The 57671-nt window shown below is 63.6% G+C and carries 54 protein-coding genes and 3 pseudogenes (1 of these 57 only partly in view); 31 read left to right on the top strand and 26 right to left on the bottom strand.

Annotation, left to right across the window (positions count from 1 at the left end; translation table 11 throughout):
• Nucleotides 1–11 precede the first annotated feature (11 nt).
• Nucleotides 12–1016, bottom strand: a complete 1005-nt coding sequence (locus B586_RS00540) for a glycoside hydrolase family 6 protein (RefSeq protein ID WP_054879003.1) — start codon at nt 1014–1016, stop codon at nt 12–14.
• Between the two features lie 279 nt (nt 1017–1295).
• Here B586_RS00540 and B586_RS00535 point away from each other — a divergent pair, with 279 nt between their 5' ends.
• The gene (locus B586_RS00535) at nt 1296–2141 is read left to right on the top strand and encodes a polysaccharide deacetylase family protein (RefSeq protein ID WP_054879004.1); all 846 of its coding nucleotides are present in this window, start codon (nt 1296–1298) and stop codon (nt 2139–2141) included.
• 2 nt (nt 2142–2143) lie between these two features.
• Here the strand turns inward: B586_RS00535 and B586_RS21695 are convergent.
• The 4 genes and pseudogenes from B586_RS21695 to B586_RS00525 all read right to left on the bottom strand — a co-directional run.
• Nucleotides 2144–2332, bottom strand: a pseudogene (locus B586_RS21695) (GNAT family N-acetyltransferase); the annotation flags it as partial.
• Between the two features lie 22 nt (nt 2333–2354).
• On the bottom strand, nt 2355–3566 hold the full coding sequence (locus B586_RS00530) for an acyl-CoA dehydrogenase family protein (RefSeq protein ID WP_054879005.1): 1212 nt from the start codon (nt 3564–3566) through the stop codon (nt 2355–2357).
• A gap of 44 nt (nt 3567–3610) precedes the next feature.
• Nucleotides 3611–3759 (bottom strand): annotated as a pseudogene (locus B586_RS19670) (TetR family transcriptional regulator); the annotation flags it as partial.
• 99 nt (nt 3760–3858) lie between these two features.
• On the bottom strand, nt 3859–6099 hold the full coding sequence (locus B586_RS00525; RefSeq protein WP_047314559.1) for an NADP-dependent isocitrate dehydrogenase: 2241 nt from the start codon (nt 6097–6099) through the stop codon (nt 3859–3861).
• 365 nt (nt 6100–6464) lie between these two features.
• Between B586_RS00525 and B586_RS00520 the strand changes: the two genes are divergently transcribed.
• On the top strand, nt 6465–7793 hold the full coding sequence (locus tag B586_RS00520) for a sensor histidine kinase (RefSeq protein ID WP_054880791.1): 1329 nt from the start codon (nt 6465–6467) through the stop codon (nt 7791–7793).
• Nucleotides 7794–7857: 64 nt separating this feature from the next.
• Here the strand turns inward: B586_RS00520 and B586_RS00515 are convergent, their stop codons facing one another.
• Complete coding sequence (locus tag B586_RS00515) at nt 7858–8238, bottom strand: hypothetical protein (RefSeq protein WP_156166415.1); 381 nt, start codon at nt 8236–8238, stop codon at nt 7858–7860.
• 151 nt (nt 8239–8389) lie between these two features.
• On the opposite strand from B586_RS00515, the gene B586_RS00510 reads away from it, so the two are divergent.
• Nucleotides 8390–9439 (top strand): ABC transporter permease, encoded by a 1050-nt coding sequence (locus tag B586_RS00510; protein WP_047314561.1) that lies wholly within the window; start codon nt 8390–8392, stop codon nt 9437–9439.
• Between the two features lie 3 nt (nt 9440–9442).
• Entirely contained in the window at nt 9443–10435 is a 993-nt protein-coding gene (locus B586_RS00505; RefSeq protein WP_054879006.1) for an ABC transporter ATP-binding protein, read from the top strand.
• Here B586_RS00505 and B586_RS00500 read toward each other — a convergent pair.
• The 3 genes and pseudogenes from B586_RS00500 to B586_RS22885 form a co-directional block, all read right to left on the bottom strand.
• Entirely contained in the window at nt 10351–10851 is a 501-nt protein-coding gene (locus B586_RS00500) for an MFS transporter (protein WP_236971443.1), read from the bottom strand. The two genes, B586_RS00505 and B586_RS00500, sit on opposite strands and share 85 nt — an antisense overlap.
• 25 nt (nt 10852–10876) lie before the next feature.
• Nucleotides 10877–11038 (bottom strand): hypothetical protein, encoded by a 162-nt coding sequence (locus B586_RS21690; RefSeq protein ID WP_231584603.1) that lies wholly within the window; start codon nt 11036–11038, stop codon nt 10877–10879.
• A 336-nt stretch (nt 11039–11374) separates the two neighbouring features.
• Nucleotides 11375–11461, bottom strand: a pseudogene (locus B586_RS22885) (maleylpyruvate isomerase N-terminal domain-containing protein); the annotation flags it as partial.
• An 88-nt stretch (nt 11462–11549) separates the two neighbouring features.
• Here B586_RS22885 and B586_RS00495 point away from each other — a divergent pair.
• The 4 genes from B586_RS00495 to B586_RS00480 all read left to right on the top strand — a co-directional run bounded on the left by B586_RS00495 (nt 11550) and on the right by B586_RS00480 (nt 14325).
• Nucleotides 11550–12023, top strand: coding sequence for a transposase (locus tag B586_RS00495; RefSeq protein WP_168162494.1), 474 nt, complete (start codon nt 11550–11552; stop codon nt 12021–12023).
• 492 nt (nt 12024–12515) lie between these two features.
• Nucleotides 12516–12710, top strand: coding sequence for a hypothetical protein (locus B586_RS21685; RefSeq protein WP_054879007.1), 195 nt, complete (start codon nt 12516–12518; stop codon nt 12708–12710).
• A gap of 20 nt (nt 12711–12730) precedes the next feature.
• Nucleotides 12731–13084, top strand: a complete 354-nt coding sequence (locus B586_RS00485) for a DUF5134 domain-containing protein (RefSeq protein ID WP_054879008.1) — start codon at nt 12731–12733, stop codon at nt 13082–13084.
• Between the two features lie 53 nt (nt 13085–13137).
• Nucleotides 13138–14325 carry a histidine phosphatase family protein gene (locus B586_RS00480; RefSeq protein ID WP_054879009.1) on the top strand — a complete coding sequence of 396 codons (1188 nt, stop codon included), beginning with the start codon at nt 13138–13140 and terminating at the stop codon, nt 14323–14325.
• 30 nt (nt 14326–14355) lie between these two features.
• Here the strand turns inward: B586_RS00480 and B586_RS00475 are convergent, their stop codons facing one another.
• Together B586_RS00475 and B586_RS00470 are read right to left on the bottom strand one after the other, a co-directional pair.
• The gene (locus tag B586_RS00475; protein ID WP_047314566.1) at nt 14356–14829 is read right to left on the bottom strand and encodes a GNAT family N-acetyltransferase; all 474 of its coding nucleotides are present in this window, start codon (nt 14827–14829) and stop codon (nt 14356–14358) included.
• A gap of 8 nt (nt 14830–14837) precedes the next feature.
• Nucleotides 14838–15668: an alpha/beta fold hydrolase gene (locus B586_RS00470; protein WP_054879010.1), complete on the bottom strand. Its 831-nt coding sequence runs from the start codon at nt 15666–15668 to the stop codon at nt 14838–14840.
• A 66-nt stretch (nt 15669–15734) separates the two neighbouring features.
• On the opposite strand from B586_RS00470, the gene B586_RS00465 reads away from it, so the two are divergent.
• From B586_RS00465 to B586_RS00455, 3 genes are all read left to right on the top strand, one after another.
• A complete protein-coding gene (locus tag B586_RS00465; RefSeq protein ID WP_047314568.1) occupies nt 15735–16370 on the top strand; it encodes a TetR/AcrR family transcriptional regulator in 636 nt (211 codons plus the stop codon).
• Nucleotides 16371–16448: 78 nt separating this feature from the next.
• Entirely contained in the window at nt 16449–19850 is a 3402-nt protein-coding gene (locus tag B586_RS00460; RefSeq protein WP_054879011.1) for a transglutaminase family protein, read from the top strand.
• A gap of 20 nt (nt 19851–19870) precedes the next feature.
• A complete protein-coding gene (locus B586_RS00455) occupies nt 19871–22525 on the top strand; it encodes a circularly permuted type 2 ATP-grasp protein (RefSeq protein WP_156406843.1) in 2655 nt (884 codons plus the stop codon).
• A 43-nt stretch (nt 22526–22568) separates the two neighbouring features.
• On the opposite strand, the gene B586_RS00450 is transcribed toward B586_RS00455, so the two are convergent.
• The 3 genes from B586_RS00450 to B586_RS00440 all read right to left on the bottom strand — a co-directional run bounded on the left by B586_RS00450 (nt 22569) and on the right by B586_RS00440 (nt 25154).
• A complete protein-coding gene (locus B586_RS00450) occupies nt 22569–23132 on the bottom strand; it encodes a PPE family protein (protein WP_168162493.1) in 564 nt (187 codons plus the stop codon).
• Between the two features lie 305 nt (nt 23133–23437).
• Nucleotides 23438–23737: a PE family protein gene (locus B586_RS00445; protein WP_082607456.1), complete on the bottom strand. Its 300-nt coding sequence runs from the start codon at nt 23735–23737 to the stop codon at nt 23438–23440.
• Between the two features lie 475 nt (nt 23738–24212).
• Complete coding sequence (locus B586_RS00440) at nt 24213–25154, bottom strand: LysR family transcriptional regulator (protein WP_054879015.1); 942 nt, start codon at nt 25152–25154, stop codon at nt 24213–24215.
• A gap of 112 nt (nt 25155–25266) precedes the next feature.
• On the opposite strand from B586_RS00440, the gene B586_RS00435 reads away from it, so the two are divergent.
• From B586_RS00435 to B586_RS00405, 8 genes are all read left to right on the top strand, one after another.
• Nucleotides 25267–26091, top strand: a complete 825-nt coding sequence (locus B586_RS00435) for a cyclase family protein (protein ID WP_047316921.1) — start codon at nt 25267–25269, stop codon at nt 26089–26091.
• Between the two features lie 24 nt (nt 26092–26115).
• Nucleotides 26116–26346 (top strand): UGSC family (seleno)protein, encoded by a 231-nt coding sequence (locus B586_RS22880; protein WP_438804138.1) that lies wholly within the window; start codon nt 26116–26118, stop codon nt 26344–26346.
• Between the two features lie 5 nt (nt 26347–26351).
• Nucleotides 26352–27530: a CaiB/BaiF CoA transferase family protein gene (locus B586_RS00430; protein ID WP_082607702.1), complete on the top strand. Its 1179-nt coding sequence runs from the start codon at nt 26352–26354 to the stop codon at nt 27528–27530.
• 224 nt (nt 27531–27754) lie between these two features.
• Nucleotides 27755–28054, top strand: coding sequence for a PE family protein (locus B586_RS00425; protein WP_047316807.1), 300 nt, complete (start codon nt 27755–27757; stop codon nt 28052–28054).
• 82 nt (nt 28055–28136) lie between these two features.
• Nucleotides 28137–28694: a PPE family protein gene (locus B586_RS00420; protein ID WP_052915752.1), complete on the top strand. Its 558-nt coding sequence runs from the start codon at nt 28137–28139 to the stop codon at nt 28692–28694.
• Nucleotides 28695–28926: 232 nt separating this feature from the next.
• Entirely contained in the window at nt 28927–29604 is a 678-nt protein-coding gene (locus B586_RS00415; RefSeq protein ID WP_054879016.1) for a thioredoxin domain-containing protein, read from the top strand.
• Between the two features lie 298 nt (nt 29605–29902).
• Nucleotides 29903–30139, top strand: coding sequence for a hypothetical protein (locus B586_RS00410; RefSeq protein ID WP_047316812.1), 237 nt, complete (start codon nt 29903–29905; stop codon nt 30137–30139).
• Nucleotides 30132–30476: a type II toxin-antitoxin system PemK/MazF family toxin gene (locus tag B586_RS00405; RefSeq protein ID WP_054879017.1), complete on the top strand. Its 345-nt coding sequence runs from the start codon at nt 30132–30134 to the stop codon at nt 30474–30476. Before B586_RS00410 ends, B586_RS00405 begins: the two co-directional genes overlap by 8 nt.
• A 370-nt stretch (nt 30477–30846) precedes the next feature.
• On the opposite strand, the gene B586_RS00400 is transcribed toward B586_RS00405, so the two are convergent.
• Entirely contained in the window at nt 30847–31518 is a 672-nt protein-coding gene (locus B586_RS00400; RefSeq protein ID WP_047316810.1) for a FadR/GntR family transcriptional regulator, read from the bottom strand.
• A gap of 87 nt (nt 31519–31605) precedes the next feature.
• Here B586_RS00400 and B586_RS00395 point away from each other — a divergent pair, with 87 nt between their 5' ends.
• Nucleotides 31606–32847 (top strand): MFS transporter, encoded by a 1242-nt coding sequence (locus B586_RS00395; protein ID WP_054879018.1) that lies wholly within the window; start codon nt 31606–31608, stop codon nt 32845–32847.
• Nucleotides 32848–33725: 878 nt separating this feature from the next.
• Here B586_RS00395 and B586_RS00390 read toward each other — a convergent pair.
• The 10 genes from B586_RS00390 to B586_RS00345 all read right to left on the bottom strand — a co-directional run bounded on the left by B586_RS00390 (nt 33726) and on the right by B586_RS00345 (nt 44530).
• A complete protein-coding gene (locus B586_RS00390) occupies nt 33726–34538 on the bottom strand; it encodes a class I SAM-dependent methyltransferase (RefSeq protein ID WP_047316804.1) in 813 nt (270 codons plus the stop codon).
• Between the two features lie 467 nt (nt 34539–35005).
• Nucleotides 35006–36811, bottom strand: coding sequence for a replicative DNA helicase (gene dnaB / locus B586_RS00385; protein WP_047316803.1), 1806 nt, complete (start codon nt 36809–36811; stop codon nt 35006–35008).
• 546 nt (nt 36812–37357) lie between these two features.
• A complete protein-coding gene (gene rplI / locus B586_RS00380) occupies nt 37358–37816 on the bottom strand; it encodes a 50S ribosomal protein L9 (protein ID WP_047316802.1) in 459 nt (152 codons plus the stop codon).
• Nucleotides 37817–37858: 42 nt separating this feature from the next.
• Entirely contained in the window at nt 37859–38113 is a 255-nt protein-coding gene (rpsR, locus tag B586_RS00375; RefSeq protein ID WP_047316801.1) for a 30S ribosomal protein S18, read from the bottom strand.
• A 25-nt stretch (nt 38114–38138) separates the two neighbouring features.
• The gene (locus B586_RS00370; protein WP_047316800.1) at nt 38139–38645 is read right to left on the bottom strand and encodes a single-stranded DNA-binding protein; all 507 of its coding nucleotides are present in this window, start codon (nt 38643–38645) and stop codon (nt 38139–38141) included.
• Between the two features lie 182 nt (nt 38646–38827).
• Entirely contained in the window at nt 38828–39118 is a 291-nt protein-coding gene (rpsF, locus tag B586_RS00365; protein WP_047316809.1) for a 30S ribosomal protein S6, read from the bottom strand.
• Between the two features lie 132 nt (nt 39119–39250).
• Entirely contained in the window at nt 39251–39892 is a 642-nt protein-coding gene (locus B586_RS00360) for a DJ-1/PfpI family protein (protein ID WP_211141544.1), read from the bottom strand.
• Nucleotides 39889–41562 carry a glycosyltransferase family 87 protein gene (locus tag B586_RS00355; protein WP_054879019.1) on the bottom strand — a complete coding sequence of 558 codons (1674 nt, stop codon included), beginning with the start codon at nt 41560–41562 and terminating at the stop codon, nt 39889–39891. The genes B586_RS00360 and B586_RS00355 overlap by 4 nt, the downstream gene beginning before the upstream one ends.
• On the bottom strand, nt 41559–44093 hold the full coding sequence (locus B586_RS00350; RefSeq protein ID WP_054879020.1) for a transglycosylase domain-containing protein: 2535 nt from the start codon (nt 44091–44093) through the stop codon (nt 41559–41561). The genes B586_RS00355 and B586_RS00350 overlap by 4 nt, the downstream gene beginning before the upstream one ends.
• Before the next feature lie 2 nt (nt 44094–44095).
• Nucleotides 44096–44530 (bottom strand): DUF5318 family protein, encoded by a 435-nt coding sequence (locus tag B586_RS00345; RefSeq protein ID WP_047316797.1) that lies wholly within the window; start codon nt 44528–44530, stop codon nt 44096–44098.
• Between the two features lie 127 nt (nt 44531–44657).
• On the opposite strand from B586_RS00345, the gene B586_RS00340 reads away from it, so the two are divergent.
• The 10 genes from B586_RS00340 (at nt 44658) to B586_RS00295 (ending at nt 53895) form a co-directional block, all read left to right on the top strand.
• Entirely contained in the window at nt 44658–45557 is a 900-nt protein-coding gene (locus B586_RS00340; protein WP_054879021.1) for a DUF1707 SHOCT-like domain-containing protein, read from the top strand.
• A 100-nt stretch (nt 45558–45657) separates the two neighbouring features.
• Nucleotides 45658–46200 (top strand): PadR family transcriptional regulator, encoded by a 543-nt coding sequence (locus tag B586_RS00335; RefSeq protein WP_047316795.1) that lies wholly within the window; start codon nt 45658–45660, stop codon nt 46198–46200.
• Between the two features lie 90 nt (nt 46201–46290).
• The gene (locus B586_RS00330) at nt 46291–47406 is read left to right on the top strand and encodes an inositol-3-phosphate synthase (protein ID WP_054879022.1); all 1116 of its coding nucleotides are present in this window, start codon (nt 46291–46293) and stop codon (nt 47404–47406) included.
• Between the two features lie 66 nt (nt 47407–47472).
• Nucleotides 47473–48375, top strand: coding sequence for an alpha/beta fold hydrolase (locus tag B586_RS00325; protein ID WP_156166518.1), 903 nt, complete (start codon nt 47473–47475; stop codon nt 48373–48375).
• A complete protein-coding gene (locus B586_RS00320; RefSeq protein WP_047315701.1) occupies nt 48372–49163 on the top strand; it encodes an LLM class F420-dependent oxidoreductase in 792 nt (263 codons plus the stop codon). Before B586_RS00325 ends, B586_RS00320 begins: the two co-directional genes overlap by 4 nt.
• A 108-nt stretch (nt 49164–49271) precedes the next feature.
• On the top strand, nt 49272–50015 hold the full coding sequence (locus tag B586_RS00315; RefSeq protein ID WP_047315700.1) for a GntR family transcriptional regulator: 744 nt from the start codon (nt 49272–49274) through the stop codon (nt 50013–50015).
• 39 nt (nt 50016–50054) lie between these two features.
• Nucleotides 50055–51869 carry an ABC transporter substrate-binding protein/permease gene (locus B586_RS00310; protein ID WP_047315699.1) on the top strand — a complete coding sequence of 605 codons (1815 nt, stop codon included), beginning with the start codon at nt 50055–50057 and terminating at the stop codon, nt 51867–51869.
• Nucleotides 51866–52615, top strand: coding sequence for an amino acid ABC transporter ATP-binding protein (locus B586_RS00305; RefSeq protein WP_047315698.1), 750 nt, complete (start codon nt 51866–51868; stop codon nt 52613–52615). The genes B586_RS00310 and B586_RS00305 overlap by 4 nt, the downstream gene beginning before the upstream one ends.
• 53 nt (nt 52616–52668) lie before the next feature.
• Nucleotides 52669–53172, top strand: a complete 504-nt coding sequence (locus tag B586_RS00300) for a MarR family winged helix-turn-helix transcriptional regulator (protein ID WP_047315697.1) — start codon at nt 52669–52671, stop codon at nt 53170–53172.
• A gap of 48 nt (nt 53173–53220) precedes the next feature.
• Nucleotides 53221–53895 (top strand): SDR family oxidoreductase, encoded by a 675-nt coding sequence (locus tag B586_RS00295; RefSeq protein WP_054879023.1) that lies wholly within the window; start codon nt 53221–53223, stop codon nt 53893–53895.
• 64 nt (nt 53896–53959) lie between these two features.
• Here B586_RS00295 and leuS read toward each other — a convergent pair whose 3' ends face one another.
• The gene (leuS, locus tag B586_RS00290) at nt 53960–56878 is read right to left on the bottom strand and encodes a leucine--tRNA ligase (RefSeq protein WP_047315695.1); all 2919 of its coding nucleotides are present in this window, start codon (nt 56876–56878) and stop codon (nt 53960–53962) included.
• A gap of 187 nt (nt 56879–57065) precedes the next feature.
• Here leuS and B586_RS00285 point away from each other — a divergent pair, with 187 nt between their 5' ends.
• Nucleotides 57066–57671 carry the 5' portion of an LpqN/LpqT family lipoprotein gene (locus tag B586_RS00285; protein ID WP_054879024.1) on the top strand. 369 nt of this gene lie beyond the right edge of the window, so 606 of the gene's 975 nt are visible here — the first part of the coding sequence; its start codon is at nt 57066–57068; the stop codon falls past the right edge of the window.

Genomic DNA, 57671 nt, shown 5'->3' with positions numbered 1-57671 from the left:
GCGAGGCCCTCCTACTGGCCCGCCTTGCGGGCCAGATCGATGGCGTACTGATTCACAAACGTGCCCGCCGGCGGATCACCTTTGGCGCATGTTCCGTCGGATTCACCGGGACGTTTGATCCACAAGTAGGCGTCGGCGTGCGCGCCCGCGGTAGCGGCGGTAGGCGAAGTGCCCAGTGCTCGGCCGCTGGGGTTGCACCAGTTGAGCTCGGAGTCGGGCGCTGGTCCGACACCGTTACGCGACGTGTCGATCACATAGTGCGAACCATTCGTGAGCGCCGAAATCGCCTCGCCATAACCGATTTCGTCCTCAGTGGTGAAGAAGTTCGCGATGTTGAGGCTAAAACCCCGCGCGCGAGCAACACCGACCTGATTGAGCCTGGCAGCCATGTCCTCGGCGCTATGCCAACGCAAGTGACCACCGTCGACGTACACGGCCGTGGCCGGATTGCGGGTCAGCGTATCGACGGCGTAGCGAATCAAGTCGTAGCGTTCTTGGCGCTGGTCAGCCGAGAGGCAGTCGGCCATGGCGAGTGCATCGGGCTCGACAATGATCGCCGTCCGCGAAGCGCCCACGTCGGATGCGATGCCGTCGATCCACGCGCGGTATTCGCCGGCCGACCCGAAACCGCCCGCAGCGAAGCTGCCACAGTCGCGGTGGGGGATTCCGTAAAGCGTCAGAACCGGGATGGCGCCAGCAGCCGCCGCGTCACCGGTGTACTTCGCGACCGTGGCTGCCGAAGAGCCCGGGACGATCCAGTACGCCTGCGGCGTGTTGGCGATGGCGGTCAACTCGGGACTCGGCGGATCGGCATGCTGCGCGGCGCGCATAGCCGCTGAGTTGGGATTGACGTAGAAGGGCATGCCGGCAAACGGGTTGGTATCACCGGCCAAGCGCACCGCCGGGGCGGGACCGACCGGCACCGGGTCGGCAAGAAAACCTATGCCGGCAACGGCCGCAACCGTTAGGAAAGGGGCAACCCACCGCGCGACTGCACCAGCAGCTGAGAACATCACCCCAGGAAATTAGCGTTCCAGCACGTTGAGCGCCAAATCGTCGACGGCAGGTGATGGCTGCGATCGGCTTTGGCACCATAGCGGCGTCGTGGTGCTCAGATTCCACCCCACGGTCAATGCACTCTGAATTACTAAGGGCCCGTTATCCTTCGACGGGAATCCGCAGCTGACCTGCCGGAACTAATCCGGCATATTGGCCCTGCTGGTGGTACGGTTCGCTGCTGTGGAGACGGACTGTGGCGGCATGGGCATCCCGCCAGCGGGCTTGCCGGATCCGTCATGGTGCGCACGTGTGATCGAGGCCATGCCGTGTCAGAGCTAAACCGGCGTCGTTTCTTAGGCACGCTCGCCGCGGCCACTGTGGCCGGCGTCGGCGCAGCACGCCTCGTGGTCAACCCGCAACCGCGAACATTCGCCCAAGCTCCGGTGGCTGCCGAGCTGACGACGGCTCCCAGCGCCACGGGCTTATTGCCGCCGCCACCAACGAGTGCCCGCATCCGGCTGCCTGGCGGCGGCGCGCTATCGAAGCTCCCGGGTCGTGGCGATCTGCTCGCACTTACCGTCGACGACGGCGTCAACAGCGAGGTGGTGCGTGCCTACACGCAGTTCGCCAAAGACACCGGGATACGGCTGACGTTTTTCGTCAATGGGGTCTACGACTCCTGGACCGACAACCTGTCGATGTTGCGACCGTTGGTGGAATCTGGCCAGATCCAACTCGGCAACCACACCTGGTCTCACCCGGATCTGACGGCAATGACGAAGAGCGAGATCGCCAAACAGCTCACCCGCAACGACGACTTCCTGAAGAAGAGCTACGGGATCGGCGCGAAACCATACTGGCGCCCACCGTATGCCAAGCACAACGCCACTATTGACGCGGTGGCCGCCGACCTCGGCTACACCGTGCCAACCCTATGGTCAGGTTCGCTGTCGGATTCCACGTTGATCACCGAGGACTACATCGTCAAGATGGCCGACGAGTACTTCACCCCGCAAGCCATCGTGATCGGACACCTCAACCACCTACCGGTCACCCACGTCTACCCGCAACTCGTCGACATCATCCGCTCGCGAAATCTTCGCACCGTCACCCTCAACGACGTATTCCTCAAAACCCCGTAGAACGCGGCAGCTGTGCCGACGAGTTGTGCACCGACGAATGCTGCGACAGTACGGCCGGGTTCGAGCAGCTCTGCGATCTGGCCGGGCTTGAGATTCGGCAGGGGCGGCAACCCGACCATGGCGGTGCGAAACACGTTCGCCGCGGCAGTAAGGTCATCCTCGCTGTCGAGAACCCGGATCTCGGCCGTCATGCCGCCATCATGGTGGGTGGGCTCAGCGGATGGACAGGCCCGTCAACGCCCGCGAAACCACCAGGCGCTGGATTTCGCTGGTGCCCTCGAAGATCGTGAAGATCTTGGCGTCGCGGTGCATCCTCTCCACGGGGTAGTCGCGGGTGTACCCATTGCCGCCCAGGATCTGGATGGCTTCGTCGGTGACATAGACCGCGGTCTCGCTGGCCACCAGCTTGGCCATCGAGCCCTCCGCCGAGTCGAAGCTCTGGTTATTTCTCGCCATCCAGCCAGCCCGCCACACCATCAGACGAGCCGCGTCGATCCGGCATTTCATATCTGCTAGCTTGAACGCGACCGCCTGGAATTCACCGATCTTGCGTCCGAATTGCTCACGCTGGCAAGCATATTCGAGAGCATATTCATAGGCGGCTCGGGCCACTCCGACAGCCATCGCGCCGACAGTGGGCCGAGTGCGCTCGAAGGTCTTCATCGCTGCCTGCCCACCCGCGGAGGCACCGGATTTGACCCGGGCGATCCGAGCGTCGAACTTGTCCCGGCCGCCGAGGATGTAGTCCTCGGGCAGTCGGACGTCGTCGAGCACCACCTCGGCGGTGTGTGACGCGCGGATCCCATGCTTTTTGAATTTCTGCCCCTGAGTCAAACCTTTGATGCTCCCAGGGATGACGAACGTGGCCTGGCCGCGGGTGCCCAGGTCCGGGTAGACCGATGCCACCACGATGTGCACGTTGGCGATACCGCCGTTGGTCGCCCAAGTCTTGGTGCCATTGAGAACCCACTCGCGGGTCGACTCGTCGTAGCGCGCGCGGGTGCGGATGGCGCCGACATCAGAACCGGCGTCTGGCTCGGATGAGCAGAACGCACCGAGCTTGGGGTCGTCGGGCGTACCGAACATCTCCGGTAGCCAGCGGCCCAGCTGTTCTGGAGTTCCGTTGCCCGCCAACGCTGCTGCCGCCAGCCCGGTGCCCATGATGGAGAGCGCGATGCCGGCGTCGCCCCAGAACATTTCCTCGAATACGGTGAGCATGGCCAGCCCGGTGGGCTCAGCGGCCTGCTGACCGAAGAACTCCGAAGAGTAGAGACCTACCTTCGCGGCCTCCTGGATCACCGGCCAGGGAGTTTCCTCTCGTTCGTCCCATTCGGCTGCGGCGGGGCGGATGATCTCGGCCGCGAACTTGTGGACCCAATCACGCACCTCAAGCACATCATCGCTCAGCTGCAGTGAGAACGTCATCGCTCTACTCCTGAAATAAGTTGTCAATCAGAGGTTTTCGAAATTTCTGCGGCGAAGTGTTCATATATAGCGCCCGACCCCGGGGCCAGACCGGACGCCCGTTGAACGTCGGCCACCGACGTCGCCGCGTACCCCTTGGCGGCAAAGAGCTCCACCGCCGGGTCAGCAGCCGATCACCTCCCGACGCGAGCACGGTGAGAGAGTAGTCACTCACTGGTTGTTGGGGCAAGAGTGGCCGGCCCCGCCAAGAAACGCAACGCCCGAACGTGAGGCTGGCCGCACGTTCGGGTGCCTAGCCGCCTTGCGCAGCCGCCAGCGCGGCATTGAACACGACGCTCGGCCGCATCACCGCCTTGGTCAGCTCAGGGTCCGGTGCGTAGTAGCCGCCGATATCGACCGCCTCACCTTGGGCCTCGTTGAGCTCGGCGACGATGGCGTCTTCGTGTTTGGCCAACGTTTCGGCAAGTGGGGTGAAGTGTTCGGCCAGCTGCTGATCATCGGTTTGCGCGGCAAGTTCTTGCGCCCAGTACATGGCGAGGTAGAACTGGCTTCCGCGGTTGTCGAGCTCACCGGCCTTGCGCGACGGACCCTTCTTGTTGTCCAGCAGCTTGCCGGTTGCCGCATCCAGCGTCTTAGCCAAGATCGTGGCCCGCTCATTGCCGGTCTTGGTGCCCAGGTCTTCCAGGCTGACGGCCAGCGCGAGGAACTCACCCAACGAGTCCCACCGCAGATGATTCTCTTCGACCAGCTGCTTGACGTGCTTGGGCGCCGATCCACCCGCCCCCGTTTCATACATTCCGCCACCGGCCATCAGCGGCACGATGGACAACATCTTGGCGCTGGTCCCCAGCTCCAAGATCGGGAACAGGTCGGTGAGATAGTCCCGCAGGATGTTGCCGGTGGCGGCGATGGTATCCAGCCCGCGGATCAGGCGTTCCAGGGTGTAACGCATGGAACGCACTTGCGACATGATCTGGATATCGAGGCCACTGGTGTCGTGATCTTTCAGGTACGCCCGTACCTTCTTGATCAGCTCGTTCTCGTGTGGACGGTACGGGTCCAGCCAAAACAACACCGGCATGCCGGAGTTGCGCGCCCGGGTGACGGCCAGCTTGACCCAGTCGCGAATCGCCGCGTCCGTGACGACGCACAACCGCCAGATGTCGCCGGTTTCCACATTCTGGGTCAGCAGCACCTCGCCCGTCGCGACGTCCACGATGTTGGCGGTGCCGTCCTCGGGAACCTCGAACGTTTTGTCGTGCGAACCGTACTCCTCTGCCTGTTGCGCCATCAGGCCGACGTTGGGGACGGTACCCATGGTCGCCGGGTCGAACGCGCCGTTGGTCTTACAGAAGTTGATGATTTCTTGGTAGATGCGGGAAAAGGTGGACTCGGGGTTCACGGCTTTGGTGTCCTTGGTCCGCCCGTCGGCGCCGTACATCTTGCCGCCCGCGCGGATCATCGCTGGCATCGACGCGTCCACGATGACGTCACTGGGCGAATGGAAGTTCGAGATTCCGCGCGCTGAGTCGACCATGGCCAGCTCGGGTCGGTGTTCGTGGCACGCGTGCAGGTCTTGGATGATCTCGTCGCGCTGCGACGCGGGTAGCGACTCGATCTTGCTGTAGAGATCGACCAACCCGTTGTTGACGTTGACGCCCAGTTCGTCGAACAGCGCCTGGTGCTTGGCGAAGGCTTCCTTGTAGAAGGTTTTTACCGCGTGGCCGAAGACGATGGGGTGTGACACCTTCATCATCGTCGCCTTGACGTGCAGCGAAAACATCACACCAGTCTTGCGGGCATCCTCCATCTGTTCCTCGTAGAACTCGCACAAGGCTTTCTTGCTCATGAACATGCTGTCGATGATGTCGCCGTCCCGCAGCGACACCTTAGGTTTGAGCACGACCGTCTTGCCGCTCTTGGTGACCAGCTCCATCTTCACGTCCCGCGCGCGGTCTAAAGTCATCGACTTCTCGCCGTGATAGAAGTCGCCGTGCCGCATGGTCGCGACGTGCGTGCGCGAGGCCATCGACCACTCGCCCATGCTGTGTGGGTTCTTGCGTGCGTACTCCTTCACCGCCTTGGGCGCGCGGCGGTCGGAGTTGCCTTCCCGCAGCACCGGGTTCACCGCGCTGCCAAGGCATTTGCCGTAGCGGTTACGGATGTCGATTTCCTGGTCGGACTTCGGGTCCTGCGGATAATCCGGAAGCTTGAAGCCCTGAGCCTGCAATTCCTTGATGGCGGCCACCAGCTGCGGCACCGAGGCACTGATGTTCGGCAGTTTGATGATGTTGGTGTCCGGTAACTGCGTCAGCCGGCCCAGTTCTGCCAAGTTGTCCGGTACCCGCTGCTCTTCGGTCAGGTAATCGGGAAACTCGGCCAGGATGCGTGCCGCCACCGAAATGTCACTGGTCTTGACGTTGATGCCCGCCGGCTCAGTAAAGGCACGCACTATCGGCAGAAAGGCGTAGGTCGCCAACAGCGGCGCCTCGTCAGTCAGCGTGTAGATGATGGTCGGCTGCTCGGCGCTCATGATTGTTCTCCCGGCATAACTGTTGGTCAGATGGTGAGGGCTCTGCGTGTAACGATCGCTATCAGTATCGCGGCTCCACATCCGCAGCAAGCGCCCGGCTGCCGCGAATTAGCCGACGCGCCGCATAACAGCTGTAGCCGCCGTTGTGTCCCGCCGTCTGGTCAGCGTTGGGCAATAAGGTGGCAGTGGTTCTGCCGGCGACAAGCCCGAGCTCGATGGCCACGCCGGGCCACAAGGAAGGACAGATGGCGAAGGAAGGCGCTGCCGGGGCATCGCACCGACTCAACCATATGTGGGGTGCATTGCTCCCCGCGACGAGCTCGGCGATGGAGCCTGACATACGCATGTTCGGGATACGGCTGCCAATGCGTGTGCTGTCACTGCGCACCATCGTCATCGTCGGGCAACTATCGGTGATTGCTCTCGTCCTCACCCTGGGCGCGTGGGTGTGGATTGGCGTCACCAACGATCAATACAGCCAGCTCGACCGCCGCCTAGATTCAGTCAGCAGCCTCGGCGATATCGACACACTGCTCAACAGCGTGCAGCAGACCATCCCCAATCGGCCCACACCGGACGGCAACCTGGTACGCACTGCACGCATTGGCGGAGTGACCGTGTCGGTACCCGGCGATATCGTCCTGCCCAAACTCGCAGATGGATATGCGAACACCGCCATCAACGGCGTGCAATACCGCGTCCGCACCTTCTCGGCGGGTCCGGCCTCAATTGCGTTAGCGGCACCGTTGGCCGAAGCGCAACATCGGATCAACGAACTGCATCTGCGGGTGTTGTTGATCTGCGCCAGCGTCATCGGCGGCACAGTCCTAGTCGGTTGGGTGATCTCGCTGATCATGGTCACTCCGTTCCTCCTGCTAGCCCAGCAGGCTCGCGCCATCAATGCGCAGTCCCGCCCAGACGAAGTTCAAGTCCGCGGTGTACGTGAAGCCGTCGAGATCGCCGAGGCAGTCGAGGGAATGCTGGCCCGCATCGGCAACGAACAAGAGCGCACCAAGGCAGCGCTCGAGGCGGCTCGTGACTTTGCCGCCGTCGCCTCACACGAGCTGCGCACCCCGTTGACCGCGATGCGCACCAACCTGGAGGTGCTGTCCACCCTGGAGTTGGCCTCCGGGCAGCGTGAGGAGGTAATCGGCGACATCATTCGCACTCAAAGCCGGATCGAAGCGACATTGACGGCGCTCGAACGGCTGGCACAGGGTGAACTGACCACCATTGATGATTTTGTCCCGTTCGATGTCACCGAGCTTTTGGATCGCGCCGCCCACGATGCGCTTCGCATCTACCCCGGTCTGCAAGTGCGGCTGGTGCCGTCGCCCACGATATTGATGGTTGGGTTGCCCACCGGGCTGCGGCTAGTGATCGATAACGCCATCGCCAACGCGGTCAAGCACGGTAGCGCCACCGAAATTCAGCTCGTCGTAAGCAGTTCCAACGAAGGCGTGGAAATCGCCATCGACGACAACGGCACCGGCGTGCCAGAAACCGAACGCGCCGCAGTTTTTGAGCGCTTTACCCGCGGGTCGACGGCATCGCGTTCAGGGTCCGGATTAGGGCTGGCACTGGTCGCCCAGCAGGCCGAGTTGCACGGCGGGAACGCGTCCCTACACACCAGCCCGATTGGTGGTACCCGACTTCTGCTGAGACTGGCGGGCGATGGCCGTGGCACGGCGTGAGCAGACCGGCTCCGGCATCTGCGGCCAAGGAATCCGGCAAACATGAGGTGACTTTTCCGATGATTCACAACGGCGAGGCCTGTTGGGTCAGGTCTAACAAGACGTAGGCCATGCAGAAGAGGAAGTTCAGCACGACCAGAACCAAGCCTGCGAAGATGAGGCTGCGTAAGCTACGGCGTTGTAGTCGCTTGAACTTCGCGGCGTGCTCGTCATGGTCAATCTGGATCGCGATTAAAGCGAAATTAATGTCCGTCACTTCGCCAGCCGAGGCGGGCGCGCCCGCCAATATCTCTTGAAGGCGCTCTGGTGAGATTTCAACGCCGACACGCGCGAAGCGGCGGCTCACCCGCCGCGTCTGCCTGCGGCCAAGCATCTGGCCTCGCAGCTGTAGCCGACGCGGTAGTTGCCTTCGTTGGTCGCCCCAGGGGTTGGACGGGGTCGTCACAAACCGAGATTCTAGTTCGCTGATGCCTCTTTTCGTGCGATGCACGCCAAATACGTTGACCTCCATCGATGTTCGCTGGATTGATCCACCGGCCTGGGGTTTCTGGTATCGGCCGCCCCGGGGACAGGTCCAAATCTGTAGTGTCATCCGCATGTTATTTGCGGCTTTGCGCGATGTGCAGTGGCGCAAGCGGCGTCTCACCGTCGCAATTGTCAGCACTGGACTGGTCTTCGGGATGACACTGGTTCTGACCGGACTTGTGAACGGTTTTCGAGTCGAGGCTCAGCGAACCGTCGATTCCATGGGTGTCGATACATTCGTGGTCAAGTCCGGTGCGTACGGACCGTTTCTGGGTTCGACGCCGTTCGCCCAAGTTGACCTGGCCCGGGTGGCTAGTGTTCCCGGCGTTGTGGCTGCAGCCCCACTAGCGACGGCGCCGGTGACTGTCACGCAGGGCGCATCGGCGCGAAACGTCACCGCGTTCGGGGCGCCGGAGCGCGGACCCGGCATGCCGCGTGTATCGCAGGGGCGACCACCATCGACGCCGGATGAGGTCGCGACATCGAGCACCCTGGATCGGCGTGTCGGCGACGATTTGCAGGTCGGTGCGCACACCTTGCGGATCGTCGGCATTGTGCCGAACTCCACCGCATTGGCCAAGGTTCCCAACATCTTCCTGACCACCGAGGGCTTCCAAAGACTGGCATATAACGGGCAGCCGACGGTCACGTCGATCGGAGTCGTCGGCAATGCAACACAGCTCCCGACCGGGTATCAGACCGCCGATCGAAGAGTTGCTGTCAACGATCTGATGCGCCCATTGAAGGTTGCGGTGGATGCGATCACGATCCTTGCGGTCTTGCTGTGGGTCGTGGCGGCGTTAATTGTCGGATCAGTGGTCTACCTCTCCGCACTCGAACGGCTGCGCGATTTTGCGGTGTTCAAGGCGATCGGCGTGCCGACGCGGTCGATCATGGCGGGCCTCGCGCTACAGGCGGTCGTGGTGGCGCTACTTGCCACAGTGGTAGGCGGCATTTTTTCGCTGCTGCTGACACCGTTGTTCCCGATGATTGTCGCGATTCCTGCTGGCGCTTTCGCGACGCTACCGGTGATCGCGGTAGTGATCGGGCTGCTGGCCAGCGTCGCTGGACTACGGCGTGTGATCGCGGTCGATCCGGCACTCGCGTTCGGAGGTCCCTGAGCGATGGGCAAGCTAAACATTCAGGACCTCGTCGTCGAGTACTCCAGCGGTGGGTACGCCGTACGGCCGATCGACGGCTTGAACCTCGATGTGGAGGCGGGGTCGCTGGTGATCCTGCTCGGGCCTAGCGGCTGCGGGAAAACGACGTTGCTATCCTGCCTCGGCGGCATTCTGCGTCCGACGTCCGGATCAATTACGTTCGACGGCACCGAGATCACTGCGCTGGAGGGCGGCGCCCTGGCGAACCACCGGCGCAACTCGGTAGGGATCGTGTTCCAGGCATTCAATCTGGTGCCGAGCCTGACCGCCCTGGAGAACGTGATGGTCCCGCTACGCGCGGCAGGAATGTCACGCGTGTCCGCGCGGCAGCGCGCTGAGGAACTGCTGACGCGAGTCAATCTCGCCGAGCGAATGAAGCACCGCCCGGGTGATTTGAGCGGCGGTCAGCAGCAACGCGTCGCCGTTGCTCGCGCGATCGCACTGGATCCGCCCTTGATCCTCGCCGACGAACCAACCGCGTACCTCGACTTCATTCAGGTGGAGGAGGTGCTGCGGCTCATCCGCTCGCTCGCGCAGGGCGAACGGGTAGTGGTGGTCGCGACCCATGACAGTCGGATGTTGCCATTGGCCGACCGGGTAATAGAGCTGGTACCCGCGGTCACGTCGACGAATCGGCCGCCCGAAACGGCGCATGTGAAGGCTGGCAACGTGCTGTTCAAGCAGAGCACGATGGGCGAGCTGATTTACGTGGTATCCGAAGGTGAGTTCGAGATTGTGCGCGAATTGGCCAACGGCGGTGAGGAATTTGTCAAAGTAGCCGGGCCTGGGGAATATTTCGGCGAAATCGGCGTGCTGTTTCACATGCCACGCTCGGCGACCGTGCGCGCCCGCACCGATGCGACGGCCGTCGGCTACACATCGCAGGCGTTCCGTGAGCGACTCGGCGTGACACGGCTGGCCGATGTGATCGAGGACCGCGAGATTTCCAGCGACTGATCGCCGCATGACGCGAAGGGTGAAGCCGCTGCCACGAAGTCGGGAAGAAGCTTGGAAACTACGGCCGACTGTATCGGCTCGGCAAACCCGATGCCCGCCCCTGCCAAAGCGAAGCCCAGCGTGATCACGAACACACTATGCGGTCCGCCGGCGAACACCCCATAAGCGATGACGTACAGGACTGCGCCCGTTGCGAATACCGTGCGTGGCCCGGTCCGGTCGTACCACCGTCCAGCTGTTAACGAAGCCACCGTCGCGACGACGTTGTGCGCTGCATAGATGAGGATCGCGAGCGACGTCGCCTCAGTCACCGTGCGATGCGGCGAACTCAACAACTGCGTTGCGCGAAGGATCAACGAGGTTGTCGCGAGATTGCCAAACTCAAACACCGCCACCGGCAGCAACGCCCACAGCATACCGGCGTCCCGCAATGCTTTGAATTCAAACCGCCGCGGCGCTGACCTCGTCGATTACACCCAGCGCCGCCGCCGACGCGCCCAGTTTGCCGGTCAAAAACGTGGGCAGCACCGACGTCGTTATCTCATGGCCGGTATCTGAGCAGAAGCTCGCCGCCCCACGGCACCGACACCGGGGGTGAGCCACGTCTGGTGAGATTCGTCGCCGAATTCCCGACGCTTCGCGTTGACCTCAGCACTCATGGCTTGGACATAACGCCGTCGAGACTCATGAACAACCGGACCTCGGCACACGCAAAAGACCGTAGGCATTCGTTAGCTACCGACCAAATATGCCCTGCCGTCGCACTTCGTGACGACACAAATCCCGCTGCAGTGACAGTCGGACGTCGCCACCGACGAGCACCGAACCGGGCGAGCAGGTCGGCTCTCGATTCGACACGGCTCTTCGGTTCCCCGTCGCGCCTCAGTCAAGCAAGCCGCCATCGTTTGCGGGACCCGCAGCATGCGTCGATGGGCTCGGCGAGCCGTCGTCGCCGGTGATATCTAGGGTGTGTAGTGCGGGTTCTTCGCGCGCGTGTTCGGCGAACCAGGGCACCTTCATCGTGCGGCTCTGGTGGAAATTTGCGCAATCATATGCGTATTTCTACGCATTTTCGCGGATGTCGTGCGCTCATCGTGCCGGCACTCTTGAGCGCATGAATGACACACTTACCCACGACGCTCGGGTAGACAGCACCGACCTTGCAGCCAACGAGATTGCGACATGGTTCCAGTTGCTGTCAGATGCCCAATGGTCGTTGATCGCAGATTTGCTTCCAACCCGTATCGGGGAACGTGACAAGCCGCTTGGTGACACCCGCCACGTTATCGAGGGAATCATGTATCGGTACCAGTGCGGGATCGCCTGGCCGGATGTGCCCGAGGCGTTCGGCCCGTGGCAGACGATCTTGGCCTGGCATTGCCACATGTACGCCGACGGCACCTGGGATGCGATACTGGCCCGTCTGCTGTCCGACGGAAACTCCGGGGCCATTAAGCGGGCGTTGACGGCGCTGGCCTTGGATCCCATCCTCGCTGCTGCTCACCGGCGCGCCGCAAACATCACCCGCCATCCCGGGGGCTGGCTCGAAATACAAGAACCCACGCTTCGTGAATCGACCTGGGTTTGATTTTTCTGGCGGCTAAGGCTGTACCTTCGCCATGCTGAGCCAGGCGTACACCGCTTAATGCGCAAGCAGCCGCGCAACGCATTTCGACGAGAGTCTTCGACCGCGGTGGCGAGGGACCTATCTGCAGGCATCGATCCGACGATACGGCCGAGCAGCTGCTTTCTTCAGCGACGGGTTAATTCGCGACGGTGCAACGTGTTTGAACCGCACTACGCACACTTGACATCTATACCGTAGGGGGGTATCGTTGCCGAAATGAAGAGCATCGAACCCTGCCACTGTAAATCCACCAGCTGCACGTGCAATGATTCCGGATGCACCCACGCGTCCGGCTGCAAATGCGGTCGCGTCGAATGCACGTGCAACAATTAACAACTCCTGTGGCAGCCTCGACAACCGTTGGGGCTGCCACAGTTTCGTCTCCTCGGCCTGCACTCCAGGTGCGACGGCGCTGCGTACACCAACCCTTGCAGCGCTCCATCCTATAGCGTAGTGAGCGACATCACGCAGCGCTGGATTGTCACCATCCTCTTCGGCATGAGCATCGCGTCGATCACGTATACCCTTGTCGCGCAACATGGTCGATGGATCCGTACTGTCAACCATGTATTGCATCTAATGATGTCGGCGGCCATGATTTCGATGGCCTGGCATATCGGGCGAACTGCGCTACCGGTCACCGACTGACCAACTGCTACAACGCCGTGATGATGACAGCGATGGCGTGGATGTACGCAGTGATGGACAACAGCCTGCCGGGCCACACTGGCGATCACTCACCCAACCACACGATGTCGGGTCCGCTAGCAATGACTGCGTCCAAGATGGAGATGCCGGCACAACAGATATCCCCAACGCCACCCGAAACCGGGTGGATCATCACTGTGAACTGGATCGCGACTCTTGGATTCGCAGTCGTGGCGATGTATTGGCTACGCCGTTACGTGACCGAGCACCGAACCACCCGGCCGCCACACACCGCCCGGCCTGCGCACGTGGAACTGCTATCTCAGGCGTTGGCCGCCGCGGGCACAGCCTTTGCGTTCGGTGGGATGCTGTAAAACCATGCTGGCACGATCACCCGAGTCGGCACACAGGAAGAGCGACAAATCTGATGCTTCGCTTGATCGCGATGTTGGCGCTCCTCGCCCTGGCGATGGTTGGGGTCGCACCCCCGGCACCTGCCGACGACTGGTCCGTCGAGCGTGTCGTCATGCTGATGCGTCACGGCGTGCGATCCCCCAATGCACAGCCGCCTCTTCCAGCCACCGTGGCACCTGAACCCTGGCCCGGATGGGCGGTGCTGCCAGGGCGGCTGACCGGACACGGCGCGGCTGCGATCCGGCTGGTGGCCGCTGCCGACGCCCGGCGCTTTGCCGCGGAGGGTGTGCTGCCGGGCACCGGCTGCCCGCCGCCGGGCGCGACGGTGCTGGTGGCGGATTCCTTGGAGCGCACCATCGCTACCGGCGACAATTACCTGTCAGCCTTCGCCCCACATTGCACCCTGACCACCCAACATGCCCAACAAGGGGTGCCCGACCCGTTATTCAGCGCGTACGACGACGCAGGGATCAGCGCCGCTACGGCACAACAGGCAATCGACGATGCCGTCGGGCCGCAGGGGATCGGCGGCATCGACCAGCAGGCCCGCCCCGAGTTAGAAGCGGTCAGTCGCATCCTTTGCGGGGCCGGCAGGCAAGGCTGCGGCTTGACCGACATGCCTAGCGTGGTCGACGTCGACCCGTCCGGTCGTAACCGGCCGAAAGTAACCGGGGCATTGGGATATGGCGCCACCGCGGCGCAGGTGTTCTCGCTCGAATATGCTGACGGCAAACCGATGTCGGAGGTCGGCTGGGGCCGTGCGACGCCCGACGATCTGCGTGCGGCGGGCATGCTGCATGCCATCAAATTCTCCCTCATCGCCCGTCCGCGACCGCTGGCCGTCGCGAACGCCGGCAGGATCGCCAAGCGGATGGTCGACGCCCTTGGCGAAGGTCCACCGCTGACGATTGTGGTCGGCCACGACACCGAGATCGCCAATATCGGAGGTTTGCTCGACGTGCACTGGTCGGTCCCCGGGTTTGCCGCCGATGATCCTGCGCCCGGCGGCGCGATGGTCATCGAGGTGATGCGCAACCATGACGGTGCCGAGGCGGTGCGTAGTTTCTACCGGGCGCAGACCCTTGATCAGATCCGCACACTCGACGCCGCTGATCCTACGTGGGTCGCTCTGACCCCGCCGGGATGCGGCGGTCAGGCGCTGTGCCCGCTGGACACATTCATTGCCCTGCTGTCCGGGTAAAATCCTTTACTACGAACAACTCTCGCGGCATCACAGTTCCAGCTTCATCCCGATATGCGTCGGCTCAAAGCCAAGCCGCTGGTAAAACTGCTGTGCTTCAGCGCGCCTCGCGTCGGTGGTGAGTTGCACCAAGCTGGCCCCAGCGTGGCGTCCATAGTCGAACACCCAGTTGAATACTGCGCCTCCGAGACCGATTCCGCGAAATTCAGCAGCTACCCGGACCGCTTCGACCTGCAACCTCAGCGCGGCGCCGCGCGCCAGTCCGGGGATGAGGGTCAGTTGCATCGTGGCCGCCAGCTGTCGCCTTTCATCGCGCACGACCAGCAGAAGCTGATTCGGATCGGCATCAATTCGCGCGAACGCGGCATGGTATCGCCCCACCTCAGCCGACTCGCGCACCGCACCGAACACGTCGTCGCGAAGCAGGTCGACGATTTCACCGACGTCGGTACACATTGCTTTGGTAAGGCAAAACCGACGACCCGCGACCGATAACCAATCCATTCGTCAGACTATGCACGCACCGCGATCGTCGACAACAGATCGGCCAGCCGGTCCGGTCGGTCGACCATGGAGAACGTACGCGCTCCCTCGATGACCTCGAAACGAGCGTGGGGAATGACCGCGGCCAGCCGTTCCCCGTCAGCGAGCGCAAAGAACTTGTCGTCAGCCGACCATGCGATGAGCGCGGGTTTGTCGAACTCAGGCAACCGGGCCGCGACCCCGGTAGTGACCTCCGGGCGCATCGATAGCGAAAACAGGCGTAGATCTTCGACAATCGCCGGATCGGACAGCGCCGGCCGCACCCAGATCTGGGTGAGTTCGTCGATGTCGCAGTGCGCCAAGTCGGCATAGGCGCGCCGGCGTGCGGCCGGTGCCCGCAGGGCCTGAATGGCGGTCCGGAACAGCGTCTTCGACTTGGCTGCCAAGATCACCGGTTTGAGGATCGGTGGCGGAAAGTGTTCGAACGCATCGCAACTCGTGAGCACCAGCGCACCAAGCCGCTCAGGATGGTGCACCGCGACGAGTTGTGCGACGACTCCGCCGGTATCGTTGCCGACCAACACCACGTCCTGGAGGCCAAGGGCGGCAAGGACATCGGCGACGATGCCGGCGACGCCCGTGATGGTTCGATCGGCGGCGAGACGCAGCGGTTCAGGATGTGCGCCCAGTGGCCAGGCGGGGGCAATGCACCGCAGGCCGAGGCCGGCAAGTCGTTCGCTGACCTGCCGCCACAGTTCACTGCCCATCAGGTATCCGTGCACGAACACGACGGGCCTGCCATTTTCCGGTCCGGTTGCTTCGTAATGGATGGTTCCCGCACTAATGTCGATCGTCGACATAGGTGCCTCCCCATTCGAGATACTCTTACAAACAGTCTGTCTGTTCGTAAGTTACCAACAGGTTGCATGGAAATCAAGAGACGTACCCAGGAGGAGCGCTCCGCGGCCACCCGCGATGCGCTGATCTCGGCTGCCCGCAGGCTGTGGGGACTGCGGGGTTATGCGGAGGTGGGCACGCCGGAGATCGCCAAGGAAGCGGGCGTCACCCGAGGGGCGATGTATCACCAATTCGCCGACAAGGCCGCACTATTCCGCGATGTCGTCGAGGTGGTGGAGCAGGATGTGATGGCCCGGATGGCCGCCGTGGTGGTCTCGTCGGGCGCGAAGACGCCGGCGGACGCGATCCGGGCCGCGGTCGACGCCTGGCTCGAGGTCTCGGCTGATCCACAGGTGCGTCAGTTGATCCTGCTGGACGCGCCCAGTGTGCTCGGCTGGGCCGCCTTCCGCGACGTCGCGCAACGCTACAGCCTGGGCATGACCGAACAGTTGCTCAGCGAAGCCATCCGGGCGGGGCAGCTGGCGCGGCAACCGGTGCGGCCGCTGGCGCACGTGCTGATCGGCGCGCTCGACGAAGCGGCCATGGCCATCGCCACCGCCGACGACCCGAAACGAGCTCGGCGGGAGACCAGGCAGGTGCTGCACCGGCTTATCGACGGGATGCTGATCAAGACCCCTGAGGGTGCCGCGGCACGCGAACTATGACGCGAGCCCCGCTGGCTGCCGTGGGGAACCGTTACCACGCGCTGCGGGGAGTTCGCTCTTGTGATGAGATCAGCGGCTATGAGCATCAAGGTCGCGCTGGAGCACCGCACCAGCTACACCTTTGACCGGCTAGTCCAGGTGTACCCGCATGTGGTGCGGCTGCGCCCGGCGCCGCACTCGCGCACGCCCATCGAGGCCTACTCGCTGCAGATCGAGCCGGCCGACCACTTCATCAACTGGCAGCAGGACGCGCTAGGCAACTTCTTGGCCCGGCTGGTCTTTCCGAATCCGATGCGCCGGCTGAGCATCACCGTCGGGCTCATCGCCGACCTCAAGGTGATCAATCCGTTCGACTTCTTTATTGAAGACTGGGCCGAGACATGGCCCACCACACCCGCCACGGCCGAGTCAGGACCGACCTTCACCTATCCGGAGGCGCTAGCCGAAGACCTCAAGCCCTACCTGCGACCCGTCGACGAGGCGGGCGACCGCTCCGGCCCCGGTGAGCTAGTGCGGACATGGGTCCGCAACTTCCCGGTGCCAGGTGGCATCCGAACCATCGACTTCCTGGTCGCGCTCAACCAAGCGATCAATGCCGAGGTCAGCTATACCGTGCGCATGGAACATGGTGTCCAAACACCGGATTTCACGCTGCGCACCCGGATCGGATCGTGTCGGGACTCGGCCTGGTTATTGGTCTCGATTTTGCGACAAATGGGACTGGCCGCCCGGTTTGTGTCCGGCTACCTGGTACAGCTGGCCTCCGACGTCGAGGCGCTTGACGGGCCGTCGGGGCCGGCCGCCGACTTCACCGACCTGCACGCCTGGACCGAGGTTTACGTCCCCGGTGCGGGCTGGATCGGACTGGACCCGACCTCGGGGCTGTTCGCCGGCGAGGGCCACATCCCGTTGGCAGCCACGCCCCATCCCGCGTCGGCAGCGCCGATCAGCGGCTCGACCGACCCGTGCAACACAGTGCTGGACTTCTCCAACACCGTCACCCGTGTCCACGAAGACCCGCGCGTCACGCTGCCCTACTCCGACGCGGCGTGGCAGGCGATCTGCGCGGTCGGCGAGCATGTCGACCAGCGGCTGGCCGCCGGCGATGTCCGGCTGACCGTCGGCGGCGAGCCGACGTTCGTGTCGGTGGACATCCCCCCAGACAAGGACTGCACGGAGTGGACGACGGCCGCCGACGGCCCGCACAAGCGCCAGCGGGCATCCGATCTAGCGGCCCGGCTGAAGGCAGCCTGGGCGCCGCAGGGCCTGATCCATCGCGGGCAGGGCCGGTGGTATCCAGGAGAGCCGTTGCCGCGCTGGCAGATTGCACTGTACTGGCGCACCGACGGGCAGCCGCTATGGACCAACGACGCGCTGCTGGCTGATCCTTGGAGAGACGAGAAAGCCGAGAACAGCGGCCGAAGCGAGCCGACCCCTGGCAATAGCGAGCCGGCCCACAAGATACTCGCCCAGATCGCTGACGGTCTCGGGTTGCCCCTCACGCAAGTGCAGCCGGCCTACGAGGATCCGTTGAGCCGGCTAGCGGCCAAGGTACGAATGCCCGCCGGCGACCCGGTGCAAACAAGCGACGACCTCGACCCCGACGCTCCTGACAGCGCCGCCAACCGTGCCGCGCTGTTGACGCGCCTCGAGGAAGCAGTGACCCTGCCGGCCGCGTACGTGCTGCCACTGCACCGCCGTGACGACGACCATGGCTGGGCCAGCGCGACCTGGCGGCTGCGCCGCGGCCGCATTGTGCTGCTCGAGGGTGATTCGCCGGCGGGCCTGCGGCTGCCGCTGGATTCGATCAGCTGGCGTCGGCCGCGCGTGTCGTTCGACCTCGATCCAATGACCGTCCGGCGCGCACTGTCGGCGGAACCCCACACCGTCGACGCTGTGCTCGAGGCCCCCGAAACCGCACCGACGACCGCGATGGTGGCCGAAGTTCGCGGTGAGTTGCTGTACATCTTCCTACCGCCTACCGAGGCGCTCGAACACTTCGTCGACCTGATCTCCCGGGTCGAGACCGCGGCCGCGAACATCGGCTGCCCGGTCGTGCTCGAAGGCTACGGCCCGCCGCCGGACCCCCGGCTGAAGTCGATAACCATCGCTCCCGACCCCGGTGTGATCGAGGTCAACGTCGCGCCCACCGCCAGCTTCGCCGAACAACGCCAGCAGCTGGAAACCCTTTATGCACAAGCCCGATTGGCTCGGTTGTCGACGGAGTCATTCGATGTCGACGGCACCCATGGCGGCACCGGCGGCGGCAACCACATCACGCTCGGCGGCGTCACACCGATCGACTCGCCGCTGCTGCGTCGCCCCGACCTGTTGGTCTCGCTGCTGACCTACTGGCAGCGACATCCCTCGCTGTCCTACCTGTTTGCGGGGCGATTCGTCGGCACCACCTCGCAGGCGCCGCGGGTTGACGAGGGCCGCGACGAAGCGCTTTACGAACTCGAGATCGCGTTCGCCGAGATTGCCCGGCTCGCCGGCGGCACGGGCCCCGCAGGAAACCGAGCCCGGCCGTGGATCACCGACCGCGCGCTTCGGCACCTGCTTGTCGACATCACCGGCAACACCCATCGCGCCGAGTTCTGCATCGACAAGCTGTACAACCCCGATAGCGCCCGCGGCCGGCTCGGCCTGTTGGAGTTACGTGGCTTTGAGATGCCGCCGCATCTGCACATGGCGATGGTGCAGTCGCTGCTGGTGCGCTCGCTGGTGGCGTGGTTTTGGGAGGAACCGCTGCGCGCCCCACTGATCCGTCACGGCGCCAACCTGCACGGCCGATACCTGTTGCCCCACTTCGTGATCCATGACATTGCCGCCGTGGCAGCCGACCTGCGTGAGCACGGCATCGCTTTCGAGACCAGCTGGCTGGACCCATTCACCGAATTCCGCTTCCCGCGCATCGGCACCGCTGTCTGCGACGGTGTGGAGATCGAGTTGCGGGGCGCGATCGAGCCGTGGACCACACTCGGCGAGGAGTCCACCGCCACCGGCACCGCTCGCTACGTCGACTCATCGGTCGAACGCATCCAGGTCCGCATCATCGGCGCCGACCGCCATCGCCACCTGGTGACGTGCAATGGTTACCCGATACCGCTGCTAGCCACCGACAACCCCGACATCCAGGTGGGCGGCGTGCGGTTCAGAGCCTGGCAACCACCCAGCGCGCTGCACCCAAGCATCACGGTCGACGCCCCGCTGCGATTCGAACTCGTTGACATCGCCACCGGAACCTCACGCGGTGGCTGCACTTACCACGTTGCCCACCCCGGCGGACGCGCCTACGACGACCCACCCATCAACGCCGTCGAGGCCGAGGCGCGCCGCAGCCGCCGCTTCGAAGCCACAGGCTTCACCCCGGGCAAGGTTGATATGTCCGGCATTCGGGAAAAGCGGGCCCGGATCTCCACCGACATCGGCGCGCCCGGCATCCTCGACCTGCGGCGCGTGCGCACCGTGCTGCGGTAATGGCATCCGCAGAAATTGCACTGGGAACCAGTGCATCGTCCTCGGCGCGTTCCGATGTCAACCGGCTACTAGACGGGTACCGCGCCGCCCGCGCCCAAGAAGTTCTGTTCGATCTACGCGCTGCCGGTGCAGCAGGCCCGGGAATCGGCTACGACGAATTCGTCGACGAAGCCGGCAACGTGCGACCCAGCTGGACCGAGCTGGCTGACGCGATCGGCGGGCGAGGCCGGGCCGGACTGGACCGGCTGCGCTCGGTGGTGCACCGGCTAATCGACAACGATGGCATCACCTACACCGGGATCGACGCAGGTGCGCTCGCCAGTGACCATGGTGTGGAGCCGGGGCCCTGGCGGCTAGACCCGTTACCGCTGTTGATCTCGGCGGCCGATTGGGAAGTGTTGGAGACCGGGCTAATCCAACGCTCGCGGCTGCTCGATACCGTACTCACCGACCTGTACGGGCCACGCCGCTTGCTCACCGACGGCGTGCTGCCGCCAGAACTGCTGTTCAGCCACCCTGGCTATGTGCGTGCCGCCCACGGTATCGAGGTGCCTGGGCGTCACCAGCTCTTCATGCACGGCTGTGACCTCAGCCGGTTGCCGGACGGCGAGTTTCAGGTCAACGCCGACTGGACGCAAGCGCCCTCGGGAGCCGGATATGCGCTGGCGGACCGGCGTGTGGTCGCACACGCGCTTCCTGACCTCTACGAGACGATCGGGCCGCGGCCGACGACACCGTTCGCGCAGGCACTGCGGTTGGCACTGATCGACGCGGCACCCGACGTCGCCCAGGACCCGGTGGTCGTAGTGCTAAGCCCGGGCATTTACTCCGAAACCGCGTTTGATCAAGCGTATCTCGCGACTCTGCTGGGTTTCCCGCTGGTGGAAAACGCGGACTTAGTGGTGCGCGACGGCAAAGTGTGGATGCGTTCGCTGGGCACGCTCAAACGCGTCGACGTGGTACTGCGCCGCGTCGACGCGGACTATATGGACCCCCTAGACCTGCGTGCCGATTCGCTGCTTGGCGTGGTCGGTTTGGTAGAGGCGCAACATCGCGGAACGGTGACCGTGGTCAACACCCTCGGCAGCGGCATCCTGGAAAGTGCAGGGCTGCTGCGGTTCTTGCCCCAACTATGCGAGCTCTTGCTCGGAGAAGCCCCGCTGCTGCCCGCCGCGCCGGTCTACTGGGCCGGTATCGACAGCGAGCGCTCGCACCTGCTGGCGAATCTTTCATCGTTGTTGATCAAGTCCACCGTAGGAGTGGAAACCCTTGTGGGACCATCGCTTTCGTCAGGTCAACTGGCTGAACTAGCGGCTCGAATCGGGGCCATGCCGTGGCAGTGGGTCGGCCAAGAGCTGCCGCAGTTCTCGGCTGCGCCCACCGATCATGCCGGCGTGTTGTCGCCGGCTAGCACCGGTATGCGAGTGTTCACGGTTGCCCAACGCAGCGGCTATGCACCGATGATCGGCGGCCTGGGGTATGTGCTGGCATCCGGAACTGACGCATATGCACTAAAAACCGTTGCAGCGAAAGATGTTTGGGTGCTTCCAACGGAACGAGTACGCACCGAGACGGTAACTCTTTCGTTGTTGGAGCCGCCAGTGGAGCCGCCGACAAAGATGGGCGCAGGCACCTTGGCAGTGAGCTCGCCGCGGGTGCTGTCCGACCTGTTCTGGATGGGGCGCTACGGTGAGCGCGCCGAGAACATGGCACGGTTGCTGATCGTCGCCCGCGAGCGCTACCACGACTTCCGGCACCGCCAGGACACGGAAGAAAGCGCGTGCGTGCCAGTGCTGATGGCGGCGCTCGGCGAGATCACCGGGACCGACACCGGTGCCGGTGGTGATCAGGCTGAGGTGATCGCCGTGGCCCCCTCGACGTTGTGGTCGCTAACTACTGACCGTGACCGGCCGGGATCTCTGGTGCAGTCGGTGGACGGGTTGGTACTGGCAGCCAGGGCGGTGCGCGACCAATTGTCCAGCGACACCTGGATGGTGCTCGCCGACGTAGAACGCGCGATCGTGCACCAGGCCGAGCCGCCGGACTCGCTGGCCGAGGGCGACGCCTTGCTCGCGTCGGTGCAGGCGCGCACCCTGGCCGGCATGTTGACGCTGTCCGGAGTGGCCGGTGAGTCAATGGTGCGTGATGTCGGTTGGACGATGATGGACATCGGCAAACGCATCGAACGCGCCCTAGCGCTGACCGCCTTACTGCGTGCCACACTCACCGACGTCCGTAGCGCTGCGGCTGAGCACAGCATCATCGAGTCGGCCCTGGTGGTGTGTGAATCATCGGTCATCTACCGCCGCCGCACGGTGGGCAAGATCAGTGTGGCCGCCGTCGCTGAGCTCATGCTGTTCGACGCGACGAACCCGCGGTCACTGGTGTATCAGCTGGAACGGTTGCGCGCCGATCTCGCGGACCTCCCGGGCTCGTCGGGATCGTCGCGCCCAGAACGAATGGTCGCCGAAATCAGCACCCTACTGCGCCGATCCGATCCCGCCCAACTGGAAGAGATCAGTGCCGACGGGCGCCGCGACGTGCTAGCCGAGTTGCTCGCCGCAGTCGACGCCGGGTTGCGCGACTTGGCCGATGCAATCACCACAACCCAGCTAGCGCTGCCCGGCGGCATGCAACCACTGTGGGGACCCGACGAGCGACGGGCCATGCCATGACCCGCATGCTCAACCAAATACATTGGCCGTTAAGCAATCTCACCTAGCTCTCGATGTCCGCCTGCGCTAACACGGTCTCGTTGGTGATCTCCGGCGCCTCCGCAAACGGGGTCATCAACGACATCGCAGCCCACGCGTCACGTGCATAAGAATTCATCTCGTCGGCGTTCACGCGCCAGTACTGCTGGTATTTGGCTTCAGCGGTCGCGATCGCCCCAGTGTTTTGCCCCAACAGGTTGTTCCGAATCAGCGTCTCTCTCTGAGTGATGGTTTCGGCGATCACCGAAGGGGGCACCATCCCCATGTGCGCCGCCCAATAAAGCCACGCCACACGGTGAGTCTCGCGGGCGATCACGCCGGCGTGTTCTGAAATGCGCCACAGCCACGCACAATACGCGGCGACCGCCTGGGTCATCTTCATCGCCACCGCACCCTGCCACACCCCGGTCAGCGTCCTTCCCACGCTATCAATGTCGACAAGTGCTTCATCCAGCGCATCCGACAGCTGCTCCCACGCCTTGCCGGCGGCCAGCATCGACGTATTACCCGGGCCGGTACGCAACTTGACGGCGTTAACCTCCGGTGGTAGCGCTGAGAAATTCAACAACCTTTTTGTTCCTAATCGTTGAGCGGGGGTACTGGTCCTAGGACCAGGGCTGTTTCTAGCGGTCTGCCGGCGGGTGATGTCTGGTGGTTCCCCGGGACCTCGACGTTTATTGCTGTTGGTTTGTGGGATCGGTTGGTTCGCAATGGCGATGGTCGTATGATGGCGCGTTGGCGGGTTGGGGCGTTTCCAGCTCCTCTGGGCTGCGCGGCTTGACCCTTAGTTACGTGAGATGCCTTTCGGTGCGCCACGACTCGCTGCTGCTGGTGTCGAGATGTGTCGTGCTGCTGGTATCGCCTGCCGCGAGATCAGCCCATTTTGTGGACGTTGATGGTCTCGGTGGTTGAGTACTGCTGCGCGGCGTCCGATAGCGAGGTCAGAAACAGGTCATAAATCTCTGTGGCCCGACTCATGACCCCGGCATAGTTCGTGGCCACCTTGCGGAGGTGCGTCGCCACCTTCGCCGATACTTCGTCGGCACCTGGGGCCACCACACCGTTTGTCACCTTGTCCGCTGCCGTATTGCTGGTAACTATGCGATCACCGATGCCAAACAGCACACGCGCCGCTGTCTGTAGTTCCTCGGGGTTTGTGGTCATAAAAGACATGCCGACTCCGCTTCTCCTCTTACCTGCACGATCCCAGATTATTCAACATATGTCTAATAGTCAAAGGGGCGAGGCTGCGTCGTGTAATCGGGCCATGGTTTGCGGTTTTTGCTGATGTTCACCTGGTCTGGGTGATCGCCAAAGCCCGGCAGTTGCACAATAATTCACCACCAACACCATCGGTGACAACAATGCAACACTTCCCACGCCGCAAGAAGTCTTGTTACGCATGGGGTGAGGCTGTCCATCCGGAATACCGTGGTAATCAGGCGTTCCCAACCCATGACCAACGCTGAGGCAGCCGCCGATCAAGGCCGCGTCCGGGGCACCGGGCTTGAGAACGGCCTTCGCCGCAGCCGAACTCGACATCCGCCCGGCGCAAGCGGTTGCGCAGACCAGGCGCTAGCGGCATTGGAACGACACCACTATGTGACTCGAGTGCCAGACGCCGTCGACGCCCGCGCACGCGTCTGACCTACCGGTGGTCGCGGAGTTGCGGGTAGTGCTGCCTGAGGTCGTTCAGGTACTGCGGGGATGTCCGCGTAGCGACGTCGAGGAAACACCGTACCGCCGGTGACTGACTGGACGTGCGCCACGCCAGGGCGATCGGGCTGTGCGGGATGGGTCCGTGTAGTGGGACGAATCGGACTCCCTTGCGGCTGAGGTTGATGAACGAGGTCGGCAGCAAGGAGATTCCCGCTCCGGATGCCACGAGCGCGAGAACCGTTTGTATATGCGGTGATTCGTCCACAATTGGTGGCTCGATGTCGTGTCGACGGAACAGCTCGACAATGTCGGCGTAGCTGGCGGGCGCTGCGCGTCGCGCCCACAGCACGATCGGCTGATCTCCCAACAGCGACGCAGCGATCCGCTCCTGCTCGGCGAGTGGATGGTCGTCGCACACGACGGCCATCAGCGGGTCTTCAACCAGCGTCTGAACTGTTAGCGACGCTTCGTTGACAGGTCCGCGCAGGAAACCAACATCAAGGCGGTGTTCGGCCAGTCGAGCCGCCTGCTCGGGGGCGGACAATTCGGTGACCTGGAGTTTGACGTCCGGATACTCCCGGCGGTGCGCGCGCATGATGTAGGACAAGACACCGTCCACCGCGGCCTGCAAGGCACCGATATGAAGATGACCCAACTGGCCGGCGGCGGCCCGGCGTGCCGCGGCAAAGGCCCGCTCGCCGTGCATGAGCGCCAGCCTGGCCTCATCCAGCAGCGCGTTGCCGGCATCGGTGAGTTCGATCGGGCGGCGGGACCGATCGATGAGATTCACTCCCAGTTGGCGTTCCAGCTTTTGAATCTGCTGGCTCAGTGGTGGTTGGGCGATGTGGAGTCGCTCGGCGGCGCGGCCGAAGTGTCGCTCGTCGGCCACGGTCACGAAGTAGCGCAGCAAACGCAGCTCGGGATCATGCATATACGTAGAATATAAAAGGTGTCCGGATATGTCTTGGACATTGATGATGTCGCGAACTTACCGTTGTCGCAACGGACGGGGGTCCCCAACACAGATAAGGAAGAAATAGCGTATGAGTTTCACCTGGCCTATCGGCGAAGCCGAAGCAAAGTTGCAGTTCTATGACTTGTCGCATCCGTGGGGGCATGGGGTGCCGGCGTCGCCGTACAGCGAAGACGTCAAGATCGAGCGGTTGCAGAACATGGCCAGGGGCCGGGTCTTGACCCAGAAGATCACCACGGTGATGCACTCCGGTACGCACATTGATGCGCCTGTGCATGTGTTTGAAGGCACGCCCTGCGTGCACGAGATGCCATTGAGCGCGTTTTTCGGCACTGGCGTGGTCGTGTCAATCCCGAAGGGCAAGTGGGAAGTCGTCACCGTCGAGGATCTCGAGAAGGCCGCACCTGACATCCGGCCCGGCGACATCGTCATTGTCAACACCGGGTGGCACCACAAATACGCCGACAGCGCCGCGTACTACGCCCATTCTCCGGGATTCTGCAAGGAAGCCGGCGAGTGGTTCGTGGCCAAGGGTGTCAAAGCGCTCGGCACTGACACCCCGGCATTGGACCACCCGATGGCTACCGCACTCGGCCCGCACGGTCCCGGCGAACACGTGGGTGGCCTGCTGCCGTGGGCGGTGCGCGAATACGAGGACCAGACCGGCCATCAGGTGCTCGATGACTTCCCGGAATGGGAGCCGTGTCACCGAGCGATTCTGTCGAAAGGCATCTACGGCTTCGAAAACGTTGGCGGTGAGCTGGAAAAGGTCACCAACAGCCGCGTCACCTTCGCCGCGTTCCCCTGGCGCTGGGTCGGCGGCGACGGATGCATCGTGCGGCTCGTGGCGATCGTCGATCCCACCGGCACCTACCGCATTGAGACGGCGGCGTAATGATCAACCTGACACGCGAGTCCAATCCCGCCGCGGGGCCTCCGTGACACCATCACGCTACAGCTGCAGATCCGCGCGACCGTGACCGCAATCGGCGACTGCGGGTCCTGCTGCTCTGCGCGCGTCAACGATGCGGTTCGCGGCTGCGCCGCCGAGATCGCGCCGCAAGCCCGCCGGATATGGTTCGATACCACCGTCGAGGCACGCGAAAATAATTCGGCAGCAACGGCGTTCGCGCCAGCCAAGAGATTGTGAATCGAATGGCACCTCCGCCGCTTTCGCGTCTGCTGGTAGCCGACTTCTCCCGGGTACTCGCGGGGCCGTTCTGCACGATGACCCTGGGTGACCTGGGCGCAGAGATCGTCAAGGTAGAACGACCAGACGGCGACGACACCAGGGCCTGGGGGCCTCCGTTCGTCGGCGACGAAAGTGCCTACTACCTCGGCGTCAATCGGAATAAGCACAGCATCGTGCTCGACCTGCACGACGCAGCGGACCTTCGGGTGGCCAGGACTTTAGCCGAGCACGCCGACGTACTGGTGGAAAACTTCCGCCCCGGCACCATGGAGCGGTTCGGCCTGGATGAACCGTCGATCCGCAAGGTCAACCCCGCACTGGTGTACTGCAGTATCTCGGCCTTCGGGACCGCCGAGGGCCGCCACCTTGCCGGCTACGACCTGCTAGTCCAGGCGCTCGGCGGATTGATGAGCATCACCGGGCCCGATTCGGACACCCCGACCAAAGCCGGGGTAGCCCTCGTCGATGTCCTAGCGGGGTTGTTTGCGACGGTAGGCATCCTGTCGGCGTTGCATGAGCGGGACCGATCCGGGCGCGGCCAACACGTCGAAATCAACCTGATGTCCGTGCTGCTCTGCGCGCTAGCCAACCAATCAGCCAACTATGTTCTGGCCGAACAGATCCCACGCGCGATGGGAAACGGACATCTCAGCATCGCTCCGTACGACACCTTTGTGACCAGTGACGGCACGATCGTACTGGCGGTAGGAACCGATAAGCAGTTCGGTCAGCTCTGCGACATCTTGGGCACCCCCGAGCTGGCGCGGGATGAGCGATTCTTCACAAACGAGATGCGCGTGCGCAACCGAGTACCGTTGCGCGAGAACCTCGAACGCGCGCTGGCTGCGCACCCGGCCGATTATTGGACGAAAGCCCTTACCGCAGTGGGAGTTCCCGCGGGAGCGGTCAACAATATCGCCGAAGCGTTCACATTCGCCGAGCAACTGGGCCTGCAACCGATCCAGAACACGCAGGACGGCGACAGCCGATTCGGCCGTCAGGTAGCCAGCCCGATCAAGCTGTCCGCCACACCGGTGACCTATCGCACCAGGGCGCCGAGGCTGGGCGAACACAGCGCCAACATCCGCCGTTGGCTCGCCAAACGCGACGCGCGGCGCAGCCAAGCAACGGGCACGAGATGACCACCACCATTTAATTCCGGCTGAATTCGCGCCGTGAATGTTCGCACGCTACGCTACAGCGGTTCACGTGAAGTTAACCTATTGCTTCGTCGCAATACCGTGAGCATCGGCAGTCGCTTCGTGCCACCAACGTCGCCGGTACGGGAGCGCAAACGAACGGTTACTTGACTTTCCCCGTGCAATTGTTCGGGGTTCTTTGAATATGAATAGGAGCGGAGTTTGGCATGCCTTATATGAGCGTAGCCCTCGAGGCGATGGAGTCAGCGGCGCTTTTGGTGGAGCACGTCCGCAACCATACGGTTGACAGCAATGCTGCGGCGGCACCGCGCACGATCGGTGTGGTGCCCCCGGCGGCCGACCGCGTGTCGAGAAAGGTGGCGGTGCACCTCGCCAAGCACGCGGTGAACTATCAGGAAATCAGCGCTGAGTCCGCGACGATCCTTGACCGGTTTGCGACCGCCTTGTTGGACAGCGCAAATGCGTATTCGGACACCGAGGCCGAAAATCGCGAGGGCTTTGTCTGATTTAGTCGATGGCAACACCTGCACAGCAAACGTCAATACGAGCAGCAGTCGCTGCCAGCAGAAAGAATAAAAGAACAAAGCGATGTATTTCGGATTGATACCACCGGAAACTGTCTCCGACGAGATGTATGACGGTCCGGGCTCGACCTCGATGTATGACGCCGCCGAGGATTGGCAAGCTTTGGCGGATGATCTGGATACGGCAGCTACCGGGTTTGACGGCGTGTTTTGGGCGCTGCAGCGAAACTGGATAGGTCCGGCGGCGACACGCATGACCGCGGCGGCATCGCCGTATGCGCAGTGGCTGTGGGCCGCTAGTCGGCACGTCAATCGGACCGCCGAACAGACCAAGCTCCTCGCGCAGGCCTATGACACGGCGTTTGACATGACGGTGCCCCCGGATGCGATCGCCTGGAACCAGACTAGGTTCGAGGAGGCGAGCGCGGACAACGTGCTCGGACTCCGCTCTGCGGAGATCGCGGACCTTGAATGGGAGTATCAGGAGTACTGGATCCAAGACGCCGAGGCGATGGAGACCTACGCAGCTACGGCGTTGGCTGCGTTGTCGGAGGTCGCTCCGTTTGCGGAGGCGCCGCAGATCACCAATGAGGCCGGGTTGTTCTGGCCCGCCACCGTCTAGCGCGCCAACGAGTCGGAGCGGCCGGTACCCGACGGTGGGGTCCGGCCGATCTGGCGAGGGTGCCTGCGTTGCAAGGAAGCGCTGCGCCCCAAAGCAACGCCTGATCGCCTACACGATAAGCTCGGTCCCCTGTCGCTCAAAGGCATGCGGTCACCTTCTTGTCCAGCACCCCTAACCCACGGATTAGCCGCCGACTTTCAGGTCGACGGAACTAGACATAAAAGGAGTTGGTATGCATCGATCGGCGTGGGCGATGGCGGTGTTATGTCTGGCCGCGATCATGGTCAGCTGCTCGCCGTCGGCATCCGCGCCACCGGGATCGTCGGCCCCAGCCGGAGATAACTTGGCCACTCTTCCTACTCGGATGGCCCCCGATGGGGTGGCCATCGAAGTGGGCAACGCCAACGCGCCAAAGACCGTCATGGTGTACGAGGACTTCCAATGTCCTTGTTGCGCTCGCTTCGAACGTGTCAATGGTCCCGAATTGGCGACACGGGCTGCCGCAGGCAGTATCAAGGTGCGCTATGTGATCGCGTCATTGTTGGACGACAAGCTTGGTGGCGAGAGTTCGGCGCGGGCCGCCAACGCCGCTCGTGCCTCCGTCGAGATAGGTGGCTTCCCCGCCTACCACCGGTGGTTGTTCGATCACCAACCGGTTGAGGGTTCAGACGGGTTCACTACCGAGTTTCTGCTGGGTGCCGCCGGTTCTATTCCCGCCCTTAACTCCCCGGCGTTCGGCGATGCAGTGCGCGCGACCAATTACCAACAATGGGTCACGGCGTCCCAGTTGGCGTACCTGACCGCTCAGCGGGCGCACCCAGATGGTGTACCCACCGTGCTGATCGGCTCGATCGATGCTAATGCTGCGCTTTACGATAAACGCGCATTCACCACGCTTCTCGACAGGTAGCGAAGGCCAGTCGGCTACTTCGATCTGGGAATCCGCCAGTGGCCGACTTGGTCTTGCCTCGGCGAGGTAGCACTTGCCGCGCGCGTCGATTACTCGTTGCTCTGCACACCGGCCGCGCTGATGGCCAGGAAACTGGCATCGAGTTGATGGGTGAGTGGCAATCACATGCTGCCCAGTTCCTGCCCAACCGTCTCCCCGCTCCGCGCGAGGGTCAAGTCGCCATTCACGCTCGGTACGTCGTTCGCCTAGGCCTAAACTTCTATAGCGCTATAAAAGTAGACAGTTTAGTATGTTATTTATGGCTACTGGTACGACGACGATTCGGGTGCCTCTCCCAACCCGCGACAGGCTCGCCGCGCAAGCTCGCCAGCGCGGCATCTCAATCGCAGCTCTCCTCGAGGAACTGTCTGACCAGGCCGAACGGCAGGCCGCGTTCGAGGCTGAGCGCATGGCCACCCTGGCCGACGCAGAAATGCCCGAGGTCCAGGACGAGGACCTGGACTGGGACGCCACCGCAGGTGACGGCATTGAGTGATCCACGGCGCGGAGAACTTTGGCTGGTCGCACTCGGCGCGGGACGCGCCGGGGAACCGGCGAAGCACCGGCCGGCCGCGGTGGTCTCTGTCGACGACATCCTCTCCGGCCTTGAATCGGAACTCGTTGTAGTTGTGCCTGTTTCACGTTCGCGCACGTTGTCGCCATTGCGGCCCCGCATCACCGCAATGGAGGGAGTCGAGGTGGATAGTGTCGCTGTGTGTCGGGCAGTGCGCGGGATCACCAAAAGTCGGCTGGTCCGGCCGCTGGGCAAGTTGAGGCCGAACACGATGCGCGAGGTCGAGCGCGCTCTAGCCATGGTTCTCGGAATCGCCTGAACGGCCCCCGGCACATAGAATCCGGCTTCCGGATTCACCGATCATTAACAGCCAACGGCGATACACGGCACTGACGCCTGGATCGAAGCGCTGGTCGACATCGAGAATATGAGGCACCGGTGCGCAGCCCACGGCCAGTGGATGTCCAACAACCCGAAGCAGTGGCGTTCGCCCAGCCGTGACGGTATCGAGATGCGCGAAGTCTCCCCTATGGGCGGACTATTTCCGATGAGGAACGCATCCGTATGTTGCGCTCAGAAGTGATCATCGTCGGCTCACAGGCGATCCTCGGCACCTACACCGAGGATGAACTGCTCTGCTACGCGACCAGGTCGGCTGAAGTCGACCAGCCACTGCGAATCAGGTTCTTTCAACCCCGACTATCGCGCAGTGTCGAGATGAACACTCGCACGGCCGCCTCGGCCCGCTGCGGGTCACCGGCCACCACCGCTTCGACCAACTCGGTGTGCTCGGGCTCGTACGATCCGCAGATCCCGACGGGGTGGGTCTGCATCGATCGCCGTAGCGTTGGCAGTAATAAGTCGTAGAACTGCAGATACACGTCGTTATGGCTGGCCGCGACAATGGCCCGATGCAGCGCCGCGTCAACCGAAATCATCTCAGCACAGGCAAATTTCATCTCGGAGCTGCGGCTCCACAGTTCGTTTCGCCGGGCGAGCACGGCACGTAACTCACCGATGTCGGCGTCATCGCGCCGCCGCGCTGCCAGCACGGTGGCGGTAACCTCCACCGCCTCACGCAATTCCAAGAGGTCACGCTCACGGGCGGCCGCGAAGTATCCAGCGAGCGCGCCGCCGTGCTCGTCGTCGGAAATGACGTACGTGCCCGACCCTTGCCGCCGCTCAAGCATTCCCGCGTGTACCAGGGCCTGCACGGCCTCACGCACTGTGTTACGTGCAGTCCCGGTCATCTCACACAGCGTCGGTTCGGCCGGAATGCGGTCGCCAACTACCCACCGCCCGGACGTGATCTCTTCGCGCAGCTGGTCGCTGACCTGCGCAATAAGCGTCTGGCGGCGAATCGCTTGCACGCGCCCATCCTAGCCGAATTTGACTAATACATCCATTCATCCAATGATTTGGCGGACAACGTTCACCGAGGAGCTCCCATGACGACTGCCACAACGGCTGCGGCGGTCCACGACCCAATCACAAGACAGTCGCTCTTTACCGGGCGAATCATGATCCTCTTGGCGATCGTGCTGTCCTCGCTTGCCCTACGCTCTGCAATCACCTCGCTGACACCCCTGCTTTCACGGGTATCGGACAACATCGGCTTCGACAGCACCATCACCGGCATCTTCGGGATGCTGCCGACCGCCATGTTCGCATTAGCCGGGTTCGCCTCCCCCGCGCTCGGCCGCCGATTCACGATCGAACGGATGGCTCTGGTCGGGGCTGCCGCGACGGCAGCAGGCATCGCCGGCCGCTCAATGATGTCCGGCGTGACCGGACTGTTGGCGCTAACGACGCTGGCGCTCGTCGGCATGGGAATCGGGAACATCGTGACCCCACCACTGATCAAGAGGTACTTCGGTGATCGGGTCGCGCTAATGAGCACCGTCTACCTCACCTGCATCCAGCTTGGCACTCTGATTCCCGCCGCCGCCGCGGTGCCGCTCGCCGACACACACGGCTGGCGCGTGTCGCTCGCCGTGTGGGCGCTGATTCCACTGGCCGCACTGGGGCCATGGACCGCGATCATCATCACTCGCCGTGGCGATGACACCGGCGATCACACCGCCGAGCCACCGAAAACGATTGGGCCGGTGTGGCGCTCGCCAATCGCATGGAGCCTGACCTTCATGTTCGGCATGACATCGCTGATTACGTACACGTTGTTCACCTGGTTACCAGAGATCGTGGCATCGGCCGGTGGCAGCGAATCGCTCGGCGGCGCGATGGTTGCGGTTTTCTCGGGCATCGGGTTCGTCGCAGCGCTCGTTGCGCCCGCATTGTGCGTTAGGTTGGCGAACCCTTTTCCGATTGTCATCGTTTGTGCGTGTTGCTATCTCCTCGGTTTCGCCGGATTGCTGTGGGCGCCGCTGACCGCAACCATCATCTGGGTGCTCTTCCTCGGGCTTGGTCCGACCACCTTCCCTGCGGTGCTGACCTTGATCAATCTCCGCTGCCGCACCGGGGCCGGCTCAGCTGCGCTGTCAGGCTTCACTCAAGGTGTCGGATATCTGATCGCCTGTGCGGGACCACTGCTGTTCGGCGTCCTGCACGATGTCACTGACGAGTGGGTGCTGTCGTTTGGGTTTCTACTGGTCACTGTCGCCGCACTCCTGGTAGGAGGGTACTACGCGTGCAAGCCGCGCTACCTCGAAGACACCTTGGCAACACGGTGATCCCGCGCAACGTCAAGCCGGAACCACACCCGCCCCAAAAATGCTCGCCGTCCGACGAAATACGTTGAAGCTAAGCGGAATCGAACACCCATGGCGATTCACGACGTCGAGGCTTCGAGGCGAGGCTTGTAGATGGCATGCGCCTCTTCGGTCGATGACCAAGCTAACCGTCATACTGGGCGGCACTCAACGGCTTACACCCGGCAAGAAATCGGTCCGGAGGCAAACAAGCCCAGCGCGAGCGTGCCGGAAGAGATCACTGGCGCGTTGGCGAACGCGCTCGCGCAGCCGGGATGGTGAAGTTTCTAGAGAGACGCGGCCGCCGCCATCACCGTGTCGAGACACGCGCCGTCGACATGTTCGAGCGATGATTCCCTATCCGGCAAAGTGACGAGGGACACCCGGTCGTTGAGGACGACGGTTTGCTTTTTAGGGTTTTACCACCTGGGCTTTTGCTATATTTATGGGTGAATCGTTCTGGCTACCGAGCTCCTGAGGAGCAATGGTCACACGTAGGCCATTCCTTCCAGCATCGAAACTGTAAGTGGCGTGGATTCTTTCGGCGTGTCAGTGGTACCCCGTTCATGTTCCGATATGCGTGCTACGCACTTCTACTTTATCTCTGCCGTATACGTATGTTGAGCAGGTGAATTCGTTAGTCGACGGCATCACACCACGAATCCACCCCAAACCCGAATTAACTTCGGTCTAGACCCGCAGCTGGTCTTGTCAGAGGCACACCTGATGGTCAATGCTCTCCCGAACGCAGAGCTGTTTCTCGCCGATTGTGGGCGCAGCCCTATGCACGAACTTCCTGAGATCGTTTTATCCGCGCTGCACGACCTAGATCGACGCAGCAACTCTGCCAGTTCGTGAGCTTATGCGCGGCAAAGGATTTCGCCGTGCGGGATAACAAGCCAACCATTAGGGGCCGCTGCCCAGGCCTGCCATGCTGTAGAGATCTCTTTAAGTTGTGCGGTAGTGGCCAGGCCTAACTGCAGCAGCTCTTTGGCCACGCCGGAATGAAGAATCCGGTCCGCCCACATTCCGCCCCACCATTGGCGGGTTGCCGGCGTCGCGTAGCACCACAGGCTGCCCGTAGGCGTGATGTCGTCGAATCCGGCCTCCAAAGCCCACGACAATAACTGCCGGCCGGCATCGGGTTCGCCGCCGTTGGCGCGCGCCACCTTTTGGTAGAGGTCTCGCCATAAATCTAGCGCCGGCAGCTGCGGGAACCAGATGAAGCCAGAGTAGTCGGCATCTCGGGCCGCCACGATTCCGCCTGGCACACAGACCCGCCGCATTTCCCGCAGCGCCGCTACTGGATTGTCGACATGCTGGAGTACCTGGTGGGCATGGACGACATCGAATGCGTCGTCGGGAAAGTCGAGTCGGTGGACATCGGCGGTCGCAAACGAAACGTTGGGCAGGTTGCGCTGCTGGGCCTCGGCGCGGGCCGCGTTGAGAGCGTCGTCGAATTGGTCGACAGCGGTTACCGATCCGGGCGCGACCCGGGCGGCTAGGTCCGCGGTGATCGTCCCTGGGCCGCATCCGACGTCCAGCACGGACAGCCCCGGCTTCAGGTAGGGCAGCAGGTAGCTTGCCGAGTCCTCCGCCGTGCGTCGCTGGTGACTGCGTAGCACCGACTCATGATGCCCGTGCGGATAGGCGGCTCGGCGTTCGTCGTTCATGATGCACTCCCCTGGTCGGCGCATGATCAGCTTGAAACTAACAAGACTTGCCATATTGTGAAACGCTGTTCTCATAATGCGAGACATCCGACAATAGGTGTCGATCCAAGGCGGACGTTTCCGCCGTCGCTCGAATTGACCCGCCGTGGAGCACGAGCATAGGAGCAGGATTAAGTCCCACCGATGTGAGGGAGTCGACTGTGCGAACAGCCCGCCAGCTGAGCATTACGCTTCCGAATGACATGGCTGACGCCCTAGGCGACAGGGTTTCCGCCAGCGAGTACGCCAGCGAGAGTCGTCACGGCAACGGGTTAGACCTGAACCCGAAGGCACCCAAAGAGTTCACTCACAAGTCTGGCTGCCGCGTAGGCGCATCGGCGTGTCTCACGAACGCTTCAGATTTGAACTTCGTTGGAAGTCAGCCGTGAGATTTTGAAGCGCAGCGTGAGAACCTACACCGACGCCCGTTACCGTGCCATGTTGGTAAATCGCGACAAGTGTAGTTGATGGGCGACAGTGACTGTCTTGGTTGGGCCGTTGCGGTGCTTGGCGAGAATCAAGTCCGCCTCGCCGCCACGCGGATCGTCGCGATCGAAAGCATCCGGCCGGTGCAGCAGGATCACGACGTCGGCATCCTGCTCTAGGCTTCCCGACTCCCGCAGATCAGACAACATCGGCTTCTTGTCGGTGCGCTGTTCGGGACCACGGTTCAGCTGGCTGATCGCCACCACCGGGACTTCGAGTTCTTTGGCCAACAATTTGAGATGGCGGGAGAACTCCGAGACTTCCACCTGCCGCGACTCGAACCGCTTGCCTGACGTCATCAGCTGCAGGTAGTCGACCACAACCAGTTTCAGGTTCGTCTTTTGCCGCAGCCGGCGCGCCTTGGCGCGGATCTCCATCATGGTCAGGTTCGGTGAATCGTCGATATACAGTGGCGCCTCACTGATTTCGCTCATCCGCCGCGCCAGCCGCGTCCAGTCGTCGTCAGTCATCCGGCCCGAACGCATATCGGCGAGCTTGATTTTCGCTTCCGCCGAAAGCAGCCGCATCACGATCTCGGACTTGCTCATCTCCAACGAGAAGATGACGCTCGCCAGGCGATGCTTGATCGAACACGACCGCATGAAGTCCAGCCCAAGGGTCGAGTTGTGCGTCGGCACCATCCCGCGGCCAGCCAGATACAGATGAGCGGCATTGTCCACCTCGACACATCGCACCGGAACGCTGCGCAGCCGCCGCACCGAGTCGATGCGCAGCGCCGGGGCCAGCAATGCGGTGCGCTCACCATGGCGCGGGATGGAGCCGGCCGCGGCGATAGTGTCCAGCCCACAACGCAACTGAGCCGACGTCCGGATGCCGTAACCCGTCGGCCATTGGTGCTGGGCGTCAGCGACAATGACTGTGCCGTCAGAAAACTCGATCTCATAGCACGGCCGGCCCAGCATGACCTCGGTCGCGGCCACCACACGCGTCGGTGCTCCGTCGGCGGCCAGCAACTCGTCACCGACGGCGACATCACCCATCGTCGTCCAACCGGTCGGTGTGGGCAGCGGCGTGTCCAGCGCAAGCGCCTTACCCACACCCGGGCGTGCCGCCACAATGATCATCTGTCCCGGATGCAAACCGTTGGTTACCTCGTCGAGTTCGGTGAAGCCGGTCGGCGCGCCACGCGAGATGCCCCCGTTGGAAGCGATGGCGTCGATCTCATCCATCGTCGGCTGCAGCAGATCCTCGAGCGGGACATAGTCCTCAGAAAGCCGGCGCTCGGCGACGTCGTAGATTTCGGCCTGCGCGCGGTCGACCACCTCGGCCACATCGGCACCCTCAGCGCCGGCGTAGCCGTACTGCACCACCCGCGTACCGGCCTCCACCAGTCGACGCAGCAGTGCCTTTTCCGCGACGATGCCCGCGTAATAACCCGCATTGGCGGCCGTCGGCACCGTCGAGATCAGGGTGTGCAGATACGGTGCGCCACCAATCCGGCGCAACAATCCGCGGCGGTCCAATTCGGCGGCTACCGTCACCGCGTCGGCCGGCTCCCCGCGCCCGTACAGATCCAGGATCGCGTCGTAGACATTCTGGTGTGCGGGACGATAAAAGTCGCCAGGCCGCAGCCGCTCGAGGACGTCGGCAATGGCGTCCTTGCTCAGCAGCATCCCGCCCAGCACCGACTGCTCCGCGGCTAGATCCTGCGGTGGTTGGCGGCCGAAATCTTCACTGGGCGGAGCGGAATCCATGTTGGGGTGCGCCAGGTCATCGACGACCGCCATCGACTCTCACCTCCCCTGACACAAGCACCCTGACAAGCATTCGAACGGACATTCGATAGCCGCTATTCGCAAGCGTAAATCAAGAGCCCGACACTCGCGCCCCAAAACACCCACCACAGTCACGCCGGGACGACGGTAGACGTTGCTGGCGAGTACTCCAAGTGGCCGCTGTTCATGAAGCTGTGCATCGTGTGTGCAAACCCGTGGACACTGTGTGAAACGGGGTGTGGAGAACCTGTGGATCAGTCCGGAGCGCTATCACATCACTGCAGCTAAACGTCCCACAACGCGACAGATATCGTGTGGACAAGAATCTCTTCGGCGTGTCGGGCCAGGTTACTGCGCCGGGCGTGTTGGATTTCAGCCAGATTTTGGAAGCGTTACGTATTGGTAACGATGGATGGCTCTGCAGTTGCCGGAAATAGTTCGCCAGGAACAACCCAGACCGTCTTCCTAGAACACTTTCGAAAGGACTTCACCGCACGAACAAACCCCCGGTGGCAACCGATCAGCGGCCGCCACCGGGGGTCAGCAAACGTTGCGCTGTTAGCTCGCCTCGACGACGTCGAGTGACACCACGACATCGATTTCAGGATGCAGGTGCACCGATACCGGGTGCGTGCCGACGGCCTTGATGTGGGTTTTGGGCAGCCGCACGATTCGCTTGTCGAGGTTTGGTCCGCCCGCCTTCTTGATGGCGGCGACAACATCACCGGCGGTCACGGAGCCGAACAGCTTGCCAGAGTCGGCCGCCGTCTTCACCGGCAGCGAGACCGAGCCCAGCGCCTCGATCGCCGCCTTGATTTCGTTCGCGTGCTCGCGGTCGCGCACCGCCTTCGTGTCGCGGGCGCGGCGGATCTCGTCAGCCTGCTTCTGGGCGCCCCGCGAGGCAACGATCGCCAGACCGCGCGGGAGCAAGAAGTTTCGACCGTATCCGTCCTTGACCTCGACAGTGTCGCCGACGGAACCAAGGTGGTCGACGTCAGCCGTCAGAATCAGCTTCATCGTTTTCGTACTTTCCGTTGGGCTTGCAGTGGTTACCGTCGGTTATCGCGCCGAGGAGGTGAAGGGCAGCAGAGCTACCTCGCGGGCATTCTTCACCGCGATCGCGATGTCGCGCTGGTGTTGCACGCAGTTGCCGGTGACCCGACGGGCCCGGATCTTGCCCCGCTCACTGATGTACGTGCGCAGTAGCGTGGTGTCCTTGTAGTCGATCTGCTGGTCTTTCTTGGCGCAGAAGACGCATTTACGCGCTTTGACCGGCTTCTCCGGCGCTGGACGCCGCTTGGTGGACTTGGCCATGTGTGTATTTCTTTCCGTTTCGTTGTTAGAAGGGGGGTTCTTCGTCGCCGCCGCCGAAGGAGCCCGACGCCGGGGCACTACCCCATGGGTCGTCACCTGCTCCGCCGCTCCCTTGCGCCGGCGCCTGTCGGGATCCGCTGCCGAAGCCGCCGCCCCCGCCGCCGCTGCGGCTGGCCTTGTTGACCTTGGCGGTGGCATACCGAAGCGACGGGCCGATCTCGTCGACCTCGACCTCGACGACGGTGCGCTTCTCACCCTCGCGGGTCTCGAAGGAACGCTGCTTGAGCCGGCCGGTGACGATCACCCGCGCCCCCCGGGTGAGGCTTTCGGCCACGTTCTCCGCGGCCTCCCGCCAAATATTGCACCGGAGGAACAGCGCCTCGCCGTCTTTCCACTCGCTGCTCTGACGGTCATAGATCCGCGGTGTCGACGCCACGGTGAAGTTGGCCACGGCAGCACCGGACGGAGTGAACCGCAGCTCGGGGTCAGCGGTCAGGTTTCCGACAACGGTGATGGTGGTGTCGCCAGCCACAATTTCCTCCCTAATTCCGCCCTGTTCCTCGCCTTGGCGCGGGCGTTAGTCATGAGCGTGTTTTCGGAGAGCCTACGCAAGGGCACCGACCGCGGGCGGTCGTCCGACTAGTGCTGTATTTGGCCGGCTGCCCCCACAAGCGGGGGGACCCCCACCTCGCCCTGCCGGTCATCGTCGTCAGGCTAGTGCTTGTCGGTGCGCATCACCTTGGTGCGCAGCACCGACTCGTTGAGGCTGAGCTGGCGGTCGAGCTCGGACACGGTAGCCGGCGCCGCCTTCAGGTCGATGACAACGTAGATGCCTTCGGCATGCTTGGCGATCTCGTAGGCCAGCCGGCGCCGGCCCCAGATGTCGACCTTACCGATGGTTCCACCGTCCTTGCGGACGACGTTGAGGAACGTCTCCAAGGACGGGCCGACGGTGCGCTCGTCGAGCGTGGGGTCAAGAATGACCATGATTTCGTATGGACGCATGGAAACCTCACCACCTCCTCTGGTCTGTACGGCCACGGTCGATCCGCGGCAGGAGGGTCGCCTGCGTCGGCAACGGCCCCAGGCTACCGGATGTCGGGCTGACCGGAAAAATCCGGGCCATCAGCCAATCGGTCAGTTCCGGCTGCGCCGGTATTCGTCCGCCCTGGCCTTCGTCGCCGCGTCGGCCTTCGCCAGCGTGCCCGAGCCGAACGGCGGCTGCGGGTCGTATTCGATGAGCAGCTGAGCAGCCTGCGCGGCTGGTCGATCGACAAGGAGCTCAACCAGCCGCAAGGCCATGTCAATACCGCTGGAGACCCCCGCGGCGGTGATGATCCGCTGCGAGAGGTGCTCGACGACACGTTCAGGCACATAGTGCGCGCCCAATTTGTTGAGCAGGTCCGCGGCGCTCCAGTGCGTCGTCGCGGTGAGTCCCTCGAGCAGGCCGGCTGCGGCAAGCAGCAGCGCGCCAGTGCATACCGAGGTGGTGAACTTGGTATGCCGATGCACCGATTGCAGCCAAACACAGAAGGCTTCGTCGTGAACCAGCTGACGGGTTCCGACACCACCGGGGAACACCACCACATCGGGTGCACCGACTTCGTCCAAGGTCGCGTCGCAAGTGAGGCCGAGCATCCCGTTTTCGGTGCGCACCTCTCCCCGCTGGTGCCCGACAAACACTACGTCAATCGACGGAATGCGTTGCAGCACTTCGTAAGGGCCGACGGCGTCGAGCGCGGTGACCCGTTCGAACAGCGGGATGGCTACCTGCATCATGGCTGCCCGGGGGCGGCAGCTGTTTTAGCGTCGGCCAGCTCAGTTTGAGGTACTGATGGTGCTGCCGGCGCGACCGCCCGCCGCATCCCGGCTGGACGCAGCCAGTCCGGCAACCAACCCGGCGGGGCGTCCGGGGCGCGGTCGAAAGGCCCGCCCGCCGGATCGTCCACCCGTCCACCCAGCCGCACCAGATCCTCGTCGGGCCGATAAATCTGGCGGATCACCAGCGCGCACAGCGCCACGACCGCGATGTCTCGCAGCAGCACCGTCGCGGTGAACCACTGCTCCGGGAGTGAACGGCTCGGATTGCCGTACAGGTAATACATCCGCGGCACCCACACCAGGGCATCGATCGTCATCCATGCCAGCAGCACCCGGCGGTGCGGCAGGGCCAGCACTGCCAGCGGCACCAGCCACAGCGAGAACTGAGGGCTCCAGACCTTGTTGGTCAACAGGAATGCCGCCACCAACAAAAACGCCAGCTGCGCCAGTCGCGGCCGCTGCCCAGCAGTCAATGCGATGTAAACGATTGCCGCGCAACACAATGCGAACAACACCGTTACCACGGCGTTGAGCGCCAGGGGCGGCTCCCAGAAGCCTAGCTTGGGATCGAAACCGCGCCAGCCAGTCAACGATTTCACGACGTTGTACAACGAGTCCATGTCATCGCCGCGGCGGGCGTTGAGTCGGAAAAACTCCGACCAACCCCGCGGGAAAAGCAGTAGCACAGGCAGATTCACCAACAACCAGGTCACTGCCGTGGTCACCGCGGTGCGGGCCACACCCCCGAGGCGCCCGGTGCGGATGCCCAACACAAACAACGGGACCAAAAACAGCAGCGGATAGAGCTTGGCCGCGGCGCCTAAGCCAATCAGCACACCGGCAAGTACCGGTCTGCGCCGCGCCCACGCCAGCAATCCACCAGTCGCGAATGCCGTTGCCAACGCGTCGAAGTTGGTGAATATCTGAAAGATCACCAGCGGAGACGCGGCCACCAAGGCCCCATCCCATATCCGGCGACCGGCCAGCGCCGCGGTGGCCCAGATGGTCGCTAACCAGGCCAGCGCCAGCCCGAATGCGGCGACGTCGAAGAACATCACCACCTCGGCGATCACTGGTACAGCGACGAGTTTGCTTAGCGCCGTGTAGGTCTTGGCGATCGCCATCGAAACATACTGATAGATACCGGTTAGCACCGGATATTCCATGTATCGCACCGCGGGCCGACCGTCGTAGCGGGTCTGCGGTGTGCCGCTGCTGTCGGTTTCGATCCAGCTCGATTTGTACGGAAACTTGCCCTGGTTCAACAATTCCGCGCCGTAGAGCGGCACCGTGTCGGAGTAGCACAACTCGTAATACGCGCGTTGGTTATCCCAGTTGGCGACCCGCTGATCGCCCGGTCCCGTTCCAGTGGTTTGCAAGCAGGCCGCCTTCGTTGACCAGCCGAGCGCCAGGAATATCAGCCCGATGAGAAACATCACCCGCAGCGGTGTCATCAGCCAGCTACGGCCGATCAGCGCGTGGCGGCCTACCGGTCCACCGATGACATCTGCTAGGGCGGCGCCCAAAAAGTCAGTGCGGCTGGGGCAATCGCGGTCATCGGCGCTCCGACGATCGGCGGCCAACGGTCGCGGCGAGATAGTGGCGCTCTGCGTCGCAGCGTTGATCATGGTGGCGGCGTTGAAGCTGTCGGGCTGGGCGATGCCGGCGGCGGCGGCGCGAGAGTGATCGTCGTGGGCGGACCGACCGGGATGGTGATGCCCGGCGCCACCTCGATAGTGGGCTGGATAACGGTTTCCGAAGGCGGCGGCGGTGCCGCTGGCGGCGGGGGCGGGGGCGGCACACCTGCGTAGCCACCTATCTCGGTCGGCTTGGGGAAGCTCTCGTTGGCGGTGCCCTTCAGGGCGCCATCCATCGTCGACTTCCAGATATCCGACGGCAGGCCGGAGCCGTAAACCGCCGCGCCTGAAGCGGTTACCAGCGGCACATTGTCTTCGACGGTACCCACCCACACCGCCGTCGACAGCGACGGTGTGTAGCCGACCATCCAGGCGTCCTTGTTGGCGGTGGTATCGCCCAGCTGCACCGTGCCGGTTTTGGCTGCCGACGGCCGCCCGCTGGCCAAGTTATGGCCACGCGAATAGCCGGCGATCGGCTGCATCGCCGCGGTGACGTTATCAGCGACGGCTTTGGCGATGCGCTGGTCGCCGCTGTTGTCGCTGGTGCTGGCGTCGAAAAGTACCTGGCCCTCCGCATTAACGACTTTTTGCACGAAGTGCGGTCGGTGGTAGACGCCGGACGCGGCCAACGTGGCATATGCCGAGGCCATATCGATCACGCGGGTTTCGTACTGGCCCAGCACGATTCCGTTGTTGGGCGGTCCGCCGTTGCCATCCTCGGACAGTGTGTGCGCTACACCAGGGAAGCTGCTCGCGACACCGGCTTGGTGCGCGGCGTCCGCGACGGCCTGCGGTCCATTGCGGAGTTTGAGCATCAGCCGGTAGTAGGAGGTGTTCAACGAGAGCTTGAGCGCCTCAGCGATATTGCAGGTCCCACAACTCTCGCCTTCGTCGTTGGTGATCTTGATGCCGTCGACGGTGAGCGGGGAGCTGTCGACCTGGTAGCCCAGGCCGATGCCTTGCTCGAGCGCGGCGACGAGCGCGAAAACCTTGAACGACGAGCCGGTTTGCAGCCCAGCTTGAGCGAAGTCAAAACCGTTGCCATCAGCACCGCCGTAGTAGGCACGTATCGCGCCGTTATGTGGGTCGATCGAAACGACGGCGGCCCGCATATCGGGATCCTGCCCGTCCAGGTATTTCGATACCGCCTTCTCGGCCGCCCGTTGAGCCTGCGGATCGACAGTGGTGGTGACCTGCAGCCCCTGGGTGTTCAAGGTTTGCTCGTCGATGTTGAACAGTTCGAGCAGCTCTTTGGTCACCTGACGCTCGATAAGACCATTGGGTCCCGTGGTCTGATTCTGCGCACGCGCCTGATCAGGCGGAACAGTCGCGGGAAACAGCTGTGCCGAGCGGTCACTCGGCGACAGAGCCTTGATGTCCACCATGCCGTCCAACACCCAGTTCCAGCGGGCGGTAGCACCCTGGAGATCGATGGCCGGGTCCAAAGCGGACGGCCGCCGAATTAGCGCCGCCAGCAGTGCCCCTTCGGAGACGGTGAGCTGCTCCACGGGCTTGTCGAAATAGGCCTTGGCAGCGGCCGAAATTCCGTAGGCGCCTCTGCCGAAGTAAATGATGTTCAGATAGGCCTGCAGCACATCGTCTTTGGACCACTCGCCCGACATTTTGGTGGCGATGACCAGTTCCTTAGCCTTGCGCATCAAACCGCTAAACCCGTGTTGCGCAGAACCGACCAACGCGTTCTTCACATACTGTTGGGTGATCGTTGACCCGCCCTGCAGATCGCCGCTGCCGAAGAGGTTGTTTTGCACCGCCCGCGCGAAGGCTCTGAAGTCGAACCCCGGGTTCGAATAGAAGTTGCGGTCCTCTGCGGCGATCACCGCCTGGCGGACCTGCACCGGCACTTGACTCAGGTTGACATCGACCCGGTTACCTTCGGGCGGAACAATTTTGGCGATCTCCGAGCCGTCGCTGGCCAGGATCGTCGAGACCTGGTTGGTACGGATGTCGCCTGGTCTGGGAATGTCGACGATGAAGTAGGCCATGGTGAAGGTGACGATGGGCAACAACAACACCACCACCGCGGCGAGATACAGCGAGCGCCGCACCCAGCGCCAGTTCACCTGACGGTTGAGTTGCTGCAGCCAAGTCCGGTTGGGCTCCGGTCCAGGCGCCCTCCAGCCAGGCCCGGCAGGGCCGCCGGGCGGCTCGGGTGGCGGCGGCGGACCACCCGGTGGACGGCGTCCGTAAGCGAGCCTGCCACCACCCCCGGTCGCTGCCGACCGGCCGTCCAGCGCGGCCGTGACCTCGTCAATAGGGTCGCGCCGCGGGGACACCGACATCGGGAGTGCCGAGTGGAAGGGCGCAGCAGGCGGCGGACCATCCAAGGCAGCCTTGACAGCCTTGAGGGGGTCCACCCGCCCAGCCGACCGCTCGTCGGTGACCGGCGGGATGATCGCTGTCATCCGGTCGTCGGGCGGAACTTGACGACGCTGGCCCGGCCGATCAGTCGCTGGCCCGCTCGCGTCCCTAGGCGACTGATCGTGGCGTCCTTCGTTATTCACTGTTATTCACTGGCCGTGCGGGCGCCGTTGCGCGCCGTCCGGGTGGCCCGGCTGCCCCTGGGCGGCGGGGCCGACCGTGCCGCACCGAGCACATACGACTTGACCAAGTGATTCCAGCTGCAGGTGCGGCATACCTCCACCACGTGGACAGCGAACTCGGCGTAACGTGTGGCCAGCAAGACCAACTCCTCGGCGGTGCGCGCCGACCCCGAGACCGCACCCAAGTGATCGCCGAACACCCACGACACGAGTGTGAGCTGTTCCTTTCGGCAGATCGGGCACATCACCTGGCTCGGTTTCCCGTGAAATTTGGCCGCGCGCAGCAGATAGGGGTTTGCGTCACACACCTCGGACACTCCGGTGCGTCCCGAGTACACCTCGGCCAGCAGCGAGCGCCGCCGAAGCGAGTAGTCCACCACCTGACGCTGCAGTCGCACGGTGACCAGAGTACGTGCCCAACCGCACCCACCGAAACGCAAACCTGACGCCGTTGCCCACCCGTTCCAAGCCTGCGCCGCGGGTATTTGTCATCACCTTGGTCGCTGAACTTCTACCATCAACCCCGTGACCAGATGGCTCGGAAGCCTCCCCAGTGGCGGCCATGGCGGGGCAACCAGCGCGACCCGAGCCAAAGACAGCGACCGCCAAGACACCTGCAAGATCCTCGACAACGCCCTCAATGATGGCGAGCTCTCCATGGAAGAGCACCGGGAACGGGTCGCTACCGCCACCAGCGCCGTCACGCTAGGCGATCTGCGCGCCTTAGTGGCCGATCTGCAGGCCAACAGCGCCTTGGTCCAGCTGCCTCCTAGCACACCGGCCACATCACTGTCGACGTTGCCGAAGTCGCGCGGGTGGGCCACCTTGGCGACCGCCTTCGTGGTGGCGGTGCTGCTGGGCGTCGGCATCGGCTGGGGCCTTTACGGCAATACCGGATCGCCACTGGACTTCACCACCGATCCCGGAGCCAAGCCCGACGGAGTCGCGCCCGTGGTGCTGACCCCGCCGAGGCAACTGCAATCGCTCGGCGGGCTCACCGGCCTGATGGAGCAGACCCGCAAAAGATTCGGCGACACCACCGGCTTCCGGTTGGTGATCTACCCGGATTACGCGGTGCTCGACCGCCGCGATCCGGCCGACGATCGCCGGATGCTGAGCTACACCTACCGCGGTGGATGGGGCGATCCGACCAGCGCCGCCAAAAGCAGCGGCGACGGGGCCGTGCTGGTTGACCTCAGCAAATTCGACCCGAAGACGACCGTGGGCATCCTGCGAGGTGCCCCGGAAACCCTCGGCATCAAAGCGTCCGACGTCAAAACCAGATACCTGGTCATCGAGCCGGCCACCGATCCGACCACACCCGGGGCGCTGTCGCTGTCGCTGTATGTCTCCAGTGATTACGGCGGTGGCTACCTCGTCTTCGCCGGTGACGGCACCGTCAAACAGGTGAATTACCCTTCATAGCGGCGCATACACCGGGTGGTGTTGTCGCAAATATATCGACGCGATACGATGGCGCGAGGCGTCGGAGCGTCGTAACTAGCCAAGCCAAGGGGGTGACTCGATGCTGGAGCTCGCCATCCTGGGTCTCCTTATTGAATCGCCGATGCATGGCTACGAGTTGCGGAAACGGCTGACCGGGTTGCTCGGCGCATTCCGGGCGTTTTCGTATGGCTCGCTTTACCCCGCGCTGCGTCGGATGCAAGCCGACGGGTTGATCGCCGAGAATGCCGCACCGGCCGGGACTCCGGTGCGGCGTGCCCGGCGGGTTTACCAACTGACGGACGCGGGCCGTAGGCGCTTCGGCGAGCTGGTGGCCGACACTGGTCCGCACAACTACACCGACGACGGCTTCGGGGTGCACCTGGCGTTCTTCAACCGCACACCGGCAGAAGCACGGATGCGCATCCTGGAAGGCCGCCGCCGTCAGGTCGAGGAACGCCGCGAGGGTCTACGCGAGGCGGTGGCGCGAGCCAGCAGCTCGTTCGACCGTTACACCCGCCAACTGCATCAACTCGGGCTCGAGTCCAGCGAACGCGAAGTTAAGTGGCTCAACGAACTCATTGCCGCTGAACGGGCACTGCCCGGCCGCGCCGAGCAGACGTAAACCGCTGTACGACCCAACACCAATCGAGCAATACCCAAGACCATCCCGAAACACTCGAGACACGAGGTTATGAGGTTAGGAGAACGCCCTATGAGTGAGCACAACCCAGCAGGGGCGCCAGGGGCGTCGACCGAGGTAAGAGTCGCCATTGTCGGCGTGGGCAACTGCGCGTCCTCGCTGGTTCAGGGCGTCGAGTACTACCAAAACGCCGACGACACCTCCACGGTGCCCGGTCTCATGCATGTCCGGTTCGGCCCCTACCACGTGCGCGACGTTAAGTTCGTAGCGGCCTTCGACGTGGACGCCAAGAAGGTCGGCTTCGATCTGTCGGACGCGATCTTCGCCTCGGAGAACAACACCATCAAGATCGCCGACGTGGCGCCCACCAATGTGGTGGTGCAGCGCGGGCCGACGCTGGACGGCATCGGCAAGTACTACGCCGACACCATTGAGCTGTCGGACGCTCAGCCCGTCGACGTGGTCCAAGCGCTGCGGGACGCCAAGGTCGACGTGCTGGTGTCCTACCTGCCGGTGGGTTCCGAAGAGGCCGACAAGTTCTACGCCCAGTGCGCCATCGACGCCCGCGTGGCGTTCGTGAACGCGCTGCCGGTGTTCATCGCCTCTGACCCGGTGTGGGCCAAAAAGTTCGCCGACGCCAAGGTGCCGATCGTGGGTGACGACATCAAGAGCCAGGTCGGCGCGACCATCACTCACCGGGTGATGGCCAAGCTGTTCGAGGACCGCGGTGTGCAGCTGGACCGCACCATGCAGCTCAACGTGGGCGGTAACATGGACTTCCTCAACATGCTTGAGCGCGAGCGGCTGGAGTCCAAGAAGATCTCCAAGACCCAGGCCGTGACGTCGAACGTGCATCGGGAATTCAACGCCAAAGACGTCCACATCGGTCCTTCCGACCACGTCGGCTGGCTTGATGACCGCAAATGGGCCTATGTGCGGCTGGAGGGCCGCGGTTTCGGTGACGTGCCGCTGAACCTGGAATACAAGCTCGAGGTGTGGGACTCGCCGAACTCGGCGGGCGTCATCATCGACGCGGTGCGCGCGGCAAAGATCGCCAAGGACCGCGGAATCGGCGGGCCAGTGATCCCGGCGTCGGCCTACCTGATGAAGAGCCCGCCGAAGCAGCTATCCGACGAGATCGCGCGTGCCCAGCTCGAAGAGTTCATCAACTTGCGAGAGTGCAAGTAGCGACGGCCTTTCTTGGGAAATGCGTCGCCGCTTGCACTTTCGCGGCAGACTAGCTCAGTGACCGAGATGTCTGAGGACGGGCTGGCGGAATTGTCTGAGTTCGCGCTGCTGTCCGAGAACGCCGAGCAGGCCGGCGTGGTGGGTCCGCTGCCCGCCGTACAGCGGGTCGACACGGACACGGCGGCCGGCAGAATCAGCGCGTTGCGCTGGGGTAGCACACCCCCGCGCGTCGTCTTTTTGCACGGCGGCGGGCAGAACGCGCACACCTGGGACACCGTGATCGTTGGTGTTGGTGAGCCAGCACTGGCGATTGACCTTCCCGGACACGGCCATTCCGCCTGGCGTGCGGACGGCGACTACTCGCCGCGCAGCAACGCCGCCACCTTGGCGCCGGTGCTGCACGAACTCGCATCGGGTGCTGAACTGGTGGTCGGCATGTCGCTGGGCGGGTTGACCGCAATACGGCTGGCCGCGACGGCGCCCGACCTGGTGAGTGAACTTGTCCTCGTCGACGTAACCCCCTCGGCGTTGCAGAGGCATGCCGAGCTGACCACCGACCAGCGCGGAACGGTAGCGCTGATGCACGGCGAGCACGAATTTCCAAGCTTTCAGGCCATGCTGGACCTCACGATTGCCGCAGCGCCGCACCGCGAGGTGAAGGCGTTGCGCCGCGGCGTGTTCCACAACTCCCGGCGGCTTGACAACGGCAACTGGGCGTGGCGCTACGACACCATTCGCACCTTTCCCGACTTCGCCAGTCTGTGGGACGACGTCGACGCGTTGTCGGCGCCCGTCACGCTGGTGCGCGGCAGCGCATCGGGCTTCGTCAGCGACAATGACGCGGCCGAACTCAGTCGGCGCGCCAGACAATTCCGGGGTGCCCGCGTCGTCGAAAACTCGGGGCATTCGGTGCAAAGCGACCAACCGCGCGCGCTGATCGAGATCGTTCGCGGAGTTCTGGCCGCATGACTACACCGCTTCGCCATCCCATTCGCATCGGTGTACAGCTGCAGCCTCAGCACGCCCCGCACTACCGCACTATCCGCGACGCCGTACGCCGCTGCGAGGACATCGGTGTCGACATCGCCTTCACCTGGGATCACTTCTTCCCGCTCTACGGGGATCCCAACGGCCCGCACTTCGAATGCTGGACCGTTTTGGCGGCCTGGGCCGAGCAGACGTCGCGTATCGAGATCGGCGCCCTGGTGACGTGTAACTCCTACCGCAACCCGGAGCTGCTGGCCGATATGGCCCGTACCGTCGACCACATTTCGGACGGCCGGCTTATTTTGGGGATCGGGTCGGGCTGGAAAGACAAGGACTACCTCGAGTACGGCTACCAGTTCGGCACCGCCGGCAGCCGCCTCGACGACCTGGCCGCCGCGCTGCCCCGGATCAAAACGCGGCTGGGCAAGCTGAATCCAGCACCGATCCGCGACATCCCGGTGCTGATCGGTGGCACTGGCCCGCGCAAGACCCTGCGCCTGGTCGCCGAGCACGCCGACATCTGGCACGGCTTCACCACCGCCGAAACCTACCCGGCGGCCGCGGCCGTCCTGGACGAGCACTGCGCCGCCGTCGGACGGGACCCAGCCACCATCGAACGGTCCGCCGGGGTAGATAACAACAACGACCTGATCGCCAGTGCCGAGGGCCTCATCGCCGTTGGCGTGACGCTGCTGACGGTCGGCTGCAACGGTCCGGATTACGACCTCACCGCCGCCGAGACGCTGTGCCGCTGGCGCGATAGCCGGTGAGATCGAGTCCGCTTCGTCCGCCAAATACCGGATAGCAGGTGCCAATTCATGAGAAACTTGCCAGCGCTGATGGCCGCCGCGGGGGGCTGAAAGAGACTCGAAGAAGCTATGCCGAAGAAGTATGGGTTCAAAGAGAAGGACCAGGTTGTTTCGCACATTCTGAACCTGGTATTGACCGGTCAGCTCCGCAGCGGCGACCGGGTGGACCGCAACGAGATCGCGCACGGCCTGGGGGTAAGTCGCGTCCCCATCCAAGAGGCGCTGGTCCAACTCGAACACGACGGCATCGTGTCGACCCGGTATCACCGGGGCGCGTTCGTCGAGCGGTTCGACGAAGCCACCGTCCTCGAACATCACGAACTCGACGGCCTGCTCAACGGGATTGCCTCGGCGCGCGCAGCCGCCAACCCCACGCCGCGGATCCTGGGCGAACTCGATGCGCTCATGCGAGCCCTGCGCACCTCGATGGAATCGCGGACCTTTGCCGACGTCGCAAGCGAATACCGGCGCACCGTCAACGATGAGTACGCAGGACCTCGGCTGCACGCCACCATCCGCGCCTCTCAGAATCTCATCCCGCGCGTGTTCTGGGCGACCTACCAAAAAAACGGCAGCGACGACATTTTGCCGTTCTACGAAGACGAGAACTCCGCAATTCACCGGCGCGACCCGGAAGCTGCGCGGGCCGCGTGCGTCGGGCGCTCACACCGGATGGCCCAGACGATGCTGGCCGAACTGGTCCGACGCCAAGTGCTCGTCTCACCCGACGGCCCCCAGACCGGGGTGCCCGATCCACTTCGGATGCCCGCGGGACTCGATGCGACCTGCCGCCCGCCGTCGATCGCGCTGTAAAGCAGGCCGAGCTGCCGGCTGCTCGATACGGTGGCAGTGATGAGTTTCTGCGACGCGCGCGCCACAGGCCACGGAAAGCTGCTTTCAGTGGCCGCGACGATGCTGATGGTGTGCGGCTTGACGTGGACTGCACCGGCTGCGCCCGCGCACGCCGACAGAAACCAGTGCGCGCCGGCCGGGGTGGACAGCGCGACCGTGTTGCCCAAGAACCTCACCAAGGGGGCAGCCATCGGCCAAGACCAGCAGGACACGACGGCCACCGTCGCGCCGCTGAGTTCGGTGCGCATCGACGCATTGGGACTCGGCACGCCAGGCGTACTGACCGTCGGCACCCTGTCCGACGCCCCGCCGAACATCTGTATCAATCCCACCGGCCAATTCAGCGGCTTCGACAATCAACTGTTGCGCGCCATCGCCGGCAAACTGGGCCTGCATGTCCGCTTCGTCGGCACCGACTTCTCCGGGCTGCTCGCCCAAGTAGCGTCCCGGCGTTTCGACGTCGGCTCGGCGTCGATCAAAGCCACCCCGGCGCGGCGGCGCACCGTGGCCTTTACCAACGGTTACGACTTCGGCTACTACTCACTCGTGGTGCCCCCCGGCTCAGCGATCACCAAATTCAGTGAGCTGGCCGCCGGACAACGTATCGGCGTTGTCCAGGGCACCGTCGAGGAGTCATACGTCGTCGAGACGCTGCACCTGCAACCGGTGAAGTATCCCGACTTCGCCACCGTGTACACGAGTCTTAAGAGCCGACAGGTCGACGCCTGGGTAGCGCCGGCGGCGGAAGCAATGGCCGTGCTGCAATCGGGTGACCCGGCGGTAATCGTGGCCAACACCTTCAGCCCCGGCGATTTCGTGGCCTACGCGGTCGCCAGAGAAAACCAGCCGCTAGTCGACGCGCTCAATTCCGGGCTGGACGCCGTCATCGCCGACGGGACGTGGGCGAACCTGTACACCCAGTGGGTACCCCGCTCCCTGCCGCCGGGCTGGAAGCCCGGGTCGAAAGCCGTCGCGGCGCCGAAGCTGCCCGACTTCGCTGCGATCGCCGCGCGTCACCACCGCAAGCAGGTGGGTCCGGCCGCGCCGAAGTCTGCGCTGGCGCAATTGCGCGACTCCTTCTTCGACTGGGATGTCTACCGGCAAGCCATTCCTACCCTGTTCACCACCGGGTTGCCTAACACGTTGATCCTGACCGGAAGTGCCAGCGTCATCGGGCTGCTCCTCGGCATGGCGCTGGCGGTTGCCGGGATCTCCCACTCCCGCTGGCTGCGCTGGCCGGCGCGGGTCTATACCGATGTTTTTCGTGGTCTTCCCGAAGTGGTGATCATCCTCATCATCGGGCTGGGCATTGGGCCGCTGGTGGGCGGGCTGACGAATAACAACCCCTACCCGCTCGGCATTGCCGCGTTGGGGCTGATGGCCGCCGCCTACATCGGCGAGATTCTGCGCTCGGGGATCCAGAGCGTCGACCCCGGGCAGCTCGAAGCCTCCCGTGCGCTCGGGTTTAGCTACTCGGCCGCGATGCGACTGGTGGTGGTGCCGCAGGGAATACGGCGGGTGCTGCCGGCACTGGTCAATCAATTCATCGCGCTGCTGAAGGCCTCCGCGCTGGTGTACTTTTTGGGTTTGATCGCCCAACAGCGAGAGCTGTTTCAGGTGGGCCGCGACCTCAACGCGCAGACCGGCAACTTGTCGCCACTGGTGGCGGCCGGCGCCTTCTACCTGATATTGACTGTTCCGTTAACGCATTTGGTGAACTACATCGACGCCCGACTTCGCCGCGGCCGCGCCGCAGTCAAGCCACAAGAGACCCCCGACATGCTCGTGTCGACGTTCGGCCAGGAGATGACGTGACCAGCGCCACCGCACAACGTCCGTCAGTATCGTTGGCAGCCAAAGATATTCACCAAACTCTTGGCGGGACCGCGGTGCTCTGCGGTGTCGATATCGAGGCCCCCGCGGGCAGCACGGTGGCCGTCATCGGACCCTCTGGGTCAGGCAAGTCAACACTGCTTCGCACGCTGAACCGGTTGCATGAGCCCGACAGCGGCGACATTCTGCTCGACGGCCGGTCGGTGCTGCGCGACGACCCCAACGAGCTACGCCAGCGCATTGGCATGGTGTTCCAGCATTTCAATCTGTTCCCGCACCGCACTGTGCTCGACAACGTGGCGCTCGCACCGCGCAGGTTGCGACGGCTATCCGCCGACGCGGCACGGGAGCTGGCGTGGGCACAGCTGGACCGAGTTGGCCTGAAGCACAAGGCCGATGCCCGACCCAGCGCGCTGTCGGGGGGCCAACAACAACGGGTCGCGATCGCCCGTGCTCTGGCGATGGCTCCGCAGGTGATGTTCTTCGATGAGGCGACGTCGGCGCTGGATCCCGAAATGGTCAAGGGGATTCTGGAACTTATCAGCCACCTCGGCGACGAGGGAATGACGATGGTCGTCGTCACCCACGAAATGGGCTTCGCCCGGTCAGCATCCGACACCGTTGTTTTCATGGATCACGGCAAGGTCGTGGAATCCGGGACCCCGGAGCAGATATTCGAGGCCGCGCAGACCAACCGCCTACAGCGGTTTCTGTCCCAAGTACTTTGACGCATGCGTGAGGTCCCTTCAACGCCCAACATATCGCGTTAGACTGCCGACTTATGGCGGACAGCGAAACCACCGCGCCTGAGGTGACGGAGCTGGCGGACGGGCTGCACCGTGCGCTGTCCAAACTGTTTTCGATCCTGCGCCGCGGAGACCCCAACGGGGCGGCGGCCGGTGACTTGACGCTGGCGCAGCTGTCCATCCTGGTCACGCTGCTCGATCAAGGCCCCATCCGGATGACGGATCTGGCCGCCCACGAACGGGTGCGGACTCCCACCACCACCGTGGCGATCCGCCGGCTGGAAAAAATCGGGCTGGTGAAGCGCTCGCGTGATCCGTCTGACCTGCGGGCCGTGCTTGTCGACATCACCCCGCGCGGGCGCGCGGTTCATGGCGAGTCGCTGGCCAACCGGCGCGCCGCCCTGGCCGCGATGCTCAGTCAGCTCCCCGCCGCCGATCTGGACACTCTGAAAAATGCGCTGGCGCCGCTGCAGCGCCTGGCCTCCGGCGAACCGGTATCCGGCCCGGCCGGCGACACGCCCGCGTGCAAGCAGGCATGAAAGTAGCTAATTCTCACTGAGATTGGACGTATACGTAAGCTCGGACGCATGCCAACTGCACTCATCACCGGCGCCGGCGGCGGTATCGGTTCGGCGATCGCCACCGCGCTGGCCCCGACGCACACCCTACTGTTGGCCGGTCGGCCCTCGGCCCGGCTGGACGCTGTCGCGGACCGGCTCGGCGCCACAACCTTCCCGCTGGACTTGACCGACACCGCCACAATCGAGGCCAGCTGCGAAGTCATCGACGAACTCGATGTGCTGGTGCACAACGCGGGGTTGTCCATTCCCGGCCGCGTCGCGCAATCGTGCGTCGACGAGTGGCGTGCTACCTTTGAGGTCAATGTCTTTGGGGCGGTAGCGCTTACATTGGCGCTATTGCCAGCGCTGCGACGCGCTCGCGGTCGAGTGGTGTTCGTCAACTCTGGGGCAGGACGCAACGTTTCGGCGGGGATGGCCTCTTACTCGGCCAGCAAGTTTGCGCTGCGCGCGTTCGCCGACTCGCTACGCATCGACGAGACAGAACTGCGGGTGACTACGGTCTATCCGGGCCGCACTGACACCAATATGCAGCGTGAATTAGTCGCCTACGAGGGTGGCGAGTACCGCCCCGCCAACTACCTGCGACCCGATACCGTCGCGGCCGTGGTCGCCAATGTGGTGGCCACGCCGCCAGACGGTGACGTCCAGGAGGTTGTGCTCCGGCCCGGGCGCCGGCTTTAGTGGCGATGCCGCGGACGCGGCAGCGATGTCCGAGCCGGGCGCAGCGGGCCGCCACTCATCAAACTTAGACAACTAAATTGACCAGCCGGCCCGCGACCACGATCACTTTGCGCGGTGTGGCACCGGCCAAAAACTGCTGTACTTTATCGTCAGCCAACGCGGCAGCTTTCAGGGTGTCGTCGTCCGCGTCGGCAGCAACCACGATCCGACCCCGAACCTTGCCGTTCACCTGCACCGGGTATTCGACGGTGTCGTCGACAAGGTACGCGGGGTCAGCATCCGGGAACGGGCCGTGCGCCAACGAGGTGGTGTGGCCTAGCCGCAGCCACAGCTCTTCTGCCAGATGCGGGGCCAGCGGCGCCAACATCAGCACAAGAGGCTCGACCGCGGCCCGGGGCACCGAGTCACGGTGTTCTTTGGTGAGATGGTTGGTGTACTCGATCAGCTTCGCCGTTGCGGTGTTATTCCGTAGTGCCGCGTAGTCTTCGGACACTCCGGCGATGGTACGGTGCAACGCCCGCAGCGTGTCGGTATCCAGCTCCCCCGCTGCGTCCACCACCCGGGTTTCGCCGGTGCATTCGTCGACCACCAGTCGCCATACCCGCTGCAGGAAACGGTATGCGCCGACGACGTCCTTCGTGGCCCAGGGCCGCGAAGCCTCCAACGGACCCATCGACATCTCATACACCCGCAGTGTGTCCGCGCCGTATTCATCGCAGATCTCGTCGGGTGATACCGAATTCTTCAGGCTCTTACCGATTTTCCCGAACTCTTGAAAGACTTCGATCTCGCCGTCGGGCCCCGGATAGACGAACCCGTCGCCGCGTTGCAGCACCTGGTTCGCCGGTACATATGAGCCGCGAGCATCCGTGTAGGCGAAAGCCTGGATGTAGCCCTGGTTGATCAGCCTGCGGTAGGGCTCTCGAGAGCTGACGTGACCCAGGTCGTATAACACCTTGTGCCAAAACCTGGCATACAACAGGTGCAGCACCGCGTGTTCGGCGCCTCCGACGTACAAGTCAACACCGCCGGGATCGTCAGGGCCGTGTTCAGCCGGCCGCGGGCCCATCCAATAGGCCTCGTTTTCCTTGGCACAGAGCCGCTCGCAGTTGTGCGGATCGGTGTAACGCAGTTCGTACCAAGAGCTGCCCGCCCACTGCGGCATGACATTGGTGTCGCGGCTGTAGGGCTTCAAGCCGTCGCCCAGATCCAGCTCGACGTGCACCCACTCGGTCGCCTTGGCCAATGGAGGTGATGGCTCGCTGTCGGCGTCATCGGGATCGAATTGCACTGGCGAATAGTCCGGCACGTCGGGCAGCTCGACCGGCAGTGCGGCCTCGTCGAGCGCATGCGGTCTTCCGTCGCTGTCATAGACGATCGGGAACGGCTCACCCCAGTACCGCTGCCGAGCGAAAAGCCAGTCGCGCAGCTTGAATTCGATGCGGGCCTGGCCGCGACCTTCGGACTCCAAGCGGGCGGTGATGGCCTCTTTGGCCGTTGCCACGTCCATCCCGTCGAGGTAGCCGGAGTTCACCAGCACCCCATCGCCCCCGTAGGCGGCCTCCGAGATATCGCCGCCGGCAATGACTTCGACGATCGGCAGGTGAAACTCACGGGCGAAGTCCCAGTCACGCTGGTCATGGCCGGGGACCGCCATGATGGCCCCGGTGCCATACCCGGCCAGTACATAGTCGGCGATGAAGATCGGCACCGGTTTTCCGTTGGCTGGGTTGGTGGCGTACCTGCCCAAGAAGACGCCGGTCTTCTCCTTGCTCTCCTGGCGCTCGAGGTCCGACTTGGCAGCGATGGTGTGGCGGTAGGCCGCGACAGCCGCGCCTGGTGTGGCGGCGCCATACGTCCACCGGGGGTCTGTCCCGTCCGGCCAGGCGGTGGCGACTAGTTCGTCGACCAGGTCGTGCTCGGGCGCCAGCACCAGGTAGGTGGCGCCAAACATGGTGTCGGGTCGGGTGGTGAACACGTCGACGCCAACTTCGGTTGCCGCGGCGTCACTGCGGCTTAGGGTTGCCGAGAACAGTGCTTTCGCGCCGGTGGAGCGGCCGATCCAGTTGCGCTGCATAGTTTTGACTTGCTCGGGCCAGTCCAGCAGGTCAAGGTCGTCGAGCAGCCGGTCAGCATAGGCGGTGATACGCATCATCCATTGCCGCAACCGCTTCCGGAATACCGGGAAGTTGCCGCGGTCGCTGCGGCCGTCGGCGGTGACCTCCTCGTTGGCCAATACCGTGCCCAGCCCCGGACACCAGTTGACCATCGAATCCGCCCGGTAGACCAGTCGGCAGTTGTCGATCACGTCGGCCCGCTCCCCCGCCGACAGCTTGACCCAATCCCGGCCGTCCGCAAGGCGGCGCGCACCGGAATCGAATTCGGCGATCAGCTCGGCGATCGGACGCGCCTTGTTAGCTGTGGCGTCGAACCAAGCGTTGTAGATCTGCAGGAAGATCCACTGGGTCCACTTGTAGAACTCGACATCGGTGGTCGAGAAGGTGCGTCGGCTGTCGTGGCCAAGGCCCAACCGGCCCAGCTGGCGTTGGAAGTTGACGACGTTAGCCTCGGTTCGGATGCGTGGGTGAGTTCCGGTTTGTACCGCGTACTGTTCGGCGGGCAGCCCGAAAGCGTCGAACCCCAACGCGTGCAGCACGTTATGGCCAATCATCCGGTGATACCGGGCGTAGACGTCGGTGGCGATGTAGCCCAGTGGATGTCCGACATGCAATCCGTCACCCGATGGATAGGGAAACATGTCCTGCACGAACAACTTGTCGGCAGGGATCGCCGAACCGTCCGGCGGGGCCAGCGAGCCGACCGGGTTGGGCACGTTGAAGGTCTGCAGCCGCGCCCAATTGTCCTGCCAGGTGCTTTCGATCCGGCCGGCCAGCTCCGCGGTGTAGCGGTATCGCGGCGCATCGGTGTCCGGCTGAGCAACAGCAGAGTTGCGCCCAGGGACAGCAGTCGGCGATTCGGTCACGTGAACAGGGTATAAGGGCTGCCGCAGCGGACCTGGGTGGCCACAGGTTGGTATCGGTTCCGTTGCGCACCGATCAGGGCTTCATCCCAGCTCGATTTCGAGGCTGTTCACCGTGCCTGACCACTAGTTACTGTCAGCCACGAACGACGGGCGCCGGTGCCTGCGTGATCGGGAAGGACCGAGGCAGATGTTTCAGTTCGCACAAACGTGGCGAGTACTCGCAGGGGGTCTGGCCGCCGGCGCGATCGGTGTCACTGCCTTCGCTGGCGGCACCGCCTCGGCAGATCCTTCGCCTCCAGCACCACCACCGGCTATTCCCGGTGTCCCCGCTGTTCTCCCGCCGGCGTCACTGCCACCCATACAGAACGTCACGGCCGTTCCCGGGGGGATCACCACCAACAACAGGTTCGTCGCGACCCCGCAGGCTCCCGGACCGGCCGCCCTGGGACCGACGCCGCCCACCGTGGCTGCCCCGGTCGCTGGGACGTTGCGTGATTACTTCAAGGCAAAAGACGTCAAGCTGGTGGCGCAAAAGCCGCAAGGCTTCAAGGCACTCGACATCACCTTGCCGGTGCCCACCCGCTGGACTCAGGTTCCGGACCCGAACGTGCCCGACGCGTTCGCGGTGATCGCCGACCGGCTGGGCAACAGCCTCTACACCTCAAACGCGCAGGTAGTGGTGTACCAGCTGGTCGGCAACTTCGATCCCAGAGAGGCCATCACGCACGGCTTCGTCGACGCTCAGCAACTGTTCGCGTGGCAGACCACCAATGCCTCCCAGGCTGATTTCGAG

It is taken from the genome of Mycobacterium haemophilum DSM 44634, from assembly GCF_000340435.2.
Lineage (GTDB): Bacteria > Actinomycetota > Actinomycetes > Mycobacteriales > Mycobacteriaceae > Mycobacterium > Mycobacterium haemophilum.
The sequence above is the reverse complement of the archived record's forward strand: the minus strand, read 5'-3'. Positions and strand labels throughout refer to the sequence as shown.

Bases quoted from the DNA above. Each gene is read 5' to 3' on its own strand.
- B586_RS00535 (WP_054879004.1), top strand. From the start codon at position 1,296: ATGGTGCGCACGTGTGATCGAGGCCATGCCGTGTCAGAGCTAAACCGG.
- B586_RS00530 (WP_054879005.1), bottom strand. From the start codon at position 3,566: ATGACGTTCTCACTGCAGCTGAGCGATGATGTGCTTGAGGTGCGTGAT.
- B586_RS00525 (WP_047314559.1), bottom strand. From the start codon at position 6,099: ATGAGCGCCGAGCAGCCGACCATCATCTACACGCTGACTGACGAGGCG.
- B586_RS00520 (WP_054880791.1), top strand. From the start codon at position 6,465: ATGCGTGTGCTGTCACTGCGCACCATCGTCATCGTCGGGCAACTATCG.
- B586_RS00510 (WP_047314561.1), top strand. From the start codon at position 8,390: ATGTTATTTGCGGCTTTGCGCGATGTGCAGTGGCGCAAGCGGCGTCTC.
- B586_RS00505 (WP_054879006.1), top strand. From the start codon at position 9,443: ATGGGCAAGCTAAACATTCAGGACCTCGTCGTCGAGTACTCCAGCGGT.
- B586_RS00500 (WP_236971443.1), bottom strand. From the start codon at position 10,851: ATGCTGTGGGCGTTGCTGCCGGTGGCGGTGTTTGAGTTTGGCAATCTC.
- B586_RS00495 (WP_168162494.1), top strand. From the start codon at position 11,550: ATGAATGACACACTTACCCACGACGCTCGGGTAGACAGCACCGACCTT.
- B586_RS00485 (WP_054879008.1), top strand. From the start codon at position 12,731: ATGATGACAGCGATGGCGTGGATGTACGCAGTGATGGACAACAGCCTG.
- B586_RS00480 (WP_054879009.1), top strand. From the start codon at position 13,138: ATGCTTCGCTTGATCGCGATGTTGGCGCTCCTCGCCCTGGCGATGGTT.
- B586_RS00475 (WP_047314566.1), bottom strand. From the start codon at position 14,829: ATGGATTGGTTATCGGTCGCGGGTCGTCGGTTTTGCCTTACCAAAGCA.
- B586_RS00470 (WP_054879010.1), bottom strand. From the start codon at position 15,668: ATGTCGACGATCGACATTAGTGCGGGAACCATCCATTACGAAGCAACC.
- B586_RS00465 (WP_047314568.1), top strand. From the start codon at position 15,735: ATGGAAATCAAGAGACGTACCCAGGAGGAGCGCTCCGCGGCCACCCGC.
- B586_RS00460 (WP_054879011.1), top strand. From the start codon at position 16,449: ATGAGCATCAAGGTCGCGCTGGAGCACCGCACCAGCTACACCTTTGAC.
- B586_RS00445 (WP_082607456.1), bottom strand. From the start codon at position 23,737: ATGTCTTTTATGACCACAAACCCCGAGGAACTACAGACAGCGGCGCGT.
- B586_RS00440 (WP_054879015.1), bottom strand. From the start codon at position 25,154: ATGCATGATCCCGAGCTGCGTTTGCTGCGCTACTTCGTGACCGTGGCC.
- B586_RS00435 (WP_047316921.1), top strand. From the start codon at position 25,267: ATGAGTTTCACCTGGCCTATCGGCGAAGCCGAAGCAAAGTTGCAGTTC.
- B586_RS00430 (WP_082607702.1), top strand. From the start codon at position 26,352: ATGGCACCTCCGCCGCTTTCGCGTCTGCTGGTAGCCGACTTCTCCCGG.
- B586_RS00425 (WP_047316807.1), top strand. From the start codon at position 27,755: ATGCCTTATATGAGCGTAGCCCTCGAGGCGATGGAGTCAGCGGCGCTT.
- B586_RS00420 (WP_052915752.1), top strand. From the start codon at position 28,137: ATGTATTTCGGATTGATACCACCGGAAACTGTCTCCGACGAGATGTAT.
- B586_RS00415 (WP_054879016.1), top strand. From the start codon at position 28,927: ATGCATCGATCGGCGTGGGCGATGGCGGTGTTATGTCTGGCCGCGATC.
- B586_RS00410 (WP_047316812.1), top strand. From the start codon at position 29,903: ATGGCTACTGGTACGACGACGATTCGGGTGCCTCTCCCAACCCGCGAC.
- B586_RS00395 (WP_054879018.1), top strand. From the start codon at position 31,606: ATGACGACTGCCACAACGGCTGCGGCGGTCCACGACCCAATCACAAGA.
- B586_RS00390 (WP_047316804.1), bottom strand. From the start codon at position 34,538: ATGAACGACGAACGCCGAGCCGCCTATCCGCACGGGCATCATGAGTCG.
- dnaB (WP_047316803.1), bottom strand. From the start codon at position 36,811: ATGGCGGTCGTCGATGACCTGGCGCACCCCAACATGGATTCCGCTCCG.
- rplI (WP_047316802.1), bottom strand. From the start codon at position 37,816: ATGAAGCTGATTCTGACGGCTGACGTCGACCACCTTGGTTCCGTCGGC.
- rpsR (WP_047316801.1), bottom strand. From the start codon at position 38,113: ATGGCCAAGTCCACCAAGCGGCGTCCAGCGCCGGAGAAGCCGGTCAAA.
- rpsF (WP_047316809.1), bottom strand. From the start codon at position 39,118: ATGCGTCCATACGAAATCATGGTCATTCTTGACCCCACGCTCGACGAG.
- B586_RS00360 (WP_211141544.1), bottom strand. From the start codon at position 39,892: ATGATGCAGGTAGCCATCCCGCTGTTCGAACGGGTCACCGCGCTCGAC.
- B586_RS00355 (WP_054879019.1), bottom strand. From the start codon at position 41,562: ATGATCAACGCTGCGACGCAGAGCGCCACTATCTCGCCGCGACCGTTG.
- B586_RS00335 (WP_047316795.1), top strand. From the start codon at position 45,658: ATGCTGGAGCTCGCCATCCTGGGTCTCCTTATTGAATCGCCGATGCAT.
- B586_RS00330 (WP_054879022.1), top strand. From the start codon at position 46,291: ATGAGTGAGCACAACCCAGCAGGGGCGCCAGGGGCGTCGACCGAGGTA.
- B586_RS00325 (WP_156166518.1), top strand. From the start codon at position 47,473: ATGTCTGAGGACGGGCTGGCGGAATTGTCTGAGTTCGCGCTGCTGTCC.
- B586_RS00320 (WP_047315701.1), top strand. From the start codon at position 48,372: ATGACTACACCGCTTCGCCATCCCATTCGCATCGGTGTACAGCTGCAG.
- B586_RS00315 (WP_047315700.1), top strand. From the start codon at position 49,272: ATGCCGAAGAAGTATGGGTTCAAAGAGAAGGACCAGGTTGTTTCGCAC.
- B586_RS00310 (WP_047315699.1), top strand. From the start codon at position 50,055: ATGAGTTTCTGCGACGCGCGCGCCACAGGCCACGGAAAGCTGCTTTCA.
- B586_RS00300 (WP_047315697.1), top strand. From the start codon at position 52,669: ATGGCGGACAGCGAAACCACCGCGCCTGAGGTGACGGAGCTGGCGGAC.
- B586_RS00295 (WP_054879023.1), top strand. From the start codon at position 53,221: ATGCCAACTGCACTCATCACCGGCGCCGGCGGCGGTATCGGTTCGGCG.